This is a genomic window from Pseudomonas sp. B21-040, assembly GCF_024748695.1.
Classification (GTDB): domain Bacteria; phylum Pseudomonadota; class Gammaproteobacteria; order Pseudomonadales; family Pseudomonadaceae; genus Aquipseudomonas.
Genome location: NZ_CP087176.1, coordinates 6425885 through 6481700, shown reverse-complemented (window position 1 = coordinate 6481700; position 55816 = coordinate 6425885). Strand labels below are relative to the sequence as shown.

General features: G+C 60.3%; 52 protein-coding genes and 2 pseudogenes (2 of these 54 cut by a window edge). 24 read left to right on the top strand and 30 right to left on the bottom strand.

All coding sequences use genetic code 11. The annotated features are described in order from the left end of the window. Positions 1–30, bottom strand: partial view of an FAD-binding oxidoreductase gene (locus LOY55_RS29770; protein ID WP_223523034.1) — the 5' end (the start) only. 1284 nt of this gene lie to the left of the window's left edge; the window shows 30 of its 1314 coding nt (coding positions 1–30); it begins with the start codon at positions 28–30; its stop codon lies off the left edge, out of view. Positions 31–177: 147 nt separating this feature from the next. Between LOY55_RS29770 and LOY55_RS29765 the strand changes: the two genes are divergently transcribed. Beyond that, positions 178–531, top strand: coding sequence for a YkgJ family cysteine cluster protein (locus LOY55_RS29765; protein WP_007947437.1), 354 nt, complete (start codon positions 178–180; stop codon positions 529–531). A gap of 178 nt (positions 532–709) precedes the next feature. Here the strand turns inward: LOY55_RS29765 and LOY55_RS29760 are convergent, their stop codons facing one another. Beyond that, positions 710–1198, bottom strand: a complete 489-nt coding sequence (locus tag LOY55_RS29760) for an Lrp/AsnC ligand binding domain-containing protein (protein WP_003177284.1) — start codon at positions 1196–1198, stop codon at positions 710–712. Between the two features lie 157 nt (positions 1199–1355). On the opposite strand from LOY55_RS29760, the gene dadA reads away from it, so the two are divergent. The 6 genes from dadA to LOY55_RS29730 all read left to right on the top strand — a co-directional run bounded on the left by dadA (position 1356) and on the right by LOY55_RS29730 (position 7506). Further along, the gene (gene dadA / locus LOY55_RS29755) at positions 1356–2660 is read left to right on the top strand and encodes a D-amino acid dehydrogenase (protein WP_109785770.1); all 1305 of its coding nucleotides are present in this window, start codon (positions 1356–1358) and stop codon (positions 2658–2660) included. After that, the gene (locus tag LOY55_RS29750; protein WP_109785731.1) at positions 2632–2985 is read left to right on the top strand and encodes a RidA family protein; all 354 of its coding nucleotides are present in this window, start codon (positions 2632–2634) and stop codon (positions 2983–2985) included. Before dadA ends, LOY55_RS29750 begins: the two co-directional genes overlap by 29 nt. A gap of 113 nt (positions 2986–3098) precedes the next feature. Continuing rightward, a complete protein-coding gene (gene alr, locus LOY55_RS29745) occupies positions 3099–4172 on the top strand; it encodes an alanine racemase (RefSeq protein WP_109785730.1) in 1074 nt (357 codons plus the stop codon). 128 nt (positions 4173–4300) lie between these two features. Beyond that, positions 4301–4849, top strand: a complete 549-nt coding sequence (locus tag LOY55_RS29740) for a cupin domain-containing protein (RefSeq protein ID WP_007947433.1) — start codon at positions 4301–4303, stop codon at positions 4847–4849. Between the two features lie 183 nt (positions 4850–5032). Further along, positions 5033–5449: a cytochrome c5 family protein gene (locus tag LOY55_RS29735; RefSeq protein ID WP_033053381.1), complete on the top strand. Its 417-nt coding sequence runs from the start codon at positions 5033–5035 to the stop codon at positions 5447–5449. 134 nt (positions 5450–5583) lie between these two features. Beyond that, positions 5584–7506: an acetyl-CoA hydrolase/transferase C-terminal domain-containing protein gene (locus tag LOY55_RS29730; protein ID WP_109785729.1), complete on the top strand. Its 1923-nt coding sequence runs from the start codon at positions 5584–5586 to the stop codon at positions 7504–7506. 128 nt (positions 7507–7634) lie between these two features. On the opposite strand, the gene LOY55_RS29725 is transcribed toward LOY55_RS29730, so the two are convergent. Further along, positions 7635–8207: a xanthine phosphoribosyltransferase gene (locus LOY55_RS29725; RefSeq protein ID WP_027926370.1), complete on the bottom strand. Its 573-nt coding sequence runs from the start codon at positions 8205–8207 to the stop codon at positions 7635–7637. 85 nt (positions 8208–8292) lie between these two features. After that, on the bottom strand, positions 8293–10302 hold the full coding sequence (rep, locus tag LOY55_RS29720) for a DNA helicase Rep (RefSeq protein ID WP_046030650.1): 2010 nt from the start codon (positions 10300–10302) through the stop codon (positions 8293–8295). Between the two features lie 262 nt (positions 10303–10564). Between rep and LOY55_RS29715 the strand changes: the two genes are divergently transcribed. Further along, positions 10565–12238, top strand: coding sequence for a bifunctional diguanylate cyclase/phosphodiesterase (locus tag LOY55_RS29715; RefSeq protein ID WP_046030649.1), 1674 nt, complete (start codon positions 10565–10567; stop codon positions 12236–12238). 105 nt (positions 12239–12343) lie between these two features. On the opposite strand, the gene LOY55_RS29710 is transcribed toward LOY55_RS29715, so the two are convergent. Beyond that, positions 12344–13741 carry a NorM family multidrug efflux MATE transporter gene (locus LOY55_RS29710; RefSeq protein WP_046031106.1) on the bottom strand — a complete coding sequence of 466 codons (1398 nt, stop codon included), beginning with the start codon at positions 13739–13741 and terminating at the stop codon, positions 12344–12346. A gap of 158 nt (positions 13742–13899) precedes the next feature. Here LOY55_RS29710 and LOY55_RS29705 point away from each other — a divergent pair, with 158 nt between their 5' ends. Then, positions 13900–14820: a LysR substrate-binding domain-containing protein gene (locus LOY55_RS29705; RefSeq protein ID WP_046030648.1), complete on the top strand. Its 921-nt coding sequence runs from the start codon at positions 13900–13902 to the stop codon at positions 14818–14820. A gap of 189 nt (positions 14821–15009) precedes the next feature. Next, a complete protein-coding gene (locus tag LOY55_RS29700) occupies positions 15010–16986 on the top strand; it encodes a methyl-accepting chemotaxis protein (protein ID WP_223523033.1) in 1977 nt (658 codons plus the stop codon). A 123-nt stretch (positions 16987–17109) separates the two neighbouring features. On the opposite strand, the gene LOY55_RS29695 is transcribed toward LOY55_RS29700, so the two are convergent. The 12 genes from LOY55_RS29695 to LOY55_RS29640 form a co-directional block, all read right to left on the bottom strand. Further along, a complete protein-coding gene (locus LOY55_RS29695; protein WP_258667265.1) occupies positions 17110–18552 on the bottom strand; it encodes a VWA domain-containing protein in 1443 nt (480 codons plus the stop codon). 54 nt (positions 18553–18606) lie between these two features. Further along, positions 18607–19113 (bottom strand): hypothetical protein, encoded by a 507-nt coding sequence (locus tag LOY55_RS29690; protein ID WP_046030645.1) that lies wholly within the window; start codon positions 19111–19113, stop codon positions 18607–18609. A 4-nt stretch (positions 19114–19117) separates the two neighbouring features. After that, a complete protein-coding gene (locus LOY55_RS29685) occupies positions 19118–19855 on the bottom strand; it encodes a hypothetical protein (RefSeq protein ID WP_109785726.1) in 738 nt (245 codons plus the stop codon). Between the two features lie 34 nt (positions 19856–19889). Next, on the bottom strand, positions 19890–21434 hold the full coding sequence (locus tag LOY55_RS29680; protein WP_109785725.1) for an SUMF1/EgtB/PvdO family nonheme iron enzyme: 1545 nt from the start codon (positions 21432–21434) through the stop codon (positions 19890–19892). Then, complete coding sequence (locus LOY55_RS29675; RefSeq protein WP_223523029.1) at positions 21424–22647, bottom strand: ABC transporter permease; 1224 nt, start codon at positions 22645–22647, stop codon at positions 21424–21426. The genes LOY55_RS29680 and LOY55_RS29675 overlap by 11 nt, the downstream gene beginning before the upstream one ends. Beyond that, entirely contained in the window at positions 22631–23341 is a 711-nt protein-coding gene (locus tag LOY55_RS29670; RefSeq protein ID WP_046030639.1) for an ABC transporter ATP-binding protein, read from the bottom strand. The genes LOY55_RS29675 and LOY55_RS29670 overlap by 17 nt, the downstream gene beginning before the upstream one ends. A gap of 10 nt (positions 23342–23351) precedes the next feature. Then, complete coding sequence (locus LOY55_RS29665; RefSeq protein WP_258667264.1) at positions 23352–25346, bottom strand: vWA domain-containing protein; 1995 nt, start codon at positions 25344–25346, stop codon at positions 23352–23354. Next, the gene (locus LOY55_RS29660; protein WP_258667263.1) at positions 25343–26362 is read right to left on the bottom strand and encodes a hypothetical protein; all 1020 of its coding nucleotides are present in this window, start codon (positions 26360–26362) and stop codon (positions 25343–25345) included. The genes LOY55_RS29665 and LOY55_RS29660 overlap by 4 nt, the downstream gene beginning before the upstream one ends. A 3-nt stretch (positions 26363–26365) precedes the next feature. Then, on the bottom strand, positions 26366–29080 hold the full coding sequence (locus LOY55_RS29655; protein WP_258667261.1) for a putative virulence factor: 2715 nt from the start codon (positions 29078–29080) through the stop codon (positions 26366–26368). Continuing rightward, complete coding sequence (locus tag LOY55_RS29650) at positions 29077–32142, bottom strand: virulence factor SrfB (protein ID WP_258667259.1); 3066 nt, start codon at positions 32140–32142, stop codon at positions 29077–29079. Before LOY55_RS29650 ends, LOY55_RS29655 begins: the two co-directional genes overlap by 4 nt. Before the next feature lie 17 nt (positions 32143–32159). After that, positions 32160–33563, bottom strand: coding sequence for an SrfA family protein (locus LOY55_RS29645; RefSeq protein ID WP_258667243.1), 1404 nt, complete (start codon positions 33561–33563; stop codon positions 32160–32162). A gap of 186 nt (positions 33564–33749) precedes the next feature. After that, positions 33750–35243, bottom strand: a complete 1494-nt coding sequence (locus LOY55_RS29640) for a YifB family Mg chelatase-like AAA ATPase (RefSeq protein WP_258667241.1) — start codon at positions 35241–35243, stop codon at positions 33750–33752. A gap of 408 nt (positions 35244–35651) precedes the next feature. Here LOY55_RS29640 and LOY55_RS29635 point away from each other — a divergent pair, with 408 nt between their 5' ends. Further along, the gene (locus tag LOY55_RS29635; RefSeq protein WP_046030625.1) at positions 35652–35915 is read left to right on the top strand and encodes a HigA family addiction module antitoxin; all 264 of its coding nucleotides are present in this window, start codon (positions 35652–35654) and stop codon (positions 35913–35915) included. A gap of 11 nt (positions 35916–35926) precedes the next feature. Here LOY55_RS29635 and LOY55_RS29630 read toward each other — a convergent pair. From LOY55_RS29630 to LOY55_RS29620, 3 genes and pseudogenes are all read right to left on the bottom strand, one after another. Next, positions 35927–36318: pseudogene (locus LOY55_RS29630) on the bottom strand (phage antirepressor protein); the annotation flags it as partial. Next, positions 36317–36622, bottom strand: a complete 306-nt coding sequence (locus tag LOY55_RS29625; RefSeq protein WP_046033372.1) for an IS3 family transposase — start codon at positions 36620–36622, stop codon at positions 36317–36319. The pseudogene LOY55_RS29630 and the gene LOY55_RS29625, both read right to left, overlap by 2 nt. 111 nt (positions 36623–36733) lie before the next feature. Further along, positions 36734–36994 (bottom strand): accessory factor UbiK family protein, encoded by a 261-nt coding sequence (locus LOY55_RS29620; RefSeq protein ID WP_046032213.1) that lies wholly within the window; start codon positions 36992–36994, stop codon positions 36734–36736. 420 nt (positions 36995–37414) lie between these two features. On the opposite strand from LOY55_RS29620, the gene glnK reads away from it, so the two are divergent. The 4 genes from glnK to sutA all read left to right on the top strand — a co-directional run bounded on the left by glnK (position 37415) and on the right by sutA (position 40193). Further along, complete coding sequence (gene glnK, locus LOY55_RS29615; protein ID WP_002555808.1) at positions 37415–37753, top strand: P-II family nitrogen regulator; 339 nt, start codon at positions 37415–37417, stop codon at positions 37751–37753. A 35-nt stretch (positions 37754–37788) separates the two neighbouring features. After that, complete coding sequence (locus LOY55_RS29610; protein WP_109785711.1) at positions 37789–39126, top strand: ammonium transporter; 1338 nt, start codon at positions 37789–37791, stop codon at positions 39124–39126. Between the two features lie 214 nt (positions 39127–39340). After that, complete coding sequence (locus LOY55_RS29605; protein ID WP_008030499.1) at positions 39341–39766, top strand: secondary thiamine-phosphate synthase enzyme YjbQ; 426 nt, start codon at positions 39341–39343, stop codon at positions 39764–39766. 103 nt (positions 39767–39869) lie between these two features. Continuing rightward, positions 39870–40193, top strand: a complete 324-nt coding sequence (gene sutA, locus LOY55_RS29600; protein WP_008050867.1) for a transcriptional regulator SutA — start codon at positions 39870–39872, stop codon at positions 40191–40193. Positions 40194–40284: 91 nt separating this feature from the next. Here sutA and LOY55_RS29595 read toward each other — a convergent pair whose 3' ends face one another. From LOY55_RS29595 to lptM, 6 genes are read right to left on the bottom strand one after another with little or no spacing between them, the layout of a single operon-like run. Further along, a complete protein-coding gene (locus LOY55_RS29595; protein ID WP_109785710.1) occupies positions 40285–40989 on the bottom strand; it encodes an HAD family hydrolase in 705 nt (234 codons plus the stop codon). Further along, entirely contained in the window at positions 40986–41885 is a 900-nt protein-coding gene (gene xerC, locus LOY55_RS29590; RefSeq protein WP_046032216.1) for a tyrosine recombinase XerC, read from the bottom strand. Before xerC ends, LOY55_RS29595 begins: the two co-directional genes overlap by 4 nt. Before the next feature lie 2 nt (positions 41886–41887). Further along, on the bottom strand, positions 41888–42613 hold the full coding sequence (locus tag LOY55_RS29585) for a DUF484 family protein (protein WP_109785709.1): 726 nt from the start codon (positions 42611–42613) through the stop codon (positions 41888–41890). A gap of 13 nt (positions 42614–42626) precedes the next feature. Next, positions 42627–43457, bottom strand: coding sequence for a diaminopimelate epimerase (gene dapF, locus LOY55_RS29580; protein ID WP_046032218.1), 831 nt, complete (start codon positions 43455–43457; stop codon positions 42627–42629). 4 nt (positions 43458–43461) lie between these two features. Further along, positions 43462–44709: a diaminopimelate decarboxylase gene (gene lysA, locus LOY55_RS29575; protein WP_046032219.1), complete on the bottom strand. Its 1248-nt coding sequence runs from the start codon at positions 44707–44709 to the stop codon at positions 43462–43464. Positions 44710–44718: 9 nt separating this feature from the next. After that, positions 44719–44895 (bottom strand): LPS translocon maturation chaperone LptM, encoded by a 177-nt coding sequence (gene lptM / locus LOY55_RS29570; RefSeq protein ID WP_046032220.1) that lies wholly within the window; start codon positions 44893–44895, stop codon positions 44719–44721. Positions 44896–45223: 328 nt separating this feature from the next. Between lptM and cyaY the strand changes: the two genes are divergently transcribed. From cyaY to rnk, 3 genes are all read left to right on the top strand, one after another. Next, on the top strand, positions 45224–45556 hold the full coding sequence (cyaY, locus tag LOY55_RS29565) for an iron donor protein CyaY (RefSeq protein WP_046032221.1): 333 nt from the start codon (positions 45224–45226) through the stop codon (positions 45554–45556). A gap of 4 nt (positions 45557–45560) precedes the next feature. After that, on the top strand, positions 45561–45779 hold the full coding sequence (locus tag LOY55_RS29560) for a DUF1289 domain-containing protein (RefSeq protein ID WP_077431049.1): 219 nt from the start codon (positions 45561–45563) through the stop codon (positions 45777–45779). A gap of 294 nt (positions 45780–46073) precedes the next feature. Continuing rightward, entirely contained in the window at positions 46074–46484 is a 411-nt protein-coding gene (rnk, locus tag LOY55_RS29555; protein WP_046032222.1) for a nucleoside diphosphate kinase regulator, read from the top strand. 6 nt (positions 46485–46490) lie between these two features. Here rnk and LOY55_RS29550 read toward each other — a convergent pair whose 3' ends face one another. From LOY55_RS29550 to LOY55_RS29540, 3 genes are all read right to left on the bottom strand, one after another. Next, positions 46491–49334: a class I adenylate cyclase gene (locus tag LOY55_RS29550; RefSeq protein WP_223523021.1), complete on the bottom strand. Its 2844-nt coding sequence runs from the start codon at positions 49332–49334 to the stop codon at positions 46491–46493. A gap of 192 nt (positions 49335–49526) precedes the next feature. Continuing rightward, complete coding sequence (locus tag LOY55_RS29545) at positions 49527–49772, bottom strand: TIGR02647 family protein (RefSeq protein ID WP_077431052.1); 246 nt, start codon at positions 49770–49772, stop codon at positions 49527–49529. Between the two features lie 236 nt (positions 49773–50008). After that, entirely contained in the window at positions 50009–50293 is a 285-nt protein-coding gene (locus tag LOY55_RS29540) for a hypothetical protein (RefSeq protein ID WP_109785705.1), read from the bottom strand. A 124-nt stretch (positions 50294–50417) separates the two neighbouring features. Here LOY55_RS29540 and LOY55_RS29535 point away from each other — a divergent pair, with 124 nt between their 5' ends. Further along, on the top strand, positions 50418–51077 hold the full coding sequence (locus tag LOY55_RS29535; protein WP_223523020.1) for a glutathione S-transferase family protein: 660 nt from the start codon (positions 50418–50420) through the stop codon (positions 51075–51077). A 92-nt stretch (positions 51078–51169) separates the two neighbouring features. On the opposite strand, the gene argH is transcribed toward LOY55_RS29535, so the two are convergent. Then, entirely contained in the window at positions 51170–52564 is a 1395-nt protein-coding gene (gene argH / locus LOY55_RS29530) for an argininosuccinate lyase (RefSeq protein ID WP_109785703.1), read from the bottom strand. Between the two features lie 335 nt (positions 52565–52899). Between argH and LOY55_RS31325 the strand changes: the two are divergent. The 5 genes and pseudogenes from LOY55_RS31325 to LOY55_RS29505 form a co-directional block, all read left to right on the top strand. Then, positions 52900–53025 (top strand): annotated as a pseudogene (locus LOY55_RS31325) (sensor histidine kinase); the annotation flags it as partial. Continuing rightward, on the top strand, positions 53022–53768 hold the full coding sequence (locus tag LOY55_RS29520; protein WP_046032227.1) for a LytTR family DNA-binding domain-containing protein: 747 nt from the start codon (positions 53022–53024) through the stop codon (positions 53766–53768). The pseudogene LOY55_RS31325 and the gene LOY55_RS29520, both read left to right, overlap by 4 nt. A 139-nt stretch (positions 53769–53907) precedes the next feature. After that, positions 53908–54849: a hydroxymethylbilane synthase gene (gene hemC / locus LOY55_RS29515; RefSeq protein ID WP_046032228.1), complete on the top strand. Its 942-nt coding sequence runs from the start codon at positions 53908–53910 to the stop codon at positions 54847–54849. Continuing rightward, a complete protein-coding gene (locus LOY55_RS29510; RefSeq protein WP_109785702.1) occupies positions 54846–55613 on the top strand; it encodes a uroporphyrinogen-III synthase in 768 nt (255 codons plus the stop codon). The genes hemC and LOY55_RS29510 overlap by 4 nt, the downstream gene beginning before the upstream one ends. A 16-nt stretch (positions 55614–55629) precedes the next feature. After that, positions 55630–55816, top strand: partial view of a uroporphyrinogen-III C-methyltransferase gene (locus LOY55_RS29505; RefSeq protein WP_109785701.1) — the 5' portion only. 968 nt of this gene lie beyond the right edge of the window; 187 of the gene's 1155 nt are visible here — the first part of the coding sequence; its start codon is at positions 55630–55632; its stop codon lies beyond the right edge, outside the window.

Below are 55816 nucleotides of genomic sequence, written 5' to 3'. Positions count from 1 at the left end.
TGGGGCGGATTGCTGAGCACCGGCATTCATGGGCGTATTCCCGATTCTGGCGTTTGGAAAATTTGACGGAGCATAAGCCGGACCTTCGGATGCGGGCAACATTGGTCGGCTGCTGCTGTATGGATCGGCGCCTTTGCTTCAGAATCGCGCTCTATTTCGCTTTTGGTCACCGCTTCAATGAGCTGCAACAGTCAGAAAATACGCACGCTGCGCCAGCAGATTCCGTCGTTCGAGTGTGTGCCCGGCTGCCATGACTGCTGTGGGCCGGTGACGACCTCGCCGGAAGAAATGTCCCGCCTGCCGCGCAAGACCCGCGCCGAGCAGGATGCGGCGATGGATGAACTCAATTGCGTTCACCTGGGGCCCAACGGCTGCACGGTCTATGACGAGCGACCGCTGATCTGCCGGTTGTTCGGCACCACCAAGACGCTGCCATGCCCGAATGGGCGCGGGCCGGTGGAGTTGATTCATCCGCGGGTGGAGAAGCAGATTCATGAGTACATGGCGTCTACCCGGCAGGTGTTGGTCTAGTAGACCGAGTCGCCTGCATTCGCGAGCAAGCCCGCTCCCACATTCGATCGCATTCTTTGATCGTTCCCACGCTCTGCGTGGGAATGCCTCTTCGGACGCTCTGCGTTCGGCTTTGGATGGGACGCAGAGCATCCCGGGCTGCATTCCCACGCGGAGCATGGGAACGATCAGTGGAGGGTCAATCCGGAATCGGCAAACTCAAGCTCTCTTTCACCTCTTCCATCACGATGTAGCTCTTGGATTCGCGAACATGCGGCAACTTGAGCAGGATATCGCCCAGCAGTTTGCGGTACGAGGCCATCTCGGAAATCCGCGCCTTCACCAGATAGTCGAAATCCCCTGACACCAGGTGGCATTCCAGTACATGGGGCAATTTCAGCACTGCACGTCGGAACTCTTCGAAAGTATCACCGGATTTGTAGTCGAGACTGATCTCGACGAACACCAGGAGACTACCCTTCAGGTGTTGCGGATTGAGCCGGGCGTTGTAGCCCATGATGATCCCTTCGCGCTCCAGACGCCGGACCCGCTCCGTACAGGGCGTGGTCGAGAGCCCGACCTTTTCCCCCAGCTCCGTGAAGGAGATACGTCCGTCCGCTTGCAGGATCCGCAAGATGTTGCGATCGATCTTGTCCAGCTCCCGTTTGGTCTGGGTGTTGGTACGCATAGGGGATGCGCCTCCGTGAAAAGGGTTTTTGCCGAGAATTGTCGCCAAATATAGCCGCTTATATAGTGAAAATCACTGGCAAATCTTTTTTACACTGCGCGCATCACTGTTTGAATACAACACACGTCAGCGGTTAGCCGCGATGAGGGATATGAAAATGCGCGTTATGGTCTTGGGTAGCGGCGTCATCGGTACCGCCAGTGCTTATTATCTGGCTCGGGCCGGGTTTGAAGTGGTGGTGGTGGACCGTCAGCCGGCCGCTGCCATGGAGACCAGTTTCGCCAACGCCGGCCAGGTTTCGCCGGGTTATGCCTCGCCGTGGGCGGCGCCGGGTGTGCCGCTCAAAGCCATCAAATGGCTGTTGCAGCGCCACGCACCGCTGGCGATCAAGGCCACTGCCGATATCGATCAGTACCTGTGGATGGCGCAGATGCTGCGCAACTGCACCGCCAGCCGTTACGCGGTGAACAAGGAGCGCATGGTCCGCCTGTCCGAGTACAGCCGTGACTGCCTCGACGAACTCCGCGCTGAAACCGGCATTGCCTATGAAGGCCGTAGCCTGGGCACGACGCAACTGTTCCGCACCCAAGCTCAACTGGATGGCGCCGCCAAAGACATCGCGGTGCTGAAAGAGTCCGGCGTACCGTTCGAACTGCTCGACCGCGCCGGCATTGCCCGCGTTGAGCCGGCGCTGGCCAGCGTCACCGACATCCTCGCCGGCGCCCTGCGCCTGCCGAACGACCAGACCGGCGACTGCCAGATCTTCACCACCCGCTTGGCCGAAATGGCGGTGAAACTGGGTGTGGAATTCCGCTTCGGCCAGGACATTCAGAAGCTCGACTACGCCGGTGATCGCATCAACGGCGTGTGGATCGACGGCAAGTTGGAAACCGCTGACCGCTACGTGCTGGCGCTCGGCAGCTACTCGCCGCAATTGCTCAAGCCGCTGGGGATCAAGGCGCCGGTGTACCCGCTCAAGGGTTACTCGCTGACCGTGCCGATCACCAACCCGGCCATGGCCCCGACCTCGACCATTCTCGACGAGACCTACAAGGTCGCGATCACCCGTTTCGACAACCGCATCCGCGTCGGCGGCATGGCGGAGATTGCCGGTTTTGACCTGTCGCTGAACCCGCGTCGGCGCGAAACCCTGGAGATGATCGTCAACGACCTTTATCCTCAGGGCGGCGATCTGGCCCAGGCCAGTTTCTGGACCGGCCTGCGTCCGACCACCCCGGACGGCACGCCGATCGTTGGCGCGACACCGTTCAAGAACCTGTTCCTGAACACCGGTCACGGCACACTCGGCTGGACCATGGCTTGTGGCTCCGGTCGCTTGCTGGCTGACCTGATGGCGAAAAGAACGCCGCAGATCAGCGCCGAAGGCCTCGATATTTCCCGTTATGGCAATAAGACCCAGGAGTCCGCAAAGCATGTCAGTCCAGCGCCAGCTCACCAATGAGCGCATGAGTCAGATCGTCAGCCACAACGGCACCGTGTATCTGGCCGGGCAAGTCGGCGATGACTTGAGCGCCGGGATTGAACAGCAGACCCGTGAGACCCTTGCCAACATCGAGCGTTTGCTCGATCTGGCCGGTACTGACAAGAACCACCTGTTGTCGGTCACGATTTACCTGAAAGACATTGATGCACACTTCGAAGGCATGAACGCGGTATGGGACCAGTGGCTGCCAAAAGGCGTCGCACCCGCGCGTGCCACGGTTGAATCGAAACTGTGTGAACCGGAGATCCTGGTTGAGCTGTCGGTTGTAGCCGCTCTGCCATAATTGATCTGAAACCAGTAGCTCAGAAAGATCCCTCTCCCGGTGCTGTTGGCGGTTGATGCTGTCAGCCAGCGCCGGTTTTTCTTCCCCAATGACCCGACCAGAAGTCTGCCGCCATGCGTCCTGCCCGTGCCCTGATCGACCTTCAAGCCCTGCGTCACAACTACCGAATCGCCCGTGAAATCACCGGGGCCAAGGCCCTCGCGGTGATCAAGGCCGATGCCTACGGCCATGGCGCAGTGCGTTGCGCCCAGGCGCTGGAAGTCGAGGCAGACGGTTTTGCCGTGGCCTGCATCGAGGAAGCGCTGGAGCTGCGTTCCGCGGGCATTCGTGCGCCGGTCCTGCTGCTGGAAGGGTTCTTCGAAGCTGACGAGTTGTCGCTGATTGTCGAGCATGATTTCTGGTGTGTGGTGCATTCGCTCTGGCAGCTTGAAGCCATCGAGAAAGCTTCGCTGAGCAAGCCGATCACCGTCTGGCTGAAGCTGGATTCGGGCATGCATCGGGTGGGCTTGCATCCAAAGGATTATCAGGCGGCCTATCAACGGCTGCTGGCCAGCGGCAAGGTGGCAAAGGTTGTATTGATGAGCCACTTCGCCCGGGCCGATGAACTGCACGAGCAGTCCAGCGCCGAGCAGGTCGCGGTATTTGAAGCCGCGCGCCAGGGTTTGTCGGCAGAGATCAGCCTGCGCAATTCGCCGGCGGTGCTGGGTTGGCCGCAGATTCCGAGCGATTGGGTGCGTCCGGGCATCATGCTGTATGGCGCGACGCCATTTGAAGAAGCCAACGCAGTCGCCTCACGCCTGCAACCGGTGATGACGCTGGAATCGAAAGTGATCAGTGTGCGTGAACTGCCGGCCGGTGAACCGATTGGTTACGGTGCGAAATTCATTACACCCAAGCCGATGCGTGTGGGGGTGGTGGCCATGGGGTATGCCGACGGCTATCCGCGTCAGGCGCCCACCGGTACGCCGGTGCTGGTGGCCGGGCAGCGCAGCCAGTTGATCGGCCGCGTGTCGATGGACATGCTCTGCATCGACCTGACCGATGTACCGCAAGCCGGTCTCGGTTCGACCGTCGAGTTGTGGGGTAAAAACATCCTCGCCAGCGACGTGGCGGCGGCCGCGGACACGATTCCTTATCAGATCTTCTGCAACCTGCGCCGGGTGCCACTGCTCTATTCCGAGGGCTGACACCCAGCGGTCCACACCGGAAGTCGCCTCGTCCCACAGGATTCAGGTCCAAGTGTTGTAAATACTGAACGCTGTCGCCATGATAACGCTCAATATTCCTACAACCTGAATCCCTGGAGGCGCAAGCATTGGACGTCGGTGAACGACTGCAATCCATCCGTAAGCTCAAAGGCCTTTCGCAGCGTGAGCTCGCCAAGCGCGCGGGTGTCACCAACAGCACGATTTCGATGATCGAGAAGAACAGCGTCAGCCCCTCGATCAGTTCGCTGCGCAAAGTACTGGGCGGGATTCCCATGTCCATGGTCGAGTTCTTTTCTGAAGAAATCCTGCAGGAAAAACCGACGCAGATCGTCTACAAAGCCAACGAACTGATCGATATTTCCGATGGCGCAGTGACCATGAAACTGGTCGGCCGTGCTCATCCGAGCCGGGCCATCGCCTTTCTGAATGAAATCTACCCGCCAGGCGCCGATACCGGTGACGAGATGCTCACCCATGAGGGCGAGGAGACCGGCATTTTGGTGGAGGGTCGGCTGGAACTGGTGGTCGGGCTTGAAACTTTTGTGCTCGAAGCCGGCGATAGCTACTACTTTGAGAGTACCAAGCCGCATCGTTTCCGTAATCCGTTCGATGCGCCGGCGCGACTAATCAGCGCAGCGACACCGGCGAATTTCTAAGTAAAGAAGGCGCCCTGCCAGTCAGGCCGAGGCACCCAGGCAGTTTTTCCGCTGCAGCATAAGACCCCTTCGACTTTGGGGTTGTTTCAGTGTGGCGGGCTTACCGCTATACTTGCGCCCGCCTGCGAACCGTGGCCGTAGGCGTGACTAGCCACCATTGAGGGTGAACGCGTGAATCTAATTATGAAAATGCTGGCTGTACCAGCAACCGTATTGGCCCTTTGGGCTGTCAGCGCTCAAGCTGCGACGAACGACGATATTGCCAAACGCCTTGAGCCAGTCGGCCAGGTTTGCGTTCAGGGCAAAGAGTGCAAGGGGATGGAAGTTGCTGCCTCTGCTGGCGGTGGTGGCGGTGCCAAAACCCCTGACGAGGTGATTGCAAAACATTGCAACGCTTGCCACGGCACTGGCCTGTTGGGCGCACCGAAAATCGGTGACGCCGCAGCGTGGGGCGAGCGTGCCAAGAAGGAAGGCGGTGTTGACGGCCTGCTCGCAAAGGCGATCTCCGGCCTCAATGCAATGCCGCCAAAAGGCACCTGCGCCGATTGCGCGGACGCCGAGCTCAAAGGCGCCATCCAGAAGATGTCCGGCCTGAAATAAGCCCACATCTTCAGCAAAAAAACCGCTTTCGAGCGGTTTTTTTGTGCCTGCGATTTGTGCCTGAGACTGTTCATTGCAGCAAAGACCCGGCAAGCTCGGTCCAACCCGAATCACGGAATGTAAGGGAGGATCAGATGGTTCAGCTGTGTTCAATCGAACAGGCCGTGGATGATGTGTTGGCACGGTTGCCGGCGCACATTCACATGGGCTTGCCCCTTGGCCTGGGTAAACCCAACCACTTCGTCAACGCGCTGTACCAGCGCATTGCGCAACTGCCGCAGCGGCGACTGACGATCTACACCGCGCTGTGCCTGGGCCGTCCGGCATTGGGCGATGGTTTGCAGAAGCGCTTCCTCGAACCCTTCATCGAACAGGTATTCGGCGACTATCCGGAGCTGGATTTTCTGCAGGGTCTGCACAAAGACAACCTGCCGCCGAACATCCACATCCAGCAGTTCTTCATGCAGCCCGGCAGCCTGCTGCACAGCGCGTCAGCCCAGCAGGACTACGTCAGCAGCAACTACAGCCACGCCGCACGGGACATCAACGCTGCCGGTTTGAACCTGGTCGCGCAATTGGTGGCGAGCCACAGCGATCATCCCGATCGCCTGAGCCTGAGTTGCAACCCGGACATCACCCTCGACCTGTTGCCCATGATTGCCAAACGCCGGGCGGCGGGGGAGACGATCCTGCTGGTGGGCCAGGTGCACAACGACTTGCCCTATATGCCAGGCGACGCGGAGGTGGGCATCGACACCTTTGATCTGCTGATCGACAAGAAAGACAGCACCACGCTGTTTTCCACGCCGAACATGCCGGTGGGCTTTCAGGATCACTTCATCGGCCTGCACGCCAGCACTCTGGTGCGCGACGGCGGCACGCTGCAGATCGGTATCGGCGCCATGGGCGATGCGCTGACGGCGGCGTTGCTGGCGCGTCAGGCCGACAATGACGGTTACAAGGCTTTGCTGGCAGACGTGAATCTGAGCCAGTGGGCGCAGTTGATCGAGCGCGAAGGCGGCCTCGAACCTTTCGCCAGAGGCCTGTACGGTTGCAGCGAAATGTTCGTCAACGGCTTGCTGGTGCTCGCGGATGCCGGGATTGTGCGGCGCAAGGTCTATCCCGACGTCCTCACCCAGCAGCAGGCGAATGCCGGCACTCTGGACGAGGCCGCGCAAACCGACGGCATTTCGATTCACGGCGGGTTTTTCCTGGGATCACGCAGTTTCTATGAGCGCTTGCGGGAATTGCCGCAGAGCAAGCGCGTTGAATTCAACATGACCCGCATCAGCTACATCAATGAGCTTTACGGTCAGGAAGAACTCAAGCGCCTGCAGCGCCTGGATGCGCGCTTCATCAACACGGTGTTCACCATGACCCTGCTCGGCGCCGGTGTGGCCGATCAGTTGCAAGACGGGCGAGTGCTCAGCGGTGTGGGCGGGCAGTACAACTTCGTCGCCCAGGGGCATGCACTGGAAGGCGCACGTTCGGTGCTGTTGCTGCGCAGTTGGCGTGAGGCGGGCGGTGAGGTCAGTTCGAACATCGTCTGGGAGTACGGCCACTGCACGATCCCCCGGCACCTGCGCGACATCGTGGTCACCGAGTACGGTATCGCCGACTTGCGCGGCAAGACGGATGCGGCCGTGATCGAGTCCTTGCTGAATATCAGCGACTCACGGTTCCAGTCGGGGCTGATCGAGCAGGCGCAGAGCGTTGGCAAGTTGCCCAAGGACTTCCGTCTCGACCCACGTTTCGCCGATAACAGTCCGCAGCGATTACAGACGATTCAGGGGCGGCATCCGAACCTGTTTCCGGAGTATCCGCTGGGCAGTGATTTCACCGCGGTGGAGCGCGACGTGTTGCGGGCCCTGAACTGGCTGAAGAGCAAATTCAAGCTGACGGAGATTCTGGAATTGGGCAGGGCGGCACTGGATGCGCCAGAGGCTTCGGCGTTTCCAGAGCATCTTGAACGGATGCAACTGACCCACCCGGATGGGCTGAAGGAAGACCTGTTTCAGCGATTGCTGCTGGCCGGTCTGAAAGCCACCGCGCAATAACAACCACCACAAAACCCTGTAGGAGCCGAGCTTGCTCGCGATGAGGCCATAACATTCAACATCAATGTCGAATGTCCGGCCGCCATCGCGAGCAAGCTCGGCTCCTACAGGTTTTGCAGTGTTGCGGCTTACTCGATGAAGGTCACAACACCACCGGCCAGCGACTGCACGCGGGCCAGCGATTCAACGCGATAACCCTGCGCATCCAGTTCCGCACGGCCACCCTGGAACGACTTCTCGATCACGATGCCCAAACCGGCCACGGTCGCGCCCGCCTGTTTGATGATCGAGATCAGTGCCTGCGATGCCTTACCGTTGGCCAAAAAGTCATCGATGATCAGCACGCGGTCGCTGCTGGTCAGGTGGCGCGGGGAAATCGCCACGGTGCTTTCGGTCTTCTTGGTGAACGAGTAAACGGTCGCCGACAGCAGGTTTTCAGTCAGGGTCAGGGACTGCTGCTTGCGGGCGAAGATCACCGGCACGCCGAGGTTCAAACCGGTCATGATCGCCGGGGCGATGCCCGAGGCTTCGATGGTGACGATCTTGGTGATGCCCGAGTCCTTGAACAGTGCGGCGAATTCGTCGCCGATCAGCTTCATCAGGGCCGGGTCGATCTGGTGGTTCAAAAAGGCGTCTACCTTCAGGACCTGATCGGAAAGCACGATGCCTTGTTCGCGAATTTTCTGGTGCAGTGCTTCCATGAAGCGTTCCTCTACTGGCGCCATGTGCGCCGAGCTTGTCAAAAAGTGTTCGGTTAAAAATGCTTTGATTAAAAAGTGCTCAATTCTAGCGCTTTAACATCGCGCGTATATCCGCCAATGCGGTATTTCCGCGAACGGCTTTGACTTCAACCGGTGTGTCGTCGTTGCCTTCCCACGCCAGATCGTCCGGCGGCAGCTCATCAAGGAAGCGGCTCGGCGCGCAGTCGATGATTTCGCCGTACTGCTTGCGCTTGGCGGCGAAGGTAAAGGCCAGGGTCTGGCGCGCGCGGGTAATCCCGACGTAGGCCAGGCGGCGTTCTTCTTCGATGGTGTCGGCTTCGATGCTGGAGCGGTGCGGGAGGATTTCCTCTTCCATGCCCATGATGAACACGTAAGGGAATTCCAGGCCTTTGGACGCGTGCAAGGTCATCATTTGCACACCTTCGGCGCCGTCTTCCTCTTCCTGCTGGCGTTCGAGCATGTCGCGCAGGACGAGTTTGCCGATGGCGTCTTCGACGGTCATCTCGCCTTCTTCGTCTTTCTCCAGGGTGTTTTTCAACGCCTCGATCAGGAACCAGACGTTGCCCATGCGGTAATCGGCGGCCTTGTCACTGGAGCTGTTGGTGCGTAGCCAGTTCTCGTAGTCGATGTCCATGACCATGCTGCGCAATGCCGAGATCGGGTCTTCGCCGGCGCACTGCTCGCGCACCTTGTCCATGAAGCGCTTGAAGCGCGACAGGCGATCGGTGAAGCGCGTGTCCAGATGCTCACCCAGACCGATCTCATCGGTGGCGGCGTACATCGAGATTTTGCGTTCGGTGGCGTAGTTGCCGAGCTTTTCCAGGGTGGTCGAACCGATCTCCCGGCGTGGGACGTTGATCACCCGCAGGAAGGCGTTGTCGTCGTCCGGGTTCACGATCAGGCGGAAGTAGGCCATCAGGTCTTTCACTTCCTGACGCCCGAAAAAGCTGTTGCCGCCGGAGAGGCGATACGGAATCTGGTGGTGTTGCAGCTTCAGCTCGATCAGCTTGGCCTGGTAGTTGCCGCGATACAGGATCGCGAAATCGCTGTACGGGCGGTCTGTGCGCAAATGCAGCGTCAGCAGTTCCACCGCCACGCGCTCGGCTTCGGCGTCTTCGTTGCGGCAGCGGATCACGCGGATTTCGTCGCCGTGGCCCATCTCGCTCCACAGCTGTTTTTCGAACTCGTGCGGATTGTTCGAGATCAGCACGTTGGCGCAACGCAGGATGCGGCTGGTGGAGCGGTAGTTTTGCTCCAGCATCACCACTTTCAGGGACGGATAGTCGTCCTTGAGCAGCATCAGGTTTTCCGGACGGGCGCCGCGCCAAGCGTAAATCGACTGGTCGTCGTCGCCGACCACGGTGAACTGGTTGCGCGTGCCGATCAGCAATTTCACCAGCAAATACTGGCTGGCGTTGGTGTCCTGGTATTCGTCGACCAGCAGGTAGCGGACTTTGTTCTGCCACTTTTCGAGGATGTCGGCGTGTTCCTGGAACAGCTTTACCGGCAGCAGGATCAGGTCGTCGAAGTCCACCGCGTTGAACGCCTTGAGCGTGCGCTGATAGTGGGTGTAGACGATGGCGGCGGTCTGCTCCTTGGGGTTGCGCGCGTTTTCCAGGGCTTCGGCGGGCAGGATCAGGTCGTTTTTCCACGAGCCGATCATGTTCTTGATCTCGTCGACGCCGTCGTCGCCCGCGTATTCCTTCTGCATGATGTCGGTCATCAAGGCTTTGACGTCAGTTTCGTCAAAGATCGAGAAGCCCGGTTTGTAACCCAGGCGCACGTGTTCCTTGCGGATGATGTTCAGGCCCAGATTGTGGAAGGTGCACACGGTCAGGCCACGGCCTTCGCCACCCTTGAGCAATGTGCCGACCCGTTCCTTCATCTCGCGCGCGGCCTTGTTGGTAAAGGTCATGGCGACGATGTACTGGGCGCGGATGCCGCAGTTCTGGATCAGGTGCGCAATTTTGCGGGTGATCACGCTGGTCTTGCCGGAGCCTGCACCGGCGAGCACCAAAAGAGGGCCGCCGACGTAGCTCACGGCTTCTTGCTGCCGGGGATTGAGTCGGGACATACAGAATTCAGGGAGTCGTTTGTGAAATGGGCCGGCATTTTAACAGGCTCAGCGAATTGTGCTGCTCTGTCCGACTTGTGACGTAACACGCTTTCTCTAATTGCCGGTTTTGTTACTTTCAAGCAGGATGCGCGGTGAATGTGCGGCTAATGTTCTTATTCCGGGCGCAAAACGCGTTTGATAACCGATGTCATTTGGTCATTGGTTACCCGCGCGGCATAATGCCCGCCGCCTACATCTTTGCAGAGTCTAGGGAGCTAGCTTGTCTACGCCTGTCGAACCCTTGCGTTTGCTGTTACTGGCCGAAGAGCCAGCGTGGGCAGCGTTGTTGCGCGAGTGTCTGGCTCCGATGGGGAGCTCGGCCGTGCTCATCAGCGCGCCGAGCTGGGAGTCGGTCAGCAGTTTGTTCGATGACAACCGTAACGCGGTGTTGTTGACTGTTCCTGCACTTCAGCCGCTACCGGGTCGTTGCAGCTTGCCGACGGTGTTGTTGCTCGAGCACGAGCCAGTGACGACGCCCGACAGCGTGAGTGACTGGCTGGTGCGTGACCTGCTCGATGCCGGCATGCTGCGCCGTTGCCTGCGGCATGTGCGCGAGCGTGGCTTGCTGGAAAACACCTTGCAGCGTCTGGCCGAGCAAGACCCGTTGACCGGCATCGCCAATCGCCAGGGTTTTCAGACCCTGCTGGCAGCGCGCCTCGCAGAAAACGACGGCCGGGGCCTGGCCCTCGGTCACCTGGACCTCGACAACTTCCGTCACGCCAACGATGCCCTCGGCCACCAGGCCGGCGACCGATTGATTCTGCAAGTGGTCGCTCGGCTCAAAAGCCAACTTGAGGCCGGCGACCAACTGGCGCGCCTGGGCAGTGACGAATTCGCCCTGCTGATCGACACCCGCCGTGCACCTCAGCGCGCCGAATGGATGGCCGAGCGCATCACCGAAGCACTGGCAGAACCTTACTGGGTCGACGGCGAAAGCCTGTTGATCGGGTCCAGCCTGGGCATTGCCCACGCCCGGGTCCAGGCCGGCGCCGACCCGCTGATGTGGCACGCGCACATCGCCATGCAGCAAGCCAAGAGCACGCAAGGCTGCACCTTTCACATCTTCAACGAACGCATCAACCGCAACGCCCGCAGCATGGCCGATCTCGAAAGCGAGTTGCGCCGGGCTTTGCGCCGTGACGAACTGGAACTGCACTACCAACCCCGCCTGAACCTGGATGACGGCCAGATCGTCGGCCTTGAAGCCCTGGTGCGCTGGCGGCACGCCGAGCGCGGTTTGTTGCCACCGAGCGAATTCGTACCGCTGGCCGAGCAAAGCGGTTTGATCGTGCCGCTCGGTTACTGGGTGATTTCCCGGGCCCTGCGCGACATGCAGGCCTTGCGTGAGCAGGGGCTGCCGGCGTTGCACATGGCGATCAACCTGTCGTTCCGGCAGTTTCAGGACAGCCAATTGCTGTCCACGTTGAGCCGGTTGATTGCCGAGCGTGGTGTCGAAGCGCAGTGGCTTGAATTCGAACTGACGGAAACCGCGGTGATGCGTCGCAGCGATCTGGTCAAGCAAACCATGGACGCCCTCGGGCGGCTGGGCGTGCGCTTCTCGCTGGATGACTTCGGCACCGGGTTCTCGTCCTTCGTGCACCTCAACAGCCTGCCGATCGCGTTGCTGAAGGTCGACAAGAGCTTTGTCGGCGGCATGGAAGAACGTGAGGAGAATCGCAAACTGGTCCACGCGATGATCAACCTGGCGCACAACCTCAATCTCGAGGTGGTTGCCGAAGGGGTGGAAACACCGGAACAGCTGGATCTGTTGCGCGGTTTTGGCTGCGATCAGGTGCAGGGCTACCTGATCAGCAAGCCACTGCCGTTGGCGGAGCTGGTTGAGTATTTGACGTCAGCCAGCGATCAGCAGCCAGTGCTGGAAGTCGTGAACTAGTGAGGATCCTGTAGGAGCAAGGCTTGCCCGCGATGCAGGCGACACGGTCTTGCAGGCACACCGCGTTATCGTTCCTCGCGGGCAAGCCATGCTCCTACAGGGATCTCAGTCTGGCTGAGGGATTTCGAAACGCTGGTGTGACGACGGCTCCTGCCGAATCATCCGCTTCATCTTCCACTCGAACGCCAGCGTCAGGCTGACCGCCGCAAACGCCAGCCCCAGCGCCAGCCCCCACCAGACGCCCGTCGGCCCCCAGTGCACATGGAAGGCCATCCACCACGCGGCGGGTGCGCCAATCAGCCAGTAACAGCCCAACCCGACCAGGAATGTGGTCTTGGCGTCCTTGAGCCCGCGTATGCAGCCCATGGCGATGGTCTGTGTGCCGTCGAACAGCTCAAACCAGGCCGCCACCGCCAGCAGGCTCACAGCCAGGTTGATAACGTCGCGAAAGGCCGGGTCGTTCTGGTCCAGGAACAGGCCGACCAACTGGTTCGGCAGGAACCAGAAGACCATGGCGAAACCGAGCATCGCAGCCGCGCCGAAAGCAATCCCGACCCGGCCCGCCAGCCGCGCATCCAGTAACTGCCCGGCGCCGTAGTGTTGGCCGATGCGCATGGTGATCGCGTAGGAAATCCCGGCCGGAATCATGAACGCGACCGACACGATCTGCAGGGCGATCTGGTGCGCCGCCAACTGCGTGCTGCCCATGGTGCCCATGCACAGCGCGGCGAACGCAAACAGCCCGACCTCCACCGCATATGTGCCGCCAATCGGCAGGCCGAGGCGCCACAGCTCCTTCAAATACCGACGGTTAGGTCGCGACAGGCCCTGGCGCAAGGGGTAGGCGTCATACGCCGGGTGCCGGCGGATGTGCACCGCCAGCGCCACGGCCATCAGGTTGGCAACAATCGCTGTCACCAGCCCGATACCCATCAGCCCGAGTTTCGGCAGGCCGAACATGCCGGTGATCAAGGCGTAGTTGAGCAGGAAGTTCGCCACCGTACCGCCGAGGCTGATCACCATGACCGGCGTCGCCCGGCCAATGGCGCTGGTGAAACCGCGCAGGGCCATGAAGCTCAGGTAACCGGGCAGGGCGAACGGCAGGATCAGCAGAAACTGCCCGGCCGCGTGGACGTTGGACTCGGTCTGGCCAAACAGCAACAGCACAGGTTTGAGATTCCACAGCAGCAGCCCGGCCACCAGTGCCATCAACCACGCCAGCCACATTCCGGCCTGGGTCAGCCGCGCAGCGCCGATGATGTCGCCTGCGCCCTGACGAATCGCCACCAGGGTGCCGACGGCGGCAATCACGCCGATGCAGAAAATCGACACGAACGAATAGCTCGCTGCCCCCAGACTGCCACCGGCCAATGCCTCGGGACTCAGGCGCGCCATCATCAAGGTGTCGGTGAGGACCATCAGCATGTGCGCCAACTGCGAGGCAATCAGCGGCCCCGCCAGCCGCAGGATGGCCCCGAGTTCAATACGCGCTGGATGCTTCATGGTCATCACGCTCGATTATCAAAGTGAACTGGAAAGGGTCGATTCTCGGCGCTTCAAGGGGTTTGCACAAAGGGATAAAAAGGATGGGTAGCATGAGTCATACTCATGCAACGGAGATTCTGCTAGGGTAAGCGGATTGCGCTATAGGAGCTTTCCGCATGTCTCGTCGTCTTCCTCCCTTATATGCCTTGCGCGCATTTGAAGCGGCGGCTCGGCATAGCTCGTTTACTCGCGCCGCCGAAGAATTGTCGATCACCCAGAGTGCCGTCAGCCGACACATTCGTACACTCGAAGAGCATTTTGCCTGTCGGCTGTTTCACCGTAGTGGACGCAACCTGCAGTTGACCGAGTCGGCGCGCCTGATTTTGCCGGGCATTCGTGACGGTTTCTCCGCCCTGGAACGCGCTTGCAATACCTTGCGCGCCGAAGACGACATCCTGCGCATGAAAGCCCCTTCGACATTGACCATGCGCTGGCTGCTGGCGCGGCTCAGCCGCTTTCGGCACCTGCAGCCGGGCAATGAAGTGCAACTGACCAGTGCCTGGATGGACATCGACTCGGTGGACTTCAATCAGGAACCGTTCGACTGCGCCGTGATCCTCAGCAACGGGCATTTCCCGCCGGACTGGGAAGCGACGCTGCTGTTCCCGGAGGAGCTGATTCCGGTGGGCGCGCCGAATCTTCTGAACGATCAGCCGTGGGACGTTGCACGCCTGGCCAGCACCGAACTGCTGCACCCGACGCCGGATCGTCGCGACTGGCGCAGTTGGCTGGACCGCATGGGCCTGACCGATCAGGTCTCGCTCAAGGGCGGGCAGGTGTTCGACACATTGGAGCTGGGCATGATTGCCGCCGCGCGGGGCTACGGCGTGTCCATGGGGGATTTGCTGATGGTGGCGGAGGATGTCGCGCAGGGGCGTCTGAGTTTGCCGTGGCCGACCGCCGTTGCCAGTGGTGAGAATTATTACCTTGTCTGGCCGAAAACCCGCCCCGGAGGTGATCGTTTGCGCCGGCTCAGCGATTTTCTGTTGGGTGAAGTCCGGGCGATGGAATTACCGGATGTGCAGCGTTTGAGCTGAATCGATAGAGCTGGCGTGATAGAGGCCTTGCGCCATATCCCGGCTATTTACTCAAGTATTCAGAATCGCCGCCGAAATTCTGCAAATGGAACCTTCGTGCAGGTCCAGCGCTGTTCCCATTATTAGAAAAATTTTGCTGAGTGTGCAGCCCGATCAAACAGGGGGCAGGGCGCTCGGCCAGGAGTTGTCATGTCTCAACCCCGTGCCCGGATTGCCTCACAGCTTGGCCTCGCGCTTGCCGTGATTCTGGCGATTGTCATCACTGGCAGTACCGTGTTCGCCCTGCGTTCGCTGGACACTGCTAACCTCGCCACCCGCGAAGAGCACCTGGCCAGTGAAGCCCGTTTGCTGGCCGATCAGTTGAGTACCTTCCACGGTACTTTGCGCGAAAGCACCCAGCGTCTGAGCGGCCTGTTCGAGAAGCGCTTCAGCTCCGGCCTGAGCCTGCACCCGGATGAGCCGGTGACGGTGGCCGGTGTGCAGACCCCGGGGCTGCACCTGGGCAGCGAAGTGTTGAACAACAACTTCAAGGAAGTCGACGAGTTCAAGCAAATGACCGCCGGTGTGGCCACGTTGTTCGTGCGCAGTGGCGAAGACTTCATTCGGGTCAGCACCTCCCTGACCAAACAGGACGGCAACCGCGCCATCGGCACGCTGCTTGACCACGCCCACCCGGCTTATGCGCGTTTGATGGCGGGGCAGAGCTATGTGGGTCGCGCGCTGCTCTTCGAGCGTTCCTACATGACGCAATACACCCCCGTACGCGACAGCAGCGGCAAGGTGATTGCCGTGCTGTTCGTAGGGTTCGATTACACCGACGCGCAGAACGCCCAGTTCGCCAACCTCAAGCGCTTCCGTATCGGCCAGACCGGTTCGCTGGCGCTGCTGGATGAACAAAACAAATGGCTGGTGCCGCCGGCGGGCGTGCAGGCACCGGATCAAGCCATTTCGGCCATCGTCGACCTGGCGAAAACACCGGGCAAGGGTGATTTCTGGAGCGACAAGTCGGAAGACTTCTACAGCGTGGCGGTGCCGTTCGACGGCGGGCCATGGTCGGTGGTGGCGAACATGCCAAAAGCCGAAATCAGTGCGGTGACCTGGAGTGTCGGCATTCAATTGGCCATCGGCAGTCTGCTGGCGATGTTGATCGCGGTCGGTTCAGCCGTCTGGCTGTTACGCAGCAAACTCGCGCCGCTGAGCGATCTGGTGCGCCAGGCCGAAGCCTTGGGCGCCGGTGATTTGAGCGTGCGGCTGAACGTGTCGAGCAACGATGAGATCGGTCAACTGGCCCGCGCGTTCAACCAGATGAGCCAGGCCCTGTCGACCATGGTCGAGCACATCCGCAAAGCCTCGCAGGAGGTCAATAGCCGTGCCCAGGCATTGTCCGGCCTGTCCGGTGGCGCTTATGAAGGGATGGAGCAACAGTCCGGCGAAATCACCAGCATGGCCGGCGCCGTGGAAGAGTTCAGCGCCACGTCCCTGAACATTGCCGACAACATGGGCAACACTCAGCGTCTGGCCCAGGAAAACGCACAACAAACTCAGATCGGTCGGACGTCGATGGACGAAGCGTCCTCGTCGCTGGAGCAAATCGCCAGCGCGCTGAACAGCACCGCGACGGTGATCAACACCCTCGGTCAGCGCTCTCAGGAAATCGGCGGCATCGTCGGGGTGATCACCTCGATTGCCGAACAGACCAACCTGCTGGCACTGAACGCCGCCATCGAAGCGGCCCGCGCCGGTGAACAGGGCCGTGGTTTTGCGGTGGTTGCCGATGAGGTGCGCAACCTGGCTTCGCGTACTCGTCAGGCCACTGACGAAATTTCCGGGATGATCAGCAGCATCCAGCAGGAAACCGGCAACGCCATCAGCACCATGGAGCAGGGCAATGTGTTGATGCAGGAAGGTTTGTCGCGTAACGCCAACGTGGCTTCGGCCTTGGCGCGAATCGACGAGCAGAGCCGTTCGGCCGGTCAGCAGTTTGCGGCGATTACCACCGCGACCCAGGAGCAAAGCAGCACCGCAACGTTGCTCAGCAGCAACCTGCAAAGCATTGCGCTGGCCAACAGTGAGCAGCGCGAAGTGGTGTCCAACCTGGCGGTGACGGCCAAGGAGCTGGAGAAGCTCGCGGCGGACTTGCGCCAAGAGGTTGACCGGTTTCGTTGAGGCGCCTCTGAAATAGCTTTCGCGAGCAGGCTCGCTCCTACAGGGTTATGTGTCGATCACATATCCAGTGTGGGAGCGAGCTTGCTCGCGATGGGGTCACCTCAATTCAGGATCTATCCCCGGCTAGTCGCACTTTGCATTGCTAGATACTTCCTTGCTTGCCTGTTTCAACTGATTGGCCAATTCAGACGCATTGGTGCTGTTGTAAACCCGGCCACCAGTGTTTTCGGCGATGCAGCGCGACGGGCCACCGGCGCCGATTTTCACCACGTTGACCCGCAGTCGCGGTTGTTCCTTGGCGATTCGGCGCGACACGGCGCAGGCGTCTTTCTGGCAGCCGTCTTCACCGTCGACGAACATCACGATCACGGCATCGTTATTGCGCCCGTCAACGGTGCTGGCCGCGTAGGCCAGGCTGTCAGCCAGCGGTGTACCGTCGTTGGGAACCAGGCCTCGAATCCCATTGATCAGCCGCGGGCGATCGCCAAATCTGAACACGCCCTGGTCCGGTGTTCTTTCACAACCGGCGAAGGTGATCAGGCGCGTGTCGATCTTCGGGTCCAGCCCGTTGATCATGCCGGCCAACGAGTCCTTGGCGACGTCCATGCGGCTCGGCTTGGCGAAGATCTGTTGGGTGCGGTTCACGTCCAGGTACTTGTTCAGCTCATTGCCGAAGAACCAGTCTTCGTCGGCTTTCACGGACTTGATGTTCAAATCCATCGAGCCTGAGGTGTCGAGCACCACCACGAATTGCGGGATCTTGGCGTCAGGCGCTTTTTTGCGACAGGCGAAGTTATCCAGCGTCGGGGCCGGAGGTGGCGGCGGTGGCGGCGGTGGCGGCGGTGGTGGCGGCGGCGCGGCCACTACCGGTTTTGGTGGTGGGACCGGCTTGGGTGGTGGCACTGGTTTTGGCGCGGGTTCTGGTTCTGGAGCAGGCTCCGGTTCCACAACAGGCTCGGGAACAGGCTCGACCGGTTTTTCCACCGGCGTTACCACTGGCGCAACAGGCGCTACCGGCGGAGCCACGACGACCGGTTCACGGTGCAGGAACCACCAGAGCCACAGCGCCAGAAGCAGCAACAGCAGCGCGAGCAGGGCTGCCGCAATCCACCAGCCACGCCGTGACGGCGGTACGATCGGCGCCACCGGAACAACCGGCGGTACGATCGGTTTTGGCGGACGCTGGTTCCAGCGCACCACCAACGGCTCACCGTTGAGGCTGTAGAGTTTGTCCAGCTCAGGCGTGCCGAGCAGGCTGCGCAGGTCATCCGCTACCGTGGGCTGACCGCGTTTTTGCAGTTCGTCCGCCAGCTGTCCCAGGGACGTCTGACGCACTTCATAGGTTTCCAGCAAACGTCGTTGCGCGTCCTCGTTGAGGTCGGCGTAGGGCGTGGGTTGCCCACCCAGTTCGGTCCACCATTCCAGCACGTCACCACTGCCCATTCGCGGGATGGCGAAGAGACTGGCGACGGTCGGCGGAAAGTGTTTCTGGATGAGGGCGACTTTGGCTTGCAGCGCACTCATCCCCTCCGGTGTGGCTTGCGCATCCCTGATGACCCGCTGCATGACGACGATTCCTGAAAAAGTGCAGGCATCCAGGAGATGCCTGCGGGGTGAACATTACTCTTCGTAACCGAGGCTGAATTGCAGCTGATTGACCTTCTTCTGCAACGCCTTCAGTTGTTCCTGCTTGGCCGCCAGCGATGCTGGAGTGGCTTTGGTCGTTGGCGCCGCTTGCGAGGCCTTGAGTTGCTGCTCGATGCTGGCAATCTGCTTCTGCACACTGCTTTCGTTGCCACGCCGAGCCTTGAGCGAGCTTAGCAACTGACTCAAAGACTGATTCAACGCTGCCTGGGATTTCTGCTGGCTCGCCAGATCGGCTTTAGTGCTCAGTTGCTGCGCCTGAATGTCCGCGTACACCTGATGGAACATTGCGTTTTGCTGGCGGGACTCGCTCAGGGCCAGTTCCTTCTGCTTGACCTGATCGCTGTAACCACCGGAGTAGTCGCAGTTCATCTTGGTCAGCATGCTGCTGTCGCGATTGGTCGAATCGCATTCGCCGGGCTTCGTCGCGCAACCGCTCAGGGCCAGGACGGCGGTAAGGACCGCCAGCTGTCGTAGTGTCATGTGCTTAGCCCAGGGTGATCGCGGAGCGTTGGCTGTACAGACCGTCGACTTCCTTCTGCAGGGCCGTGACTTTCTGGTTCATTTTCGCAATGTTCATGTCCACTTGCTTGATCTCGGCACCTTGTGCGCCTTGTGCGCGTTCGGCATCGGCTACTTTGGTGTACTCGGTGACTTTGGTGCGCATGTTGCCGAGGTCTTTACGCAGGCGGGCGATGTTCGAATCGATTTCGGCGATTTGCGTCTGGGCCTTGGTCTTGTCGACTTTCTTGTTGGCGATGTCTTTTTTGATCTGGGCGATGCGCGCCTCGTCATCGTTGATCACTTGCTGAGCGGTCGCAGTACGGGCGATCACGTTCTGGGTGTCTTGTTCGACGTCGCTGTTCATCTTCGCCAGGCGGGTGGTGGTGTCGGCGTATTCGCTGCGACGCTGATCCAGATAGTAGTTCGCGCCCATGGCCACGCCACACGCGGTAATGCCGGCAGCGATGGCGCACACGGCTTTGTTGCTGCTGTTGGACAGCGCGCAGGTGAGGATGCCGACACCGGCGCCGACGGCGCAGGCCTGGTAACCGGACTTGCTGAAGAACTCTGCATCATTGCCCTGAGTCAGGCGCGGGTCGGTGCCGCCGCCGCTTTCGCCGAGCATGGAGCTGCCGGTGTTGGCGCAACCGGTCAGCAGCAGGCTGCCGGCCAGTACGAAAGCGATCTGTAGCTTGAAGCGAGTCCAAAGGCTGCGCGACATGGTGAAACTCCTAGATGACGGTGTTGACGTGTTGTTATTGAGTGACGGTTTTGCAGCTGGTCAGCCAGGCCTCAGTGTCGATCTTCTGCTTTTGCAGGAACGCCTTCTGATTGGCCCAGTGGGTGCGCAAGTACGGTTTGAGGTCTTGCAGCTGTTTGTTGCGGGTGATGATTTCTTCCATCACCGGAACCTGTTTTTCAAGCAGTGGCTGGCCGTACAAGGTCGCCGATTCCACCAGGCTGCTGGCGTAGTAACGGCTGAGTTTGTGCAGGCGATCCTTCTGCTCCTCGAGCTTGCCTTTGCGCATGTCGCAGCTCGCGTCCTTTTCCGCAGCTTCGCAATTGAGCTTGTAGTTCTTTTGCAGGAAGTCCACGTACTGGCCGTCGTCGAGCATCTTGGTGCACAGGAACGCGCCCAGGTTCAGGCTGGCGCGGATCGCCTGGTCGCGGGTTTCTTCCTGTTGCTGGTTGCTGGCGCGCAACTGGTTTTCCAGGGCCTGGAGCTTTTCCTTGAGGGCTTTGTCTTCGACGCCCGAGGCCAGGCTGTTCAAGGATTGAACGGTGCCTTTGTCGGCAGACTCGGTTTCTTTGCTGCCGGTGCCAAGTTTCTTCCAGCTGTTTTCAATGCTGGCGACGCGCTCGCGGGAGGTCAGGGTCGGCGAGACCAGTACCAGTCGCAGGCCGGTGGTTTTGTTTTTCACCTGGCCATCGGCATTGTAATACGGCTCCTCCTTGCGCAACGCAGTACGCAGGTCGGCTTGCGCGGTCAGGTAGTTGCCGCCACGGACCACGTAGCCGCCTGCCTGACCGTGCTGGCGGTCGAGTTTGTTCAGGCGAAACGGTTCGAACATCATTTCGTCGACGTTGCCGAGCATGTCATGCAGGCCCAGCGGATTGGGCTTTTGCAGGCCAGACAATTGCAGCTTGCCGTTGGACGATTGCGCCCCGGCGAACCACTCGTAGGCGTTGATCCCTTCGGGCATCGGGTAGTGCGTGTCGCGGAATTCAGCGGCGCCGACTTCCAGCCCGCCGCGTGCGGCGAACTCCCACTCGACTTCAGTCGGCAGGCGCAAGAAGCCCAGCGCGCCGTCTTCCTTGGGCAACTTGTCGGCGGCGTTCTTGCGCAGCCACAGGTTGTATTTGTCGGCGGCTTCGATGGCTTGCACCCAGCTCACCGCCACTTGCGGCAAGCGCATCTTGGTCGCAGCCGTCGGGCAGGTTTCTTCGGTCAGTGCGGCGTATTGCAACTGACTCATCTCGTACTTGGCCATCAGGTAGTAGCGGGACTTGTCGTTCTTGGCGCCGGTAAAACTGCCGGCGATGAACGTCGGCCGCGTCTGTTCGACGTAGCCATATTCCGCGCCGTCCTGACCGATGTTGATCGGGTAGTCATCGAGCGGCCCTGCCACCGGAATGAACACCTTGCGAAAGACCATCGAGCCTTCGCAGGGCATCGGCAGCACCACGTCGGCGGCGTCCGGCATCGGGTTGTAATACTTCTCTTCCCAGCCCGCAGCCGAGGCGTCGAGCAGATAGCCAAGGCTCAGGGGCAATAGCAAGCCAAAACGTTTATAGCTCACGCAGACTCTCCGCAGGTTGGATGTTGATGGCTCGCAGGGCGCCGATCACGGCCACCAGCGCAGCGACCAGAATGGTCAGGAGCAGGGCGCCAAGGCCATGCCAGACCGTAATGTGGCACACGAAAGTGCCGGTGGCCTGGCTGCTGCCGAGCAAATAGTCGAACAAATGACTGCCAACGGCATAGAAGCCCAACCCGCCCACGTAACCGGCCAGGCTCAGCAACAGCGCTTGCACGACCACGAAACCACCGACGGCCCTGCGTTTGAAACCCAGCAGGCGCAGCACCGCGAGGCTTTTGCGCTTGCGGTCGATGTTGGCCAGGAACGCGCCGACCATCGACGCCACACAGCCAATCAGCGCCGCCATGGCGATAACCCCGAAAATCAGCCCCAGCACATGGTTGATGGCTTTGACGTTGTCGATGTCGGCCAGTCGGCTCGACGTTTCGATGTGTTGTTCGTTGAGCCAGCGCTCCAGTGGCGCCACTTGATCGATGTCGCGCGCATACACCCGGGCACGGGCATACAGCGGTTGCAGGTTGTCCAGAGGCTTGCCGGTGGCAACGCCGAACGCACTGACCTCATAGCCATCGCGAAAGCGCTCCAGGTTCAACAGCAACGGCGGGGCGACAAACCCGGCGGCGCGACCGAAACGTGCACCGTCGAGCACGGCGAGCACCGTCAGTGTTATCTCGCCGCGTTCATTGACACCTTCCAGGCGGCGCAGCGCCCGCAGTTGCACACTGTCGCCGACCTTGGCCTGCAAGCGTTGCGCGGCGCTGGCGCTGAGGATCACTTGATTGCCGACCGGGTTGAGCGACGCGAGGTTCAGTTGCGGGTCGCCCGGTTCGGTGGCAATGATTTCCGCACCTTCGACAAAGCGTTGCATGCCCATCAGCAAATCAGCCTGGGTATTGAGCGAGCGCGTCTGGCCGAGGGCAAAGCCGGTCTCGGGGAGCTGGCGCAAACGCTCGATCCAGGCGCTGTCGTAGTTGCCGTTGCTGAGCATCTTCACTTCAAGGTTGCGCGGGTCGCGCAGCAGTTCGTCCTGCAACTGGCTGACCACCCCGTGCTTGAGACCAAACAGCAGCAACAACGGCGCGATCACCGCCACCAGGGAGGCGGCGATGCACAGCGAGACCTTGCGGTCGTGCCAGAGGTCTTGCAGCGCCAATGAGCCCAACAGGCGCACTTGATTAATCCATGGGTTCAAACAGTGTCTCTCCCTGACGGCTGACAGCACCCAGTCGCGGCAAGCCGAAAGACTTCAGCAAGGCCCAATCATGGGACACCACCAGTGCACTCAAGCCCATGTTCGACACCAGGCTCAGCAGCAACTCGAACAAACGCCGGGCGCTGTGGGGGTCGAGCGCGGCGGTCGGTTCGTCGGCCAGCAGCAGCACCGGTTCATGGGCAATGGCCCGAACGCAGGCAACGCGCTGGCGTTCGCCGATCGACAATGCCTGCGGTTGTTTATCCAGCAACCCGCTCAGGCGCAACACGTCAACAGCGTGGTCGATGTGCTCGCTCTTCGCCGACATCCCGAGCAAACGGCGCGGCAGGCTGATGTTGTCACGCACGCTGAGGAACGGCAGCAAGCCGCCGCTCTGCAAAATGAATCCCAAATGCCGTGAACGCACCGCCGCCAGGGCGGGCTGGTCGTCGCTGGCGAGCAGTTGAGCGATGTCTTGAGCCGGTGCCGCTGACGTCGGGCCCAGACGAAAGCGCTCGAGTTCGACAGGCGCGAGCAACAGGCCGATGGCTTCGAGCAATGTACTTTTGCCGCTGCCACTCTCGCCGGTGATGGCGAGGATTTCTCCGGCGCCAACCTGCAAGTGCGGCAGGCGCACGTGGTGGGCCAGCGCGCCGTCACCACGACGCACCAGCAGGTTCTTGATATCGAGCATGGGTGTCTCGTTAAGGCATCATTTCCAGTGGCACCGGGTACACGTTGTCCCGCGCGTCGCTGTCCTTGGCTAGAGCTACCCAGCGGTCAACATCCGCGTTGTAACGCTGGTAATGCCGCAGTTTGGTATTGAGCGTGCGGATGAATTTCTCCTGGGCCAGACCGTCCCAGCTCTTCCAGGTTTCTTCATCCAGGTTCAACACTTCACTCTGATAGGGCAGGTCTTCGAGGTACTCGCCGAGCACACCCATGTCCGCCAGTTTGGCTTTGCTGTTCTGCTTGAGCTGATTGGGATCGGCGCCCATGGTCGCCGCCACCGAGCGCAGGCGCTCGAACATTTCCGTCGGCGAAATCAGGCCTTCGTTGGCCGCATCGAGGATCTGCTTCATCACGTCGCTCAAGTCGCTGAGCTGAGACTTGGTCAGCAGCACCCGCACATCGGTGGTCGGGATGTTCTGCTTGATCAGGTCGCGGTCGGTGATCCACGCCTTGAACACCGGCGGAGCCTTGCTGTTGGTCTTCTCGCCGAGATAGGCCAGTTGCATGGCATGGCCGATCAGCGCCGCGTCTTCGAGCATTTTCTTCTCGGCCGGGTCCTGTTTGGCGTTCGCCGCGCTGCCGATGGCGTCTTCGCCCATGTAGGCGGCTTTCACCTGCGTCGTGATCGCGGCGGCCAGTGCGTCGACCTTGCGACCGAACTCCTGCACATCGCCGGCATTTACCGGGTAGTACAGCGAGGTGTTGGTGCCAGGGTAAGTCGACAGGTCCCGGTACTGCGCTTCGGCCTTGGCGTGGTCCTTGGCCCCGGCCGGGGTTTTCAAGTGCAGCGTATAGATAGCTACACCCGGATTGGCGGCCTCGATACGCACCTGCGCTGCGCTCAACCCGGTCTTCGACAGTTTGTCGTCGCCCTCGATGGCGCCCGCATCGGTGATCAACACCACGTAGCGCGCGCCGAACTGGCTCCAGTCGACCTTGTCGATGCTCTCCATGACGCCGGCAAATGAGTCTTCATCGAAGCTGCTGCTCGATACGTTGGCCTGTTTGAGGTCGGCGATCTTGGCGAAAAAGTCGGCGCTGTCTTTCACCTTGGTAGGGTCGGCGTACATTTTGGTGGTGTATTCCAGCCCCGGCACCGCTTGGGTGTTGGAACGGAAAGCCACCATGCCGAACTTGACCTGCTTGCCGAGGTTCTGCGCTTCGATCTTCTGATAAACCTTGCGGATCGCCTCGCGGGTGCGGTCGATGTACGGGTCCATCGAGATCGTCGAGTCGATGACAAACACCACCGCCGCACTGAATTCCTTCAACTGGCTGGCCGTTTTGTCTTCGGCTTCCTTGCCGCCGGCAGCGCTGTTTGCCGCACCGCCCTTGGCCGTCTTGTCATCCGGTTTGCTGACCGACGCGACGTTGAGCAGGCGCGTGCGGAAACCGCTTTCGGTCATGACTTCTTCGCCACTGAGCACCGGCAGCAGGTAAAACTGCTTTTGCAGGTCGACGAAGTATTCAGGTTCTTCGGCCAGCACGCCGGGTGCTTGCTGGCCTTTTTTCAGCGTGGCCCGCAGCGGCGCGACTTTGCTGACCGGGTCTGGCGCATCCAGGATGCCTTCGACAGTGGCGCGGTCCTTGAAAAACAGCAGCCGGTCGCGGTTAGCCGGGTTGGTGAACGCCAGCGTCAGCTGCATTTTCCAATCGGTGGTGCAGCCGGCAGGTAGCCAGCCAATGGTTTTGCCGTAACTGTCGGGGCCGACTTTCAGCCATTCGGCGTTGTTCGCTTGCGCGCGCTCGTACACATAAAAGCGGCTGAATACCGGTTGCTCGTCGACTGCCGCGCCGCCCGCCGTCGGGCTGATCTTGCAGCCCGGCGTGGTCAGTACGCGTTGGAACAGGGTCTTTTTACCGGCCTGGATCAGCGGTTTGTCATCGGCCTGGGACAGCGGGCTGATGCACAGTGCCAACAAGGCGGCACTGCTCAGCAGGAATCGACTCACGGGTGAACGGATCACTTCTGCAACTCCTCGAAGCGCTGCTTGGCTTCGGCGTTGTTCGGGTCCTGCGTGAGGATGGTTTCGTACCAGTAGGCGGCGGTGGCGTTGTCTGCGGTAGGGAAGCACTCGCTAGCCTTCAGGTATTTCGGGTCGTATTCGCGGGCATAGGCGTTGGCGATCAACGCGTCACCGGCCTGGGCACGGTTGGCGTACAGACGCTGCGCGACGCCACAGTGCTTGCCGGCCTTGGCTTGGTTGATGATCTCCAGCAACTTGGCGCTGTCGGGCGCAGCCTTGATGCAGGTCTGGACGAAGGTCAATTCGGGCAGGCTGTTCATGCTCTCGAGGGTGCAGGCCTGGGCGTCGGCGCCGGCCGGCGCGGCAGTAGGGGCTGCGGCCACCGGAGCGGGTGCGGGAGTGCGTTTGTAGAACCAGAATCCAGCGCCTGCTGCCAACAGCAACACCACGACCATCAACAGGCCGATCAGGCCTTTGTTGCTTTTCTTCGCCGGTGGCGGCGGTGTCTCGACGGGGTCGGCGAATACCGGCTCCGGTTCCGGTTCCACTTCTGCCTCGGCGGGCGGCAGGACCAGTTCCGGCAGGTCAGGGATCTCCGGTGCCGGTGCTACCGGTGTCGTCAGTTCGGCGCCGCCGTACGTCGAGCGCGTCTGGCCGCCAGCCGTGGAAGCCAGCAGGTTGTTGGCCGGAAGTATCACGCCTGCGTCGGCATGGCCCAGGCTCTGTTCGCGAAGTTCGATGCGAAATTGCGAGTTGCCGCTGCCTTCCAGTAATGGGTCAACCACGTCCGGGCCAACCTGAGTTACCAGGAATTCGCCGTTGGCGGTGAAGCGCGAGACTTTGAACCAGAACGGATTGTTGCTCCAGGCCTTCTGGCCCTGAAGGTAAAAACCGTCCTGGTTACGCTGAATGGAAAACTCCAGCTGTTCCTCGCCACCCTGCCATTTCTTTACGGTGAGGCGGGCCTGGCCAGGCACATTGGGCTCTAAGGCGAGCAGGTCGACACGAATTGGCATTGCTTATCTCGCTGCGAAGGCTGTGAGCACTTTGCCCAGCCGTTCGTTCTGTTCAGGGGTGATTTCGCGCCCGGCGCCATGGCCGGCATTGTCCTGGGTGATGTAGGCAAGGCCCGAGAGCCAGTCGCCGAGATACCGCTGCGCCTGGTTCGCCGGTTGCGGCGGCAGCACCGGCACTTGTCCCGGATTGATGTCGGTATAGAACGAGAACAAAGGCAACTTGGCACCGGCCCGGCTGTTCGGACGCTCGCTTACCGGTTTCTGGATGTAGCCGAACCAGGAGACGAAATCGCGCAGCACACGTTGCACTTCCAGTACCTGACGCTCGACCAGTTGATCGCGGCGCGCGCCACTTTGTGCACGCTTGAGGACCGCACGGCTCAGTTGCCCCGGCAAGTCCTGGCGGTAAGCGGCGGTGATCAGTTCGTCGACCACCGCTTCGAGCAACGCCTTTTCCAGCCCGAGGAGGTTGAGCAGGCTTTGCCGGGTGGTCAGTTCACGCAGGTGCGCGATCCAGGCCTTGAACGCGGCTTTGGCGAAGCGGTGCTCGTTGCTTTGGAGCTCTGGCGCCGGGGTATTGGCTTTGCTGCTGACCGGTGTGCTGTCGTGACTCAGGTCGTCGCCGAAATCGAAATCAAAACCGGCGTCGTTGCCGTACAGGCTCTGGCTCGGTGTCGGCGCGACCGGTTCGTCGGTCACGGTAGGCTCGTCATCGGTTTCGTACACGCCGCTGAGGTACAGGTCGCGCACCTCTTCGCTCGGCATGTCGAGTTGATCGATGAGCTCGCCGAGTACCGCCGGACGACGGCCAAGGCCCGTGAGTATCATCTGCGCTTGCGCTTTTTTCGCCGCTGCGGCGCCGTCACCGTCGGCGTAATACCAGGTGCTCAGGCCATGCGTAGTCAGGCCTTCGAGGCATTCGCTCAATTGCTCGCGGATGCGCTGCAATTTGAATTCGAGGTTGGCAACGCCAGTGAAACTGCCGCTGAAGTGGCTGATGCCACCGTCATCGTTGCGCAGCATTTCGGCCCAGGCGTTGGCCGGGTTCTTGATGTGTTTGCACACCAGGTCGTTGCTGGCGAAGCTTTCGCCCAGCGCTTTGACGCGATCTTCATAGCCGCCATTGAGGCCGGTTTCGGCACCGTTCGCGTCTTGCCCGATGAACGCCGCGTCCATGCGCGGCTTGCGCACCAGGAAGGTGTTCTGGAACGGTGTCCCGGCCCAGTCGTTCATCCAGCTCAGGCTGCCGAAGCGCTCCAGCATGGTCAGCTTGACCATGCCGTTCCAGCTCTCGTCGTACTGATCAGGTGTCAGACTCAGGGAGTTGCTGATGCGCAGGTCGAGCATAGTCAGCGCCCAGATCAGACCAGTATCGCGTTTCGCGCGAGCGGCCGAGTCGGCGCCCTGGGTCTTTTCGATCCAGCGTGTCAGCACCGGGCCAACGTCGTTGACGTCGCTTTGTTTGGTCGAACCGGTGCAAACCACCAGCGCGTTCATTTCCTGGTTGTCGGTGTAACGTTCGAACAGGTAGGCGACCTTGCCCCGCAGAATCAGTTGCGAGACGGAGTTGTCCTTGGTGGCGGATTCGGGATCGTTGGAATCGGCGATTTCGTGCAGCTTTTTGCGCCCGCGATAACCGGGGAAATCCAGCAGGTCGACCTGATTGACGATTTCGTCGACCGGCGCTTCGATCAGGCGGAAGGTCATTTCAGCGGTCAGTGCCGCCAGTTGCGCGACCGGGATGCCCTGACTGTTTTGCAGACGGCCACCCACCCATGGTCGAATATCGATCGGCAAATCCAGCGGGCTACCGAAGCGTTCGAGGATGTCGACGTTCATGATGCTGTCGCGCTGGCTGTAGGTGTCGTTTTCGAAACTCACCAAGGCCTTCAGGGGCGCGAACACGGTTTCGGGCAAACCCAGCTTGTGCAGCGCGCCGGCCAGTTGCTGATAAACGCGCGTCAGTTCGCTTTGCTCGCCCCATAGGATCGAAAACAGCTCGGCCCGTTCCTGGAAATTCAGGCGCGGCGCCAGTTGCAACGCCTTGGGCCAGTACAGGTGCTCCAGCTTCTTCACTGAGTTGCGGAAGTTGTCGCGCAGGTAATCCCACAGCGACACCAGATCGTCGGCGTTGACGCCCGTTTGCATCGGCCCGGTTTCGCGACCTTCGAACGGTTTGAGCACGCGCTGGATGCGTTCTTCGTCGATCTCGTAGGAAATGCGTTCAAGGTCGAAATCCTTGAACCAGGAGTTGGCGAGAATCTTCGCCAGCTCGATTTCCTTGAACAGCGTGAGTTCGACCGGGAAATCATTATCCTGGCTCGGCGTGGCGCGGCGGCTGAAGCGCGTCACCAGGCCGGTGGCTTCCTTGCCGCCACCCACCGGGTTGATGTGCTTGATGAAGTCCAGGCGCTGGCCACCGAAGTCGGTCTCCAGTTTGCCGTTCTGACCAGCAGCGAGAGCCGAAATCAGGTAGGACTTGCCGGCCTGCGACAAACCGAAAAAGCCAATGGTCATCGGCGTGCAGGCCACGCGACCCAGGCTGTGAGCCAGGTTGCGGGCACGGTGCAGGCGGATGTTCAGGTTGTCGGCTTCGCTGTCCAGGCGTGGCGCATTGGCGCGCGTCTGGCCAATCCAATCCAGCGCCTGACCGGCACCTTCATAAACAGCGGCCCAACTGTTTGAGAGCTGATGTTGTTCGGGGGTCAGGTCGTTCATTTGCGTTTCACACTTCCACTGTCGAGCCAGTACTTGGAATCGTTCAGGCCGGCGTCGAGCATGGTGTTGAGCTCCAGCACGAGGTCGCTGCGCGGGTTGAAGTTGACATTATTGCAGTTGGATTCGATGTCGCGAACCGAGAGGAGATCGCTGACCAGATCCTGCTTGCGCGTGTATTTGTCCGCCGGCTTGACCTCGAATCGCACCTTGAGCAGCGGCGCGCTGCCGTTATCACCGATGGCACGGGAAAACTTCTCCCGACCGACTTTGGTGAAGCGCAAGCTGTACAGCGGCGACGCGGCCCAGCGATCGGCAGCCAACTGGCGGAAACCGAGGCGCAGGTCGCCTCGCATTTCCAGTTGCGGCGTGTCGGCGGTATCGCCCACGCCGATCACCGGCAGCTTGATCTTGTAGTCTTCGGACTGGATGTCGCGATACAGCACGTCGGCATCCTTGATCACGTTGTTCAGGTCGATGACGCCGATGTGCTTGACCGTCGAATACGGCTTGAGTGCCGAAGCACGGAAGTAGAAATTCGGCACGCTGTGGTTGGCACACAGCAGGCAAAGCATGGCGCCCACCGAGGCGGTGCTTTTCGGGTCGTCGATCCGGCCATTTTTATGGAACGGATACCAGCCGCCCGTGCGGTAGTTTTGCAGCGCCAGAATGCGCCCTGGCGGCAGCGGCAACACCTTGCGAATGAACGCCTGGATGCCGGGCAGGCGCGAAGGACGGCCAGTCAGCAGCAGCACGTCGCACGGGTAATGCGCGACCACTTCACACAGCGCACCAAGAATTTTGGTGATGTTGATCTGGTCGTTGAGAAATGCGGCATGGAGCTTTTGCAGGTCGAAACTGATGGGTGCCTCATACACGTCGAAACCGCTCTGACTGCCGACATCGCGGCGTACGGCGGCATTGACGTAGTCGAGCACGGTCTTGCTGATCGCGTTGTCGCCCAGCAATTGGCGGTAGCTTTGCGGGGTGACTTCCTGCGGGACCTGCGGATCGTAATGCTCGTAAGCCTTGAGCAGCGCCAGGCCCAGCGGTGCGAACACCTGCAGGTTCAACTGCTGGCGCAGGATCATGTCCTGGGCGCTGACCGACTCATCGCCGCACAGCCGTGACATCAACGAATCCGGGGCTTTTACGCCGGCGTTCTGCAACGCTTTCTCGAAGCTCGGCAGGATGAAGTCCTGAATCACGTCCAGCAGGATGTCGTCGCCGGCCACTTTGAATCCGTCGCGGAAACGCTGCTCGGGCACGATGTGCACGTTACTGCCGCTGCCGGTGTTGCCGGCGCGGTCGAGGCGATAGTCGGTGATGACCAGGTCCGTGGTGCCGCCGCCGATGTCGATGGTCGCCAAGGTAATACGCTCGCGGTCGGTCTTGTCGGGCCGGGCGATGGTGTCGAAAAACTCTTCCGGGTGACCGGCGAAGTTCTCGTTGACCTCGGTGTACAGGTACACCAACTGGCCGCAGGAAGCTTCGTCCCATTCCACGCGGATGCTCGGGATCGGCGTGCGCGGGCTCAGGGCCTGATCCTGATGCGGGTCTTCCTCGCCGGCGTGCCAGCCGAGGCTCTTCCAGACCAGGCCTATGGCTTGCAGCATGCGTTCGTTGAGGATGCTGCGCTCGGCTTGTGGCATGCCCGGCGGCACGGTCAGGGTGATGCTGTTGAGCTGGCGCGGTACGCGGGTGTGCCCCTGGCGCGAGCGCTGGGCCGGGCTGTTGATTTGCGACAGCGCCTGGGCCAGCACTTCGGCGAGCATGAAGGTCATCAGCGAGCTGCGCGAATAACGCGGCATGAACACCGGCAGGCGATCGTCTTCTTCGAGGCTGTAAAGGGCTTCACCGGTTTCATTGATCAGGTGTGAGAACGGCGCGGCGGTAGCGTAGGGCTCGTTATCGGTCTTGATGTACGAGCAGTTGAACCGCCAGCCGTGGCCGTAGGCGTTTTCGTCCCACAGATAACGTTTCGGGCTGGACAGGCCCGTGGAGCCTTCGGTGCCGCGACGACGGCTGGCCAGACGGCTGGCCTCGTTGCCGACACGGGCAATCGTCGCCCACTGGAAGGCATCATGACGGCCGCTCTTGACCGAGCAGTGGTCCTTGCCGAAATACGCCTGGGCAAATTCCACGCGACTTTCGAACGGCAGGTTGTAGGTGTGCTCGGGGGTGATCAGGTCGCGCAGTTCCAGCACGTAGTTCTGCTTGAGCCCGGAGCCGGCCTGACCATGGTTCTCGATCAGGATGCCGCAGGTACGCGAGTTGCCGACGTCCAGCACCAGGTCCACCGGAATCGGTTTGACCAGGCCGTTGCTGTCGTTGGCGACGACTTTCAGCTCGGGGATCTCGACTTTCGGGCGAGCCGTCGACTGCTGTGCGGCAGACGGCTTACTCAACAGGCTGAGCAAATTCAGGTAATGCGCCAGGTGATAGTTGGCGCGGATATCGATGTCCAGCTCTTCGCGCGAACGGTGGGTATTGCCCTCGTTGAACACTTCCAGCAGCCATTCATTGACCCACGGCTGGGCCAGGAACCAGCGGGTTTCGCTGGCCTTGGTCGCCAGTTTGAAAGACACGCCGGAGCTGATGTCTTCTTCGTTCGGCGCCAGGTAGGCGGTGCCGTCACGCTTGGGCATCACGCGGCTGTCGAAGGCCATCGTCAGGCGGTGGGTGTTGCCGTCGATGTCTGGCGTGGCCAGTTTCACCAGGCGCATGCGCGACCAGTTGGTCGGGCCTTCGTCGAAGCGATGCGGGGGCATGAAGCGGAAAAACGGGGTCGGCAGCCAGACACCGTCGAGCAATTCGAGGCTGCTTTTCATGTCGACACTGAACACGGGCTTGGCCTTTTCGACCTTTTCCGGTTCGGGTTCGTAGAAAAAGAAGTCTTTCTCTTCGTTGTACGCCAGACGGCAGATCAGCCCGCTGATCATTGGTGCGAACTCGCCCGCCGGTTCCTTGCGAGGATCCAGGCGCAGCGCGAAATCCATGAACTGGATGCCGGTGTCGCTGACCAGCGTGACGGTGTCTTCGAATTGGGTGACTTCAGGCAACATGTCTGGTTATTCCGTTTTTATTCGGCCACGTGCCGCATGGACATGGGGAATTGTTCTTTGCCGTAACCGCCGGTGCAGTCTGCGACTGTGGTCGCCCCTTTGCGGCAGTTGACCTTGGGCATGTCGTAAGTGCTGCCATCGGCACATACGGCCTGACCCTGGCTGTCGATGGCCAGGCTGCCACCCTTCATGGTAGCGCTCACCGGCCCGCTGCATTTGGTGCCGTCGGCCTGGTGCACGGTGACTTCGCCCTTGCCGTCCTTGAGTTGGTACTCCAGGCGCAGCGGTTTGCCGGTGCGACGATCCTGAATGCCAGCACCGGCGCGGAACTGACCGTCGAGGAACTTGGCGGCACCGTCAGCGGCGTCTGGCGGAATGCTCAGGGGAGGGCCAGGTTTTGCGGCGGCGGATTTTTCTGCCTCGGATGGTGAGACAGCAGGCGGAGCGGTTTTGTTTTCAGGTGCCGTGGCCGGCGATTCGGCTGCCGGGTCTTTGGCCGGGTCTTTACCCTGATCTTTGCCTGGATCTATGCCTGGATTTTTGCCCAAGTCGGCGCTCGCGGCATCAGCCTCGTTACCCTCGACGGCTGGCGCTTCGACACCATGAGTCCCCGTCACGGCGGTGCCGGTGGTGGTCCCTGTGACAGTGCCTGTCACGGGGACGCCATTCAATGTCGTGGCATTGCCGGTCAATGGTGGCTCTTCCAGTTGTCTTTCAACGGGCACGACGCCCTCTGGAAGCAGATCAACCGCCACCCGTGGAATCGGCACGCAACCGCGTAAACCCAAGAGTAGCCACAACAACAGCAGCAAGAAAGGCAGCAGCAACAGCCACCACCAGCGTCGCCACCACGGGCGAGCCACCACTGGCACGATCGGCGCGACAACGGGCGCTGCTTCGACCACGGGTGGCAGGGTGAACACGGGCGCAGCCTGAGTCAGGCAGTGCAGGGGATCGCGATTGCGGTCGGTGCCCGCGTGCTCGAAACCCCAAAAGGTCAGTACCGGTTTGCCTTGCACCAGGTAGACGAAGTTTTCGTCAGGGAAATGAATGACGCGCTTGAGCAACTTGCCGAACACGGCTTTGTCGCCCTGCTGCTGTTCGGCCGGATCAGTGCCCAGGTAGCGCTGGCTCAATTCGTCGAGCGCTGTCTTCAAGGATTCAAGTTGGAGGCGGGCAGGGACGCGTTCTTCTTCGGTCGCGCTGCTCCACGGGATGACATCGCCCTCGAGGCCGCTGTACCAGTCGATCTGGTTGCCGAGTTCATCGCTTTGAGGGATGGCCAGATGATCGACCATTTCGGGATTCTTGCGACGAATGGCTTCGCGCAATTGCAGGGCCGCCCGGTAGACCGGTTGACCTGTTTCGCCCAGGGCAGTGAATGACCCGCTCTTACCGCTGCGTAATAGTGCCCCGCGCATTCAAACTCCATATGTATCGTTGCGCAAATAATGACAGACAAAGGTGTCTGTTCTTGCTCCTGCAATTAGCTGGCGACCTTAATGTCATAATGATGTCGCCGTCAATTAGCGGAGGTCCAAAACCGTATGAGACTAGCGTAAGTGTGCATAGGTTGCATGAGGTCATTTTGGACTTTATGAAATCCCTCAATTTGCACTCGGCCGGTACTGCAATGCCTCGGCCAGGTGCTCGCGCTTTATCTCATCGGTTTGCTCAAGATCCGCCAGCGTTCGGGCTACTTTAAGCAGCCGATGTGCGGCTCTCAGCGACAGCGTCAATCTTTCACAAGCGGATTCCAGCCAGTTTTCGTCGGCTGTGGATAACGTGCAATGTTTGCGCAAACCCGGCAGATCGAGGAACGCATTGGCGCAGCCCTGGCGCTTGTGTTGCCGTTCTCGTGCGTCAGCCACTAGTACCGCTGCGGTGGCGGTGTCGTCACCGGGTTTAAGCGCCGGATTGAGCGCCGTGGCTTCCCGGGCAACAGTCAGATGCAGGTCGATTCGGTCCAGCAATGGGCCTGACAGTTTGTTGCGGTAGCGCTGGACCATGTCCGGCGTACAACTGCATTTGCCGCTCGGTTCGCCAAGATATCCACAGGGGCAAGGATTCATCGCCGCGACCAATTGAAAGCGGGCGGGGAATCTCACACGGTCCTTGGCCCGGGAAATCACGATATGGCCGGATTCCAGCGGCTCCCTTAACACCTCCAATACCTTGCGATCGAATTCCGGGAGTTCGTCGAGGAACAGTACGCCGTGGTGGGCGAGGGTGATTTCGCCAGGTTGCGGTTTCGAACCGCCGCCAACCAATGCCGGTCCGGAGGCTGAGTGATGAGGTTGGCGGAACGGTCGTTGTGGCCAATGGCTCAAGGGCACGCAACTGGAAACTGACTGGATTGCCGCGACCTCCAGTGCCTCATTTTCAACCAGTGGCGGTAACAATCCCGGAAGACGGCTGGCCAACAACGTTTTCCCAGTCCCCGGCGGCCCGCTGAACAACAGGTTATGTGCCCCTGCCGCGGCAATCAGCAAGGCGCGTTTGGCCGAGAGTTGCCCCTGCACTTCATTGAGGTCGGGATAGGGTTTGCTGGCGTAGAGCAAACCATTGGAAACGTAAGGCTCGACCGGTGTGTGCCCATTAAAATGCGCGACCGCTTCCAGCAAATGATCCACCGCGATCACCTTAAGCCCTGAGGCAAGGCATGCCTCTTCGGCATTTGCCCGCGGCACCATTAGCGACCGCCCGGCCTTACGCGCCGCCAATGCCGCCGGCAATACCCCACGCACGGCTCGTACAGCGCCCGAGAGCGCGAGCTCTCCCAGGCATTCCACATCATCCAGCGTCAACGTCGGCACCTGCACACTGGCGGACAGAATCCCCAAGGCAATCGCCAGATCAAACCGGCCACCGTCCTTGGGCAAATCCGCCGGGGCGAGATTCAACGTGATGCGCCGCGCCGGGAATTGCAGTCCGGAATTGATGATCGCGCTGCGTACGCGGTCCTTGCTTTCCTTCACCGCCGCCTCCGGCAAACCGACCATGGTCAGGGATGGCAAACCGTTGGCCAGGTGGACTTCAACGGTAACGGCAGGCGCATCCACGCCGATTTGGGCGCGGCTGTGGACGATGGAGAGGGACATGGTCGTTCCTTGAGTGGTACGGGGGCCGCTTCCTGCGGGTTTTTGAAGGGTAGTCGTGGAGTCTGGCTGGAGAGGTGGGAAATCTTCGCAAGATATTGCAGGTTCGCATGATCTGTAGCAGCTGGCGCAGCCTGCGTTCGGCTGCGCAGCAGTCGTAAATTCGACAGGCAAAGGTTACCTGACACACCGTGTACTTTGATTACGACTGCTGCGCAGCCGAACGCAGGCTGCGCCAGCTGCTACAAAGGTTGCGTCGGGGTTGGTACTGGGTGCAATCCGCTGCATGGACGTTGGTTTTGTGGGACTGTGCCGAGATACATGAGGGACGTCGGCCAAAGCGCACGGGCGCTCTTGTGCGCTCGAGGGAGCTGCTTATGATCACAGCAGATCAAACCCTCAGGAGGGGAAATGAACACAAATGGAATGCGGCCGATTCATCCCGGCGAAATCCTTGAGAAGGAGTTTCTTGAGCCGTGGGGTATTTCGGTGGCTGATCTTCAGGGCCGGGTGCGGATGTCCCCGTTTGAATTGCGTGAGTTGATGGCGCAGAACATCCGTGTCGGCCCTGAACTAGCCAAGAAGCTTTCCATTCACCTGAACACCACAATCGAATTCTGGCTGAATCTGCAATCGACCCACGATGTGCGGATCGCCGAAATTGGCCGTGGTTGAGCTTCGGAAGCTCAAAACGATTGGAGTACTCGCGAAGCACGCTTCCACCATGGTTCGTTCACTGCGCGGTGTGATCGTTCTTGGTCCGGTAGTACGTGTGGCACATCCTGCAACCGAATCCACGGCTGGTTATTCCAGTGCAGCAAACTCAATGACATCTGCGGCCAGTTCAGCAGGCTCAGGATCGGGCGTTCGGTTGAGGTGGGTTGTTGGGCGTCTCTTAGGGTTGGAACTACTTCGTGAGTCAGCCATTCGCGCAGACCGCGGTATTCGGGGCAGTAGGGTAGCTCAGTAATGCGTAGACGCCGGATTCGCTGATCAGCAGGGTGTTTTCGATGACGCCGTGGATGAGCATTCGTGCGGTTTGACGCTGGTCGGGGGCGAGCTTTCGGACGGTGCGATCATCGAAAACGATCGGGATCCGACATCAAGAGAGCGGTAGCCTTTTTTAGGATATCGGCTTCCATCTCCATGCGCTTGATCTTGGCTTTTAGTTCCTGGATCTGGCGCTGATCTTCGGTGATTGCCTTGGTGCCTTTGACTGGCTGCCCTTCACGTTCCTTACGAACCTGATCGACCCAGCGCCGTAAAGCGGTGGGCCCGATATCCAGCGATGCACAAACATCTGAAACCGGGCAGTTATCATCAAGCACCATGCTGGCAGCATGAAGCTTGAACTCGCGCGTATAGACCTTTCTTTCGTTCATGGAGCCTCCAAGTTGGCGAAATCATATCGCCCTTAAGAGGTGTCCGAAATTATTAGGCCAGTTCAAGCCCGCTCCCACAGGGGATCGCATTGCACAGGGGGGCTTGGGGCGTTACTCAGCCGGCGGATTCAGCTTCGCTTCAAGCTCCGCCACTTTCGCCTCAAGACTTTCCAGCCGTGCCCGGGTGCGTGCGAGTACAACCATCTGACTATCAAATTCTTCCCGGCTGACCAGGTCGAGCTTGCTGAAACCGCTCTGCAACAACGCCTTGAACTGGCTTTCGATTTCGCTTTTCGGCAGCGGGGTTTCGCCGCTGAAGAGGCGGGAGGCGGTGCCCGTCAGGGCGTCGAGGAAGTCTTTGGGCGCGAGCATGATGAGTGTCCTGGAAACAATGGCGGGCAGTGTATCACGCAGTGTCTATAGTCAATTTCGACTGGCAACCAGCGCACGCTTTTCGCGCATGCGGACGGACGGTGACGCACTGTTGTTGTGCGTTAGTTCCGGAGTAATTAAGGGCGGTGGCTTGCAGTATTGGCCAAGGGATTGAATTCAGTAGGTTTTGGCGAGATGGCAAGGTTTCTGCTTAGTGACTGTTAACCCATGCACTGATGCAGTCGCTGTGACGAATGCAGTGCGCCAGGCGAAACGGGGGAAGTGTTTCGTACGGGGTGGTTAGCTGGGGTCGGACGGGCATCCAAGGCCGACGATGCGTTACAAAGCCAGGCACTGCGCTTAGACTTGAGTCGGGTTTGTTTTCCTGGGGCAAGTCCACCAATTCGGGAGAGAGTTTTCATGAAGCTAGTCACTGCCATCATCAAGCCGTTCAAACTGGACGACGTACGCGAGTCGCTGTCCGAGATCGGCGTGCAGGGCATTACCGTTACTGAAGTCAAAGGCTTCGGTCGGCAGAAGGGTCACACCGAGCTGTATCGCGGCGCGGAGTACGTGGTCGATTTTCTGCCCAAGGTGAAGATCGATGTCGCCATTGATGACAAGGATCTGGACCGGGTTATCGAGGCGATAACCAAGGCCGCCAACACCGGCAAGATCGGTGACGGCAAGATCTTTGTGGTGAATCTGGAACAGGCGATTCGCATCCGTACCGGCGAAACCGATACCGACGCGATTTAAGCCGCCACAAACCCAACGCCCCAGGAGAAAACAATATGACTCTGCGTAAATTCGCAGGGCTTGGAGCCCTGTTGTCCATCGTAATGCCCGGCCTGGCTTTGGCGGCAGATCCGGTGGCACCTCCAGTCCTGAACTCCGGCGACACCGCCTGGATGCTGACCTCGACAGCCCTCGTGCTGTTCATGACCATTCCCGGCCTCGCGCTGTTCTACGGTGGCATGGTCCGGTCCAAAAACATTCTTTCCGTGATGATGCAGTGCTTCGCCATCACCGGTCTGGTCACTATCCTGTGGTTCCTTTATGGCTACAGCATGGCGTTTGACACGACAGGTATGGAAGCAGGCGTCGTCAACTACAACTCCTTTGTCGGCAGTCTCGCCAAGGCTTTCCTCGCCGGTATCACACCGTCGAGCATTACCGGGCCTGCAGCGCTGTTCCCTGAGGCGGTTTTCGTCACCTATCAGATGACCTTTGCGATCATCACCCCGGCGCTGATCGTCGGTGCGTTCGCTGAGAGGATGAAGTTCTCCGCGATGCTGGTCTTCATGGGCCTGTGGTTCACCGTGGTTTATGCGCCAATCGCGCACATGGTCTGGAGCGGTCCGGGTTCGCTGTTGGGCGATTGGGGCGTGCTGGACTTCGCCGGTGGCACCGTGGTGCACATCAACGCCGGTATTGCAGGGCTTGTAGCGTGCCTGGTACTGGGCAAGCGTAAAGGCTTCCCGAGCACTCCGATGGCTCCGCACAACCTCGGTTACACCCTGATGGGCGCGGCCATGTTGTGGGTCGGCTGGTTCGGCTTCAACGCCGGTTCCGCGGCTGCCGCCAACGGCACTGCCGGTATGGCGATGCTGGTTACCCAAATCGCAACCGCTGCCGCTGCACTGGGCTGGATGTTCGCCGAGTGGGTCACCCACGGCAAACCAAGCGCGCTGGGTATCGCCTCGGGTGTGGTCGCCGGTCTGGTGGCAATTACTCCGGCTGCCGGCACCGTCGGCCCGATGGGTTCGCTGATCATCGGTCTGGCAGCAGGCGTGGTGTGCTTCTTCTGCGCCACGACCCTGAAACGCAAACTCGGCTATGACGACTCCCTGGACGCCTTCGGTGTACACGGTATCGGCGGTATCCTCGGCGCGATCCTGACCGGTGTGTTCGCTGCACCGTCCCTGGGTGGCTTCGGCACCGTGACCGACATCGCCGCACAAGTGTGGATTCAGTGCAAAGGCGTAGGCTTCACCGTGATTTACACCGCCATCGCCACGTTCGTCATCCTCAAGGTAGTGGATGCGGTGATGGGCCTGCGGATCAACGAAGAAGAAGAAGCGGTGGGCATCGACCTGGCACTTCACAACGAACGCGGCTACAACGTGTAAGTACGCGTCTAAAAAACTTGCCCGGCTTGCCGGGCATTTTTTTGTCCGGAATTTGTCAGTGGAGGAGCTGCTGAAAGGTTTTTTCGTACACGTTCAGGTTTGTTTACGACGGGCGTTTTTCTGCGGCCAATGGCTTACATGATTGAAGGAATATTAGGGCCTTTGTTTTTTCCCAGAGCGCGCTAGAATGCGCCCCGAACGTGCGGAGAACTGTATGTGGCAACAGACTCTGATTACTCTGCGGGCAAGGCCCCGGGGCTTTCATCTGGTAACGGACGAGTTACTCGCCGGCCTGCCTGAACTCAAGGCGTGTCGGGTCGGTCTGTTGCATTTGTGGCTACAGCATACCTCGGCGTCGTTGACCATCAACGAGAACGCCGATCCGGCGGTACGTCGCGACTTCGAACGGTTTTTCAATCGTCTGATCCCACAAGGAACAGACGGCTATGAGCATAACGACGAAGGCCTGGACGACCTCCCGGCGCACTTCAAGGCCAGCGTGCTTGGCTGTCAGCTCAGTTTGCCGATCTCGGCAGGCCGACTGGCGTTGGGTACCTGGCAAGGCGTTTATCTGGGCGAGCACCGTGATTTTGGCGGTGCCCGTAAAGTCCTTGCCACCGTGCACGGTGAAGAGGCATGAACCGCTGGTCACCAGCGGTTATTGAATTTTTCCGGCGACTGTCGACAGACGGTAAAGCTGGGCTATAACTAATCTGCTTTTCGCAAGAGTCATGAGGTAGAACATGAGCGACGATGATCTGGAAAACGACGACCTCGAAGTAGGCGACGACGACGAAACCGAAGAAGGTCTGGAAGCAGCGGCCGAAGACGTCGCTGAAGACGATGGCGGTGATGCGCCCGTTCCGACTGCAAAAGGCAAAGCCAAGGCTGCGGTATCGGTCGATGAGCTGCCGAGCGTTGAAGCCAAAAACAAGGAGCGCGATGCTCTCGCGCGGGCCATGGAAGAGTTTTTGGCCAAGGGCGGCAAGGTGCAGGAAGTGGAGGCCAACGTGGTCGCCGATCCTCCCAAGAAGCCTGATAACAAGTACGGCAGCCGGCCTATCTAAGCGCCTGCCACTTGCTTGCTGAAAAAGCCCGCCGTCGCTGCGGGCTTTTTCATGGGTGGTACAAGTATCTTGGGCTGGTGTGATTTCCGGGTTAGTGTCGGGAGTTCCACAGGGCCAACAACGCCGGCAATTCAGTCAGGCTGCGAATCTGTGCATCCGGTGCCGTATCGGCTTCCCAGGCTTTTCCGGTCGGGTTGAACCAGATCGCTCGCATCCCCGCCTGCTGCGCGCCAGCAATGTCATCACCCGGATGATCGCCGATATGCACCGCCGTCTCGGGTGTAGCCCCTCCGCGTTGCAGTGCTTCATGAAACAGGCGTGCATCGGGTTTGGCGATGCCGATGTCTTCGGCGCACAAGGCAAACTTGAAGTAATCCGCCAGCCCTAATCGGCGCACATCGGCATTGCCATTGGTGACCACGCCCAAGGCGTAATGTTTGGCCAGCATCTGCAGCGTCGGCTCGACTTCGGGGAACACGTTGATCTGATGTCGCGCATGCAAAAACACTTCGAAGCTTTTATCGGCAAGATCGTTTGCCTGGTCATGGTCGTAACCGGCCTCTTCCAGTGCATGGAACAACACGCGGCGACGCAACGCGCTGATGCGGTGCTTGAGGCCTGGCTCATTGCCCAGGATTCGCTCGCGGATCGCCCACAAATGCTCCACCGGCACCGCTCCAAGGCTCGGCGCATGCTCGGTCAGCCATTCACGCAATACGGCTTCGGCGCTGAGGATCACCGGGGCGGTGTCCCACAAGGTGTCGTCGAGGTCGAAGGTGATCAATTGCAGGGTCATGAGTCGTCGCCTTTCATGCGTTTGGCCCGTGGATGGGCGCTGTCGTAAACCGTGGCCAGGTGCTGGAAGTCCAGGTGGGTGTAGATCTGGGTGGTCTTGATGTCCGAGTGGCCAAGTAATTCCTGCACCGCGCGCAGGTCCTGCGAGGACTCGAGCAAGTGGCTGGCAAAGGAGTGTCGCAGCATGTGCGGGTGCAGGTTTTGCCCCAGCTCGCGCTCGCCGGCAGCTTTGACCCGCACCTGAATGGCCCGGGGGCCGAGGCGCCGGCCTTGCTGGCTGACAAACACCGCGTCGTCCGCAGGGTTGGTCATGGCCCGCAACGGCAGCCACTGTTCCAGCGCTTCGCGAGCCTTTTTACCCACAGGCAGCAAGCGGGTCTTGCTGCCCTTGCCGAGCACTTGAACCATGCCATCGGCCAGATCCAGCTGATCCAGATTGAGCCCGGTCAGTTCGGAAAGGCGCAATCCCGAGGAATAGAACAACTCCAGAATGGCCTGGTCCCGTCGCGCCAGGAAATCATCCTCGACGGCGCCTTCCAGCAATTGCAGCGCGCGGTCGGTGTCGAGGGTTTTCGGCAGGCGACGCTCACCCTTGGGCGGCGCCAGACCGTTGGCCGGGTCGTGGTCGCAAAGGCCTTCGCGATTCAGATAGTGATACAGCCCGCGCACCGCCGATAACAGTCGCGCCAGGCTACGCGATGACTGGCCTTGTGCATGCAGGCGGGCGATCAGGCTACGCAGGCGCTGGATGTCCAGCGCGGCCCAGCTGTCGATGTTCTGTTTAGCGCACCAGCCAAGCACTTTGTCGAGGTCGCGGCGGTAGGCGTACAGCGTGTGAGGCGACACCTGCCGCTCACTGCGCAGGTGTTCGCAGTAAGCGTCCAGTTGCCTTTCCATGATCAGCGGACCGAGCGCAGGGAGCTGTTGACCCGTGGCAGCACGCGGCCCATGACTTCGGCGATGTAGCTCAGGAACAAGGTGCCCACCGAGCTTTTGTAGTGCTGCGGATCGCGGCTGGCGATGGCCAGGATGCCGTGGATGCCTTGATAGCTGATCGCGACGACGGCGGTCGAGCCGATCTGCTTGCGCTGTTCCTCGCCAAACAGGAAGTCCAGTTCGTGTTCACGCAGGCTGCCGCTGACGCTTTTGTCTTCCGAGAGCAAGCCACCGATGGCCGTTTGCGCCTCGGCGTGAGTCACCCAGCGGCCCACCGGCATCGGATTGTCACCCAGCAAAATCAGGCTGACGAAAGGCACCTGGAAGTCCTGGCGCAGGCTGTCTTCGACGCTGATCACCACGTCTTCCAGGCTGCTGGCGTCCATCAGCGCGAGAATCAGGCGGCGGGTCTTGTCGAAGAGGCGGTCGTTGTCGCGGGCGACGTCCATCAAGTGCGAAAGGCGATGGCGCAACTCGATGTTGCGATCGCGCAGGATGGTCATCTGGCGTTCGACCAGCGAGATGGTATCGCCACGTCGGTGCGGAATGCGCATGGCCGGGAGCAATTCTTCGTGTTCGACGAAGAAATCCGGATGAGCCTCCAGGTACGCGGCAATCGCCGCCGCCTCAAGGCTTTCGCTAGGGGCTTCGTCGGACTGCAGGGCGGGAACCTGGGGCTTGTCGGTCATGGGTTTAGCTCACTCAAAGACGCACTTGTCCTTCGTATACGCGTACTGCCGGGCCGGTCATCATGACCGGTTGGCCAGGGCCTGCCCATTCAATGGACAAGCGCCCGCCAGGCAGATCGATCAATAGCGGCGAATCCATCCACCCCTGGCTGATCGCGGCCACTGCGGCTGCGCAGGCACCGGTTCCACAGGCCTGGGTTTCCCCGGCACCGCGTTCCCAGACGCGCAACTGCGCGCGGCTGCGGTCGATGACCTGGAGAAAACCGACATTGACCCGCGCCGGAAAGCGCGGGTGATGTTCGATTTTCGGCCCCAGTTCATGCACCGGTGCATTGTTGACGTCGCTGACCCGCAGCACGGCATGGGGGTTGCCCATGGACACGGCGGCCAGTTCGACTGCACTGCCATCGACGTCGACCTGGTAGTTCAGCGCCTGTTCCGGGGCGACAAACGGGATGTCGGCCGGCACCAGGCGTGGTGCGCCCATGTTGACGCTGATCTGGCCGTCGCTGCGCACATCGAGCTCGATGATGCCGCTTTTGGTTTCGACGCGAATCAGCCGTTTTGCAGTCAGGCGCTTGTCGAGCACGAAGCGGGCGAAACAGCGCGCACCGTTGCCGCACTGTTCCACTTCAGAGCCATCGGAGTTGAAGATCCGATAACGGAAATCCACATCCGGGTTGCTCGGCGCTTCGACGATCAGCAGCTGGTCAAAACCGATGCCGGTGTGCCGATCGCCCCAAAGCTTGGCGTGCTTGGGCAGAATATGCGCGTGCTGGCTGACCAGGTCGAGGACCATGAAGTCGTTGCCCAGGCCGTGCATCTTGGTAAAACGCAGCAGCATGGGGTTACTCCGGCAGCAGGCTTTCGCCAGCAAACAACTCGGCTACCGTCTCACGGCGACGCACTTCAACTGCCTGATCACCGTCCACCAACACTTCAGCGGCACGGCCGCGGGTGTTGTAGTTGGAACTCATGACAAACCCATAGGCGCCGGCCGAATGCACAGCCAGCAGGTCGCCTTCTTCCAGGGCCAACTGACGATCCTTGGCCAGGAAGTCGCCGGTTTCGCAAATCGGGCCGACGATGTCGTAGGCACGAGGCGCAGTATCGCGAGGGCGCACGGCGGTCACGTCCATCCAGGCCTGGTACAGCGCCGGGCGGATCAAGTCGTTCATGGCGGCATCGACGATAGCGAAGTCTTTGTGTTCGGTGTGCTTGAGGTACTCGACCTGTGTCAGCAGCACGCCGGCGTTGGCCACGATGAAGCGACCAGGCTCGAACACCAGGGCCAGATCACGACCGTCGAGGCGCTCGCGCACGGCTTTGATGTAGTCGCCGGCCAATGGCGGTTCTTCGTCGCGATAACGCACGCCCAAACCACCACCGAGATCGATGTGGCGCAGGTAGATGCCGCAATCGCCGAGGCGATCGACCAGGCCCAGCAGGCGGTCGAGGGCATCGATGAACGGTGGCAGGGTGGTCAGTTGCGAACCAATGTGGCAATCGACACCGACGATTTCCAGGTTCGGCAACTGAGCGGCGCGGATGTACACGTCTTCGGCGTCAGCAATGGCGATGCCGAACTTGTTCTCTTTGAGACCGGTGGAAATATACGGGTGGGTGCCCGCATCGACGTCCGGGTTCACCCGCAGCGAGATCGGTGCGCGAACGCCCAGTTCGGCGGCGACCACTTGCAGACGCTCCAGCTCATCGGTGGATTCGACGTTGAAGCAGTGCACGCCGACTTCCAGGGCGCGACGCATGTCGTCACGGGTCTTGCCGACACCGGAGAACACGATCTTGTCGGCACTGCCGCCAGCGGCCAGAACACGTTCCAGTTCACCACGGGAGACGATGTCGAAACCGGCGCCCAAACGCGCCAGGACATTCAGCACGCCCAGGTTGGAGTTGGCCTTGACCGCAAAGCAGACCAGGTGCGGCATGCCCGCCAGCGCATCGGCGTAAGCCAGATATTGAGCTTCGATGTGCGCGCGAGAGTAGACGTAGGTCGGTGTGCCGAAACGTTCGGCGATGGCAGACAGCGCCACACCTTCCGCGAACAGCTCTCCGCCACGGTAATTAAAAGCGTCCATGGCGTTCCCTTATTGGTAGACGTCGTGCTTGTGTGCTTTGGAGGCAGGCTGCTGTTGCGAGGACTTGGCCTGTTCGACAGGGTCCTGGTCTTCGTCTGGCAGATACAGCGGGCCTTTTTGACCACAGGCCGACACAAGGCAGGCAACCGCGACGAGCGCAGCAAGGGAAGAGATCAGGCGCTTCATGGCGAAATCCTTGAAAATGCGTTAATTGCGCCGGAGTATACCGGCCACCCGGCAGCTTGCCTATGCGATGGGGCTCCCGTCCGGCGGGGCTTGGCTGATGCCGGCGGGCCAGGTGCAATCCTTGTGGGAGCAGGCTTGCCCGCGAAAGCGGTGGTCCGGTCAACAAAGATTTTGAATGGGCCGGCCCCTTCGCGGGCAAGCCCGCTCCCACAGGTACAGCGTTTGATGTACCTATGTCGGCCCTTGATCGTTATCCTTTGCAATCACCGGGGCTCGCCCGTATCTTGCGGCGCTTGAGCGTGAACAGACACTTTTTGAGGTTGCCGCAATGAGTTTGACTGAAGCCCGTTTCCACGATCTGGTCGATGCCACCCAGCAGACGCTGGAAGATATTTTCGACGAGAGTGGCCTGGATATTGATCTGGAAAGCTCGGCCGGTGTGCTGACCGTGAAGTTCGAAAACGGCAGCCAGTTGATCTTCAGCCGTCAGGAGCCCCTGCGTCAGCTGTGGCTGGCGGCGGTCTCCGGTGGTTTCCACTTCGACTACGACGAAGAGAGCGAGCGCTGGATGTGCGACAAGAGCGAAGAACAGTTGGGCGAAATGCTCGAGCGCATCGTCAAGCAGCAAGCTGACGTCGAACTCGATTTCGAAGGCCTGTGAAATCGTGACCCAGCCTGCGCCCGTTCGTCCGCCCAAACCGCTCTACAGCAATGTCAGCCCGGCGGTGCCTTCGCCGTGCAGCGGTGTGTGTCGGCTGGATGAGCAGAAGGTCTGCCTTGGGTGTTTTCGCCATGTCGAAGACATCCGCGAGTGGCGCTCGGCGGATGATGAACGTCGACGGGTTATCTGTGCCCAAGCCTCACAGCGCAAGACCGCCACCTGAAGCCTTCAAGCGACCTGTAGCAGCTGGCGAAGCCTGCGTTCGGCTGCGTAGCCGTCGTAAAACCTGAATGCTCGTTACTCCTGATACACCCTATCGCCTGATTCCACGACTGCTACGCAGCCGAACGCAGGCTTCGCCAGCGGCTACAAAGTGCTTGGTCGCACCTGACTTGTATATTTATTGAGCTGTGATAGTGTCCAGAAACGCCTCAACCCATCGAGGCTCGTGAAAACCCCGCCTTTTTCTGGCGGGGTTTTGCTTTTTCTGTGCAGAAGAAAGGAGTCTGCCTTAATCATGACCGCACCTTCCATCACCCTTACCCGTCTGGACGTCCAACGTCTGGAGCGCCTGATCGACAGCCTGGATGACACGCTGCCAGGCGTCATCGCGCTGCAAACCGAACTGGATCGCGCCGATACCCTGGTTGGTCACGATGAAGTGCCCGCCGATGTCGTGACCATGAATTCCCGTGTGCACTGCCGTGAAGAAAGCAGTGGCAAGGACTATCACCTGACCCTGGTTTACCCCAAGGATGCCAATGCCGACGAAGGCCGGATTTCCATTCTGGCGCCGGTGGGCAGTGCTTTGCTCGGTCTGAAAGTCGGTCAGCACATCGACTGGCCAGCGCCGGGCGGCAAGACCCTCAAACTGACGTTGCTGGAAGTTGAATCCCAGCCTGCCAATGGCGGCGACTTCCCGGAATAACGCCCCTCAGACCTGTTCGAGTGCCTCGTTCAACGAGCGCTCCAGGTCAGCCTTGTAGCGCAGGTACAAATTGCTTGAACTCTGTTCGTCACCGGGCAGGCCCGAAAGGTCCAGGTCGGTGATGTAGCAGCGATAGCGTTCGGTTTCGCGACGCTGCTCGACGATTTCTTGTGCAACCACGCTGAACAGTTGGTCGCCATGTTCCAGTTCTGAAAACTCTCGTTGATTGCAATACAACGTCACCTGCACCTTTCCCGGTGCGGCTTTGCCGATGATCGCCTGGACGTCGTAGAACGGTTTGTTGACCGGCGTTTGCGGCGCGGGCCGCGCTTCGACCCGACGCGCTCGTCCGGGGCCGGAAGGCAGCAGTTGGTAATACAAGGTGTCGAGGCTCAAGGGCTGGGCCGCGTCCATCGGCAACAAGGCATCGCGTCGGTACTGAATCGATTGCAGGAAGCGTTGCAGTGGCACCAGCAGGCTTTGTTCATCGTGATAAGGCAAGCGTTGTTGCCACAGCGCATTGAATTCATCGAGGACATACAAGTCGGCCTGGTCTTCGTTGATTCGGTAGAACACTTGGATGCACTCGGGTTGCCCCATCGGCAGAAGCAGTGCCAGGTCGTGGTCTTCCAGTGCCATCGGGTCCAGGTGCAGCGGGCTGTACGCTGTCAGTTCCTCGCCCAGGTAATCGATCAGTGCCGGCAAGGTGGCGAGGGCAACGTGATTGACCTGGCCGGGCACCAGCTCAAGCACGTGGTAGTGCTGCTGGACCTGAATCAGGTAACGGTGATTGAGATTGCTCAATAACAGGTTTTGCGCTGTATCGAGGACCTCTTCGACGCGTCGCGCAATGAACTGCGCGCGGTTGTGACAGAAACAGCGAACCCGCAATCGAGGCTGCGCCAACCCGCTTGGAAGGTTGTTGAGGTAAGCGCGCAGGCAGTCGAGCAGGGCATGAGGGCCGTCGTAGCGGCTGACCAGCACTTCGTTCCAGCTGTTGAGCGTGACCTGGTCCAGCGTCAGCACCAGGTTTTCGCGCACCCCGGCGTAGCTCAACGAGTCGGTGCGCTCGGTGGTCATCAGGATGTTCAGATCGCGATGATGCTTGAGCGGGTCGACGCCAACGTTCACCAGAATCAACACCTCGCTCGGTACGCTGGCGCGCAGCAACGTCTCTTCTGCAACGGTGGCCAGGGGGAGCGCAATGCTCTGTTGCAGGCTACCGAGCAGGTTGAACAGTTCGAACTCGCTCAAGTCGCTGGCGCCAGGGTGCAGGGCGAGCCGCGTGCTGCTGTCGATCACGCCATTGCGGTGGCACCAGGTGAGTAATTCAAGCAATTGGCGGCTGCGCTTTATCGGCGCGAAATGCTCCCACTCTTGAGCGGTCAGGCTGCCGTTGTACAAACCCCACTGGGTTTGCCCCGGCTCTTTCTTGTTGGGCGCCTGCACCAGTGTCAGGGTGTCTTCGGCCAAGTCCGGGGCGATGCCCGGGTTGATGAACTCGACCTTGTCGGCCTTGCGCTCGAAGGCCGCGTATAGCCGTCGACCCAGCACGTTGAGGTCGCGCTTGTTGATCAGGCTGACAGTTTGTTCGCTGCGGGCGAACTGAGTCAGGAAGCGGTAGCTGTAGTTCAGCTCGTTGACCAGAGCACGGCGTTCAGCGCTGACCTGGCGGACTTTCCACTGGCTGCGGCTATCAAGCAGCGCCAGTTGCCGTTGATCCCAGCCCCATTCTTGAGCCAGCCGCTCCAGCAGTGAACGCTGCCAGCTCTGAGCGCGGCTGCTGCCGGTGAGTTTGCGATTGACCTTCAGGTACAGGGCGCGCCGCACCAATTCCAGCCGTTCCGGTTCGCCCCGGGCCGTGAGGTATTCCTCGATGCGCCGGTAGACCACGATATAAGGGTCCAGCTCGTCGAGGTCCAGTTGATTGGCGAACACGGCTTGTTTGAAACGCAGGCTCAGGCAATGAACCTCGGGGTGTTCGCTGGCGTAGACCTCGGTCAGTAGCAGCTTGAGCACGGACTTGTAGGGGGACTCGATGCCCTTGAACAACTGCCAGAGGCCGGCGCCAATGAATTCACCGGGCGGAATGTAGGCCAAATGCCCGAGGTCCAGGCTTTCGTCGGCGCGGATGAAGCGTTTGGACAGGAGCGTGTGGGTGTACCGGTCGTAGGCGGATTCGTCGTAGACCGGCACCAGCCACCAGATTGGCGTACGACCTGCCAGCCAGATCGCAGTGCGGTAGAACTCGTCCAGCAGCAAGTAATGCTGGGTGGTGCCGCAGTCTTCGGAGCTCAACTGGGTATCGCGCTCGCCGAGCACGAAGCGCGTCGGGTCGATCAGGAAGAAATGCGCCTCGGCGCCCAGGCTCGTGGCCCAGACCTCCAGCAGTTGGCACTTTTTACGCAGCTCCGCGAGTTCGCTTTCGCTGAGGTCCGGTGCATGGCACACCCAGACGTCCATGTCGCTCTGATCGGCTTGAGCCAGCGTACCAAGGCTGCCCATCAGGAACAGGCCGTGGATCGGTCGCGGCGGGTTGCTGCCATGGCGCGGCTTGTAAGAAAACGAGCGGGTCAGGCGTTGGGCTTCAGCGAGGGCATTGGCGTCGGGCTCGAAGTTCGACAGTCCGGCCGGCGTGCTGCCGGACACATACCCTGGCAACAACGGATGATTCACGTGGAAAAACAGCGGCAGCAGCGTCAGTACTGTTTGCTGGCGGGTCGACAACCCCTCCATGGCACGGGCCATGCGGCCTTCATTGAGTTTTAGAAAGCGGGCGCGCAGTTGGCTGAGAACCTTGCGGTCGATTCCCTCGTCCAGATCGGGGCGGATTTCATGGTTGCGGGTCATGTCAGCTCAAACCGGCTCGCGAGGCTCGGACGTGGGGTCGGCGGATGAGGGGCAGTTTAGCGCCTCGGGCCTGGCACTTTTAAGCTGATTTTGGATTTTGACGTCAGATTTATATCGCGGGTTGATGGCGACTCAGCAAGTTTGCCCGCGGAAATCCCGTCGCAGGGGTTTCCGTGGGCGATGCGGTGATCTTCAGGCTGTTTCTGCGACACTCAGAATGGTCAGTACTGTTTGCACATTTTGTGCGGCATCACGCCCCAGGCTGGTCAGGTAACCGCCATCGGGCTGGTCGATCAGTTCCTTTTCATGCAGGCGTTTGGCGGCGGCGATGTGTTTCGGGGCAGCGGTCTGATGAATTTTCAAACCTTCCTGGGAACTGTCCAGGTTGAAGAGTGCGAGGACTTCCAGTTCGGCAACCAACTCAGGGGTAAGCGACATAAGGACTCCAGACTTTCTAGGAATTGGACGACAGCGCCCCTAAGGTGAGCCCACTTGTGCGGCATGTCCAGTGCTCGCGACAGGGATTTTTCGCCTCGGGAAGCATTCCCCGGCAGGAGGTGCGGCAGCGGGGTGCTGTAGGAGCAAGGCTTGCCCGCGATTGCCGCGCCGCGACCTGTCAGACGGATCGTGCCATCGTTCATCGCGGGCAAGCCTTGCTCCTACCGGTTTCTGACTTACTTCTTTTCCGGCGGCAGTTCTGGTAGCGCGCGCAGTGCCGCTTCGTACCATTCTGTGTTGAACGCGCGGTCTTCTTCGAGGATCGCGTCGATTTCTACCGCTAAAACGTGGGCCATCAGGTTGAGAATTTCTTCCCGCTCGTAACCCACCAGGGTCAACTTGTTGAACGTTGCCTTGGCTGCAGGCGGGTTATCGCTTTCGATCTGGTTTTCGATGGCTTCGATCAGGGTGTTTTCGGTGAACTCTTCTTCGTCGTTATCGATGTCTGTCGGCTCGCTCATGGCAGGCTCCTCAAGTTAAGGCGGCCAGTTTACCTGCATTCAGCGCTGTGATGCTGCTGGCAAGAATCGCTGCGACGTTCTATAAAACAGGACTGCCAACCCCGCACGGCCTGGAGGCTTTGTGATGCTCAAGCTTTATGGATTTTCCGTCAGCAACTACTACAACATGGTCAAACTGGCGCTGCTCGAGAAGGGACTGCCGTTCGAAGAAGTGGCGTTTTATGGCGGCACTACCCCGCAAGCACTGGCCATCAGCCCGCGCGGTAAAGTGCCGGTGCTGCACACCGAGCACGGTTTTATCAATGAAACCGCGGTGATTCTCGAATACATCGAGCAGAGCCAGCAAGGCACGCCGCTGCTCCCAAGCGATCCTTTCGAGCGTGCGCAAACCCTGGCGCTGGCCAAGGAAATCGAGCTGTACATCGAGTTGCCGGCGCGCATGTGCTACGGCGAGGCGTTTTTTGGCGTGCAGATACCAGAGGCGATCAAGGAGCGGACCAAAGCCGAGCTGTTGCTGGGTTTTGCCTCGTTGGCCCGGCACGGCAAATTCGCCCCGTATGTGGCGGGCGACAGCTTGAGCGTGGCGGATTTGTATTTCCTTTATAGCGTGCCGCTGGCCAGTGCCGTGGGGCAGAAGCTGTTTGGTATCGATCTGTTGGCAGAAATGCCGGAGGCAAAAGCGCTGTTGCAGCGGCTTGAGCAGAATCCGCATGTGCAGAAGATTGCAGCGGACAAGGAAGCGGCAATGCCGGCGTTTTTGGCGATGGTCGCGACCAAGAAGTGAGTTTTTAGTGCTCTGAAGTCAGTCGTCGCGAGCAGGCTTACTCCTACAATGGAATGCGTTCCCCTGTAGGAGTGAGCCTGCTTGCGATGCTTTTAGCGGCTAGCCAAAAGTGCCTGACCGCGCGCAACAGCGGCCTTTACCTGCGTCGGTGCAGTGCCGCCGATATGGTTGCGAGCGTTCACCGAACCTTCCAGCGTCAACACCGCAAATACGTCCTGATCGATCTGGTCGCTGAATTTACGCAGCTCTTCCAGGCTCATTTCCGCCAGATCCTTACCGCTTTCCACGCCATACTTCACGGCGTGGCCAACGATTTCGTGGCAGTCGCGGAACGGCAGGCCACGGCGTACCAGGTAGTCAGCCAGGTCGGTGGCGGTGGAGAAACCGCGCAACGCTGCTTCGCGCATCATTGCGTGCTTGGGTTTGATGGCCGGGATCATGTCGGCAAAGGCGCGCAACGAATCGCGCAGGGTATCGGCGGCATCGAACAGCGGCTCTTTGTCTTCCTGGTTGTCCTTGTTGTAGGCCAGCGGCTGGCCCTTCATCAAGGTCAGCAGGCCCATCAGAGCGCCGAAGACGCGGCCGGACTTGCCACGAACCAGTTCCGGTACGTCAGGGTTTTTCTTTTGCGGCATGATCGAACTGCCAGTGCAGAAGCGGTCCGGCAGATCAATGAACTGGAACTGCGCGCTGGTCCACAGCACCAGCTCTTCGGAGAAGCGCGACAAGTGCATCATCGCGATGCTTGCCGCCGAGCAGAACTCGATGGCGAAGTCACGATCGGACACGTTGTCCAGCGAGTTGCCGCCAACGGCGTCGAAGCCCAGCAGCTGCGCGGTGTATTCGCGGTCGATCGGGTAGGTGGTGCCGGCCAACGCGGCGCTGCCCAATGGCATGCGGTTGGTGCGTTTGCGGCAGTCGACCAGGCGCTCATAGTCGCGGCTGAGCATTTCGAACCAGGCCAGCATGTGGTGCCCGAAGGTCACTGGCTGCGCGGTTTGCAGGTGAGTGAAGCCCGGCATGATGCTGCCTGCCTCGCGCTCGGCCTGTTCCAGCAAGCCTTTTTGCAGGCGGGTGATTTCGGCGAGGATCAGATCGATCTCGTCACGCAGCCACAGGCGGATGTCGGTGGCGACCTGGTCGTTACGACTACGGCCGGTGTGCAGTTTCTTGCCGGTGACGCCGATGCGGTCGGTCAGGCGTGCCTCGATGTTCATGTGCACGTCTTCGAGGTCGATGCGCCAGTCGAACTGGCCGGCCTCGATTTCGCCCTGAATGGTGTTCAGGCCATCGATGATGCTGTCGCGCTCGGCATCGGTCAGCACGCCGACCTTGGCCAGCATGGTGGCGTGGGCGATCGAGCCCATGATGTCGTGGCGATACAGGCGCTGGTCGAAAGTGACGGAGGCGGTGAAGCGGGCGACGAAGGCGTCGACGGGTTCACTGAAGCGGCCGCCCCAGGACTGATTGGTCTTGTCAGTGCTCATGAATTCGCTCGTATCGGCTGGAGAAAAGTGACGTTGGAAGCTGTCGCGGATAATAACAGGGTTGCCAATCCTGTCGCTGACACTGGTCGATACGTTTTTTCTTATACCTCGGTCCATACTCAAGGTGAGAGTTTGGAAAATTGCGCAACGATATTTTTCAATTGAGCAATAACGTCCCGGCAACCGTCTACAGTTGGACAGTAGGAACTGCGCACTTCTCGGTGCGGCCACTGACTATAAGAAGAGGGGGTGTTCATATTGTGTATCGGAAAACCCACGGCGATATCTCGCCAACGCGGGCCAGAGCCTCCAGTCACGCGGCAGTTGAAAATTTAGCCGCCGATCTCGCGGCACTTTTTGGCCCTCGCGCTAGTCTTAGCGTGGATCGCGGTGACGGACGTCACTTCACCTGTCTACGCTATCCTTGTGCGAGACTCACGCAGGAATCCAGCGCAATATGAATGTCCTGATCGTTGATGACGAACCCCTGGCCCGCGAGCGCCTGAGCCGAATGGTCGGTGAACTCGAGGGATACAGTGTCCTGGAGCCTAGCGCCACGAACGGCGAAGAGGCGTTGGCACTGATCGACAGCCACAAACCGGATATCGTGTTGCTCGATATCCGCATGCCAGGCCTTGATGGCCTGCAAGTGGCTGCGCGGTTGTGCGAACGCGAAACTCCGCCCGCTGTGGTGTTTTGTGCAGGACCCGATGAATTTGCCGTGGAAGCCTTACAGGCCAGCGCCGTAGGCTATGTGGTGAAACCCGTGCGTACTGAACATCTTCACGAAGCATTAAAGAAAGCCGAGCGCCCCAATCGCCTCCAGCTCGCCGCCCTGACTCGCCCCGCCGCCGAAAGTGGCAGCGGTCCCCGCAGTCATATCAGCGCGCGAACCCGCAAAGGCATCGAGCTGATCCCGTTGGATCAGGTGGTCTACTTCATTGCCGATCACAAATACGTGACCCTGCGCCACGAAGGTGGCGAGGTGTTGCTGGATGAACCGCTCAAGGCCCTTGAGGATGAGTTCGGCGACCGATTCGTGCGTATTCACCGCAACGCTCTGGTCGCCCGCGAACGTATCGAGCGCTTGCAACGCACGCCTCTGGGGCATTTCCAGCTGTTTCTCAAAGGCCTGAACGGTGATGCATTGATCGTCAGTCGGCGCCATGTGGCCGGCGTGCGCAAAATGATGCAGCAGCTTTAACTCGCCGTTCGCAGGCGGGTTGCATCGCTGATTGCGGACAATCCCGGGCCAGGGAGGCCACGCAGTATCTGATACAAGTCAAAGTGGATTTGGTTGAGCTGTTATTATCCGCCGTATCTATTTCAGTACGGATTGATCCATGTCCTCTCGCGAAATCCGCATCGCCACCCGCAAAAGCGCCCTGGCCCTATGGCAGGCCGAATACGTCAAAGCCCGTCTGGAAGAGGCCCATCCTGGCCTGCTCGTGACGTTGGTGCCCATGGTCAGTCGCGGCGACAAGTTGCTGGACTCTCCGCTGTCGAAAATCGGCGGCAAGGGTTTGTTCGTCAAAGAACTGGAAACCGCGCTGCTGGAAAATGAAGCCGACATCGCTGTGCACTCCATGAAAGACGTGCCGATGGACTTCCCCGAAGGGCTCGGCCTGTTTTGCATCTGTGAGCGCGAAGACCCTCGCGATGCTTTCGTCTCAAACACGTACGCCAGCCTGGATGAATTGCCCCCGGGCAGTATCGTCGGCACGTCCAGCCTGCGCCGTCAGGCCCAGTTGCTCACCCGTCGTCCGGACCTGGAAATCCGTTTCCTGCGTGGCAACGTCAATACGCGCCTGGCCAAGCTCGATGCCGGTGAATACGACGCCATCATCCTTGCCGCGGCGGGCTTGATTCGCCTGGGCTTCGAAGACCGTATTACGTCGGCGATCAGCGTCGACGACAGCTTGCCTGCTGGTGGACAAGGCGCAGTCGGTATCGAATGCCGCACAGCCGACAGCGAAATTCACACCTTGCTGGCACCGTTGCACCATCAGGACACCGCCACTCGCGTGACGGCCGAACGTGCCCTCAACAAACACTTGAACGGCGGCTGCCAGGTCCCCATCGCCTGCTATGCCGTGCTTGAAGGTGAGCAGGTCTGGTTGCGTGGCCTGGTCGGAGATCCAAACGGTGGCCTGTTGCTCAGCGCCGAGGGCCGTGCGCCACGTGCAGATGCCGAAACCCTGGGTGTGAAAGTCGCCGAGGATCTTCTGAGTCAGGGCGCCAACGACATTCTGAAAGCGGTCTACGGCGAGGCAGGTCACGAGTGACAGGTTGGCGCCTGCTGCTGACGCGCCCTGCGGATGAGTCAGCGGCGCTGAGCCATGCGTTGGCCGAAGCGGGGATTTTCAGCAGCTGCTTGCCGCTTTTGGAAATCGGTCCGATTGCTGTCTCTGACACCATGCGCGAGGTGATCCGGAAACTGGATCGCTTCAGCGCGGTAATTGTCGTCAGCAAACCGGCTGCCAGAATCGGCGTCGACCTGCTCGGCCAATTCTGGCCTCGGCCACCGTCACTGAAGTGGTTCAGCGTAGGCGCAGCCACCGCACAGATCCTCGATGAAAGTGGTCTGGATGTGAGCTTCCCGGCGGAGGGTGACGACAGTGAAGCCTTGCTTGAACTTGCTACTTTGCGCGAGGCTATTGCCGGGCCTGAACCGCGGGTGCTGATCATGCGCGGGGAGGGTGGTCGCGAGCTACTGGCTGAGCGTTTGCGCGAGCTTGGTGCTAGTGTCGAGTATCTGGAGTTGTACCGTCGCAGATTGCCTGAATACCCGGCTGCGGAGCTGGTCGAGCGGGTCCGGGCGGAACGCTTGAACGGGCTGGTGGTCAGCAGTGGGCAAGGTTTTGAGCACCTGCATCAACTGGCCGGCGATGCCTGGCCACAGTTGGCGCGGTTGCCGTTGTTTGTTCCAAGCCCCAGGGTCGCCGAGCTGGCACGCGCTGCCGGGGCCCAAACAGTTGTGGATTGTCGCGGCGCCAGTGCCGCGGCTTTGCTGGCGGCGTTGCGGGAGCATCCCGAACCCGTTCTCTAATGCAAAGGATGGATACGTGAGCGAAACTGCCTTGCCTAAAGATGACGACCAGCCAGTGCGTGATGCACAGGTTGAAACTCCGGTTGAAACGGCGCCACCTGCTGACGTGCAGCGCCGAGGCAATGGGCTGGCAATCGTCGCACTGCTGCTGGGTGCTGCCGGGGTCGCCGTGGGCGGTTGGGGTGTCTGGCAGGTGCGTCACC

What these genes read in the sequence shown, in the direction of transcription:
- LOY55_RS29585 (WP_109785709.1), bottom strand. Translation starts at nt 42,613, where the DNA reads ATGACCGACAAGCCCCAGGTTCCCGCCCTGCAGTCCGACGAAGCCCCT.
- LOY55_RS29670 (WP_046030639.1), bottom strand. Translation starts at nt 23,341, where the DNA reads ATGCTCGATATCAAGAACCTGCTGGTGCGTCGTGGTGACGGCGCGCTG.
- lysA (WP_046032219.1), bottom strand. Translation starts at nt 44,709, where the DNA reads ATGGACGCTTTTAATTACCGTGGCGGAGAGCTGTTCGCGGAAGGTGTG.
- dapF (WP_046032218.1), bottom strand. Translation starts at nt 43,457, where the DNA reads ATGCTGCTGCGTTTTACCAAGATGCACGGCCTGGGCAACGACTTCATG.
- LOY55_RS29545 (WP_077431052.1), bottom strand. Translation starts at nt 49,772, where the DNA reads ATGTCGCTTACCCCTGAGTTGGTTGCCGAACTGGAAGTCCTCGCACTC.
- LOY55_RS29735 (WP_033053381.1), top strand. Translation starts at nt 5,033, where the DNA reads ATGAAAATGCTGGCTGTACCAGCAACCGTATTGGCCCTTTGGGCTGTC.
- LOY55_RS29695 (WP_258667265.1), bottom strand. Translation starts at nt 18,552, where the DNA reads ATGCAGCGGGTCATCAGGGATGCGCAAGCCACACCGGAGGGGATGAGT.
- LOY55_RS29535 (WP_223523020.1), top strand. Translation starts at nt 50,418, where the DNA reads ATGCTCAAGCTTTATGGATTTTCCGTCAGCAACTACTACAACATGGTC.
- sutA (WP_008050867.1), top strand. Translation starts at nt 39,870, where the DNA reads ATGAGCGACGATGATCTGGAAAACGACGACCTCGAAGTAGGCGACGAC.
- LOY55_RS29725 (WP_027926370.1), bottom strand. Translation starts at nt 8,207, where the DNA reads ATGGAAGCACTGCACCAGAAAATTCGCGAACAAGGCATCGTGCTTTCC.
- rnk (WP_046032222.1), top strand. Translation starts at nt 46,074, where the DNA reads ATGACCGCACCTTCCATCACCCTTACCCGTCTGGACGTCCAACGTCTG.
- glnK (WP_002555808.1), top strand. Translation starts at nt 37,415, where the DNA reads ATGAAGCTAGTCACTGCCATCATCAAGCCGTTCAAACTGGACGACGTA.
- xerC (WP_046032216.1), bottom strand. Translation starts at nt 41,885, where the DNA reads ATGGAAAGGCAACTGGACGCTTACTGCGAACACCTGCGCAGTGAGCGG.
- LOY55_RS29605 (WP_008030499.1), top strand. Translation starts at nt 39,341, where the DNA reads ATGTGGCAACAGACTCTGATTACTCTGCGGGCAAGGCCCCGGGGCTTT.
- alr (WP_109785730.1), top strand. Translation starts at nt 3,099, where the DNA reads ATGCGTCCTGCCCGTGCCCTGATCGACCTTCAAGCCCTGCGTCACAAC.
- LOY55_RS29700 (WP_223523033.1), top strand. Translation starts at nt 15,010, where the DNA reads ATGTCTCAACCCCGTGCCCGGATTGCCTCACAGCTTGGCCTCGCGCTT.
- LOY55_RS29660 (WP_258667263.1), bottom strand. Translation starts at nt 26,362, where the DNA reads ATGCCAATTCGTGTCGACCTGCTCGCCTTAGAGCCCAATGTGCCTGGC.
- LOY55_RS29645 (WP_258667243.1), bottom strand. Translation starts at nt 33,563, where the DNA reads ATGCGCGGGGCACTATTACGCAGCGGTAAGAGCGGGTCATTCACTGCC.
- LOY55_RS29520 (WP_046032227.1), top strand. Translation starts at nt 53,022, where the DNA reads ATGAATGTCCTGATCGTTGATGACGAACCCCTGGCCCGCGAGCGCCTG.
- LOY55_RS29750 (WP_109785731.1), top strand. Translation starts at nt 2,632, where the DNA reads ATGTCAGTCCAGCGCCAGCTCACCAATGAGCGCATGAGTCAGATCGTC.
- LOY55_RS29640 (WP_258667241.1), bottom strand. Translation starts at nt 35,243, where the DNA reads ATGTCCCTCTCCATCGTCCACAGCCGCGCCCAAATCGGCGTGGATGCG.
- LOY55_RS29760 (WP_003177284.1), bottom strand. Translation starts at nt 1,198, where the DNA reads ATGCGTACCAACACCCAGACCAAACGGGAGCTGGACAAGATCGATCGC.
- argH (WP_109785703.1), bottom strand. Translation starts at nt 52,564, where the DNA reads ATGAGCACTGACAAGACCAATCAGTCCTGGGGCGGCCGCTTCAGTGAA.
- LOY55_RS29705 (WP_046030648.1), top strand. Translation starts at nt 13,900, where the DNA reads ATGTCTCGTCGTCTTCCTCCCTTATATGCCTTGCGCGCATTTGAAGCG.
- LOY55_RS29685 (WP_109785726.1), bottom strand. Translation starts at nt 19,855, where the DNA reads ATGTCGCGCAGCCTTTGGACTCGCTTCAAGCTACAGATCGCTTTCGTA.
- rep (WP_046030650.1), bottom strand. Translation starts at nt 10,302, where the DNA reads ATGTCCCGACTCAATCCCCGGCAGCAAGAAGCCGTGAGCTACGTCGGC.
- LOY55_RS29540 (WP_109785705.1), bottom strand. Translation starts at nt 50,293, where the DNA reads ATGAGCGAGCCGACAGACATCGATAACGACGAAGAAGAGTTCACCGAA.
- hemC (WP_046032228.1), top strand. Translation starts at nt 53,908, where the DNA reads ATGTCCTCTCGCGAAATCCGCATCGCCACCCGCAAAAGCGCCCTGGCC.
- cyaY (WP_046032221.1), top strand. Translation starts at nt 45,224, where the DNA reads ATGAGTTTGACTGAAGCCCGTTTCCACGATCTGGTCGATGCCACCCAG.
- dadA (WP_109785770.1), top strand. Translation starts at nt 1,356, where the DNA reads ATGCGCGTTATGGTCTTGGGTAGCGGCGTCATCGGTACCGCCAGTGCT.
- LOY55_RS29620 (WP_046032213.1), bottom strand. Translation starts at nt 36,994, where the DNA reads ATGCTCGCGCCCAAAGACTTCCTCGACGCCCTGACGGGCACCGCCTCC.
- LOY55_RS29635 (WP_046030625.1), top strand. Translation starts at nt 35,652, where the DNA reads ATGAACACAAATGGAATGCGGCCGATTCATCCCGGCGAAATCCTTGAG.
- LOY55_RS29710 (WP_046031106.1), bottom strand. Translation starts at nt 13,741, where the DNA reads ATGAAGCATCCAGCGCGTATTGAACTCGGGGCCATCCTGCGGCTGGCG.
- LOY55_RS29765 (WP_007947437.1), top strand. Translation starts at nt 178, where the DNA reads ATGAGCTGCAACAGTCAGAAAATACGCACGCTGCGCCAGCAGATTCCG.
- LOY55_RS29550 (WP_223523021.1), bottom strand. Translation starts at nt 49,334, where the DNA reads ATGACCCGCAACCATGAAATCCGCCCCGATCTGGACGAGGGAATCGAC.
- LOY55_RS29610 (WP_109785711.1), top strand. Translation starts at nt 37,789, where the DNA reads ATGACTCTGCGTAAATTCGCAGGGCTTGGAGCCCTGTTGTCCATCGTA.
- LOY55_RS29690 (WP_046030645.1), bottom strand. Translation starts at nt 19,113, where the DNA reads ATGACACTACGACAGCTGGCGGTCCTTACCGCCGTCCTGGCCCTGAGC.
- LOY55_RS29650 (WP_258667259.1), bottom strand. Translation starts at nt 32,142, where the DNA reads ATGTTGCCTGAAGTCACCCAATTCGAAGACACCGTCACGCTGGTCAGC.
- LOY55_RS29730 (WP_109785729.1), top strand. Translation starts at nt 5,584, where the DNA reads ATGGTTCAGCTGTGTTCAATCGAACAGGCCGTGGATGATGTGTTGGCA.
- lptM (WP_046032220.1), bottom strand. Translation starts at nt 44,895, where the DNA reads ATGAAGCGCCTGATCTCTTCCCTTGCTGCGCTCGTCGCGGTTGCCTGC.
- LOY55_RS29625 (WP_046033372.1), bottom strand. Translation starts at nt 36,622, where the DNA reads ATGAACGAAAGAAAGGTCTATACGCGCGAGTTCAAGCTTCATGCTGCC.
- LOY55_RS29595 (WP_109785710.1), bottom strand. Translation starts at nt 40,989, where the DNA reads ATGACCCTGCAATTGATCACCTTCGACCTCGACGACACCTTGTGGGAC.
- LOY55_RS29655 (WP_258667261.1), bottom strand. Translation starts at nt 29,080, where the DNA reads ATGAACGACCTGACCCCCGAACAACATCAGCTCTCAAACAGTTGGGCC.